The sequence below is a fragment of the Candidatus Nomurabacteria bacterium genome (assembly GCA_023898425.1).
Lineage (GTDB): Bacteria > Patescibacteriota > Patescibacteriia > 2-12-FULL-60-25 > 2-12-FULL-60-25 > HK-STAS-PATE-2.
Genome location: CP060222.1, coordinates 230,687 through 287,572, shown reverse-complemented (window position 1 = coordinate 287,572; position 56,886 = coordinate 230,687). Strand labels below are relative to the sequence as shown.

Genomic DNA, 56,886 nt, shown 5'->3' with positions numbered 1-56,886 from the left:
CATACATTGATTCACTCGAATCCATGAAATTTTCAATACGAGACATCACAGCATCACGCTTGGCCTGAGCGAAATCCTCTTCCGTGAGCGGTTCCGCGCCTATTAACTGTCGTGTTTTATTGAGTTGATCAAGACCACTTTTTTGAGGAAATGGGTTTCCGTCTTTATCGAAAAACTGATTAAGTACATCGTCTAATGCAGTATCGGATGTTTTCTCAGCGATAAAGACTGCTTTTGCCTCTGGAGAACTTTCTTTTATGATTTTCAAGAATTTTTCATTATCGGCTTCGGTGGTATATTCGCCTTTAGTAGTTCTATTATAAGCACTGCTCAGTTGAACTAATTCAATATTTAGTTTTACTGTTTTTGCTTCTTCTAAAGCCTTATCATCTTCTGAGGCATTAGTCTCTACTGGTGTCTCTATGGACTCAACTTCTTCTGTTGCCACATCCTCACTAACCTCAGGTGGATTCTGTATCGCTTCAAGACGACTGCGCCCAGCCTCTGCTGCCTTGATCATACTCGATCTTAGCGCAGTCACATCTTCTTGCGTATATTCTAAGTTGCTATCAGCGCCTTTAAGCAAACCAACGAGAGAAGCATCTGGCAATGTTTTTAGCGATTCAATAAATGCACCAAATTTTGCAGAGACGTTTTCATCTCCTGCTACAGATTTAAGAGACTCATCAGTAAACCGTTCTCCAAAAGTATCGAGAGCTTTATTCACCGCCGGCTGATTTGGACTTTGTTCTACCGCGGCCTCAGGAGCTATTGCTGGCGACTCCTCGGCTATAACTGAATCAACTGGAGCTTCTGTAGATCCCTCTACAGAAACAGCTTCTGCTTTAGGAGTTTCGGAGGAAGTAGTATCAACCGACTTCTCGGCTTGCGATTCTGCTGGCGTTGTCTGCTCAACTAACTTAGCTTGAGCAGCCTTTACCTCGGCAAGCTTAGCCTCATACGCAGCCATAGCGCCCTGTGCTTCAGCCTGCAATTTACTTAATTCTGCGGCTGCGTCAGGTGGAAGATCTGCCGAATCAATACCTTGCAACTCATTCAAAGTAGTTCCTGTAGCTTTAAACGAACTTTCTGCAGTTTGAATTTGTTTTTCCTCTGCACTCTCAAACGCTGGTGCTGGCAATTGTTCTGGCGCATTACCACCGCGCTCCGTTGATCCTGACATAGAAGACATTTTTGTTAGTGTATTATATAATCATAAAAAGTATAACCTAGCCACAATAATCATACAATAATATGGATTTAAGCAGCAGCGCACAACAAGACGAGTTATTGCTAGACTTAAAAACAAAGATCGCCGAGCTTATGAGCATCAAATCTACACTCGATGAAACGAGAAAAAAGTGCCACGAACTTTTGCAAAAGTCTGATGGACTTATCGAAGAGAAACATCTCGCCGAGCTAAGAGGTCAGCTAGACGATCTAACCAAAGGTTAAGGCTTGCTTTTATTGCTAATACATGGCCAAATGTAGGCATGAAATTCGGCGACCGCCTGCAAGGCACTATCGAAGATGTCGACGATAAAGGACGTGGACGCTATACCGTAAAACGACCTGGCACACCGGACAAATCCGTTGTGATTCCTTTTGCATTTCCTGCAGATGAAGTTGATGCTGCGTTTATTAAACGTGACAAAGGTAACTGGATCGGAAAAATCGAGACCATTACAAAACCTTCAGCCGATCGAGTTGAGGCTCCTTGCGCTCATGCTGGTACCTGTGGCGGATGCCTCTGGCAACAACTTTCGTACGATGCTCAATTACGTTTAAAGCACAGCATGGTAAACAAAGCACTTGAAAAAGCAGGCCATACTGAACGCGTTAATACCATCACCCCTTCACAAGACACGTTGTATTTTCGTAATCGCATGGATTATGCGATTGGCTGGAAAAACGAAATTGGTCTTAAAGAATACGGTTCGTGGAATCGCTACATCGATATCAATGAGTGCTTATTGCTAGACAAAGAGTCACCAAAAATTCTCCAAGCAGTACGTAACTTAATGAAAGAACTCCATCTCAAACCTTGGGATGCAAAGCATGAAACGGGCGACATGCGCTATGTTGTAATTCGTCTTGGAAAAAACACTAACGAACGTTTAGTCATGCTTGTCGTCAAAGATCTCACCACGATCTCTGCAGAACAAAGAGAAAAAGATTAAAGATGCGCTCGCTCCACTTGCGACATCTGTATTGCTTGGCGAAAATCCACTCGTCACCGATCTTTCTTATGTTGCGACGATAGAGGCGCTGCATGGCCAACCCTTTCACTTTGAAGCGATTAACGATCTTCGATATAAGATCCATCCAAATTCGTTTTTTCAAACAAATACGGCGATGGCTGGAGTACTTCAGAATGCCGTTATCCATCACATAGACCAGGTAAAACCAAAACGTGTCCTCGATCTCTATTGTGGACTTGGCTTCTTTGCGATTGCTCTCGCAAAAAAAAGCATCTCTGCCTACGGACACGAGATCGATGCAGCAGCTATTGAGCTTGCAAAAGAAAATGCCATCCTAAATAACGTAAGTGAACTCACGGATTTTGGAGCAGGTCCCGTAGAAGACTTTGACTGGAGTCATGAGCAGCCAGAATGTGTCATTCTTGATCCTCCTCGAGCGGGACTGCATCCTCGTGCATTAAACATGGTTCTTGAGCAAAAGCCCCAACATATTGTTTACGTTTCTTGCAATTATCATCGACTCATGGGAGAACTTACCAAGTTCAAAGAAGTCTACGAGATCGAAAAGATCGTTGCCTTTGATTTGTTTCCGCATACTCCTCACGTTGAACTGGTCGTAAAGCTAAAAAAGAAGTAAAATACATCTATGAAATCAGGATTTGTGGTACTCGCCGGACGCTCCAATGTGGGTAAGTCCTCCCTTTTAAACGCGCTTATACATAGCAAGGTCGCTATTGTGACGCCTAAACCACAAACGACACGTCGTCCTGTGCGCGGCGTTTTACACGATCAACGTGGTCAAATCGTGTTTGTTGATACCCCAGGTATTTTTCTTGGTAAAAAAGACACGCTTTCAAAAAAGCTTAACGCGTCCGTACAAGAACACCTCGAAGGCATCGACGTGCTCCTTTATGTCGTTGATCCAACTCGCGAACCTGGCGAAGAAGAAGAAAACATCCAACGACTCGTACGCAAAGCCGCTGTGCCCGTTATCTTGATCGTAAACAAATCCGATCTTGCTCCAGAAGATCGACCTTTTTACGATCAAATGCGGACCATTGATGTTGGCCAAGAAGCAACCGTAGAACTATCTGCGCTAAAACATAAAGACCTCAATACCCTTATTGATCTTATCTTTGATCTTTTGCCAGAAGGCGTCCCCTACTATCCAGAAATGCAAATGACGGATATGAGCCACAAAGATTGGCTCCAAGAACTCATTCGAGAAAAAACGTTCCTCCGGCTAGAAAAAGAACTCCCCTACTCTGTACACGTAGAAGTTACTGACATTGATACCAACGAACGTGGTCAAAAAGTGATTGAAGCAACGATTTGGACAACAGAAGAGCGCTACAAAAAAATGATTATCGGTAGTGGCGCAAAAATGATTAAGCAAATCGGCATTGATGCACGCAAAGAACTCGAAGGTGCCACCAACGAAAAAGTCCATCTCGCGCTCCATGTAGACGTTGATGAAAAATGGCCGACGAAATTTCAAATGTAATTCATCGTATGGGAGAACGCGCACCTTTGGGCAGTAGCAACGCATATACAAAACGAGCCGAAGAAAGAAGCGGCGCGTTTCGTATTGATACCGTAAAAAATATTGAGCATATCCCGGGAGTCGAACATCTTATTGCTTATCTTGAACCTACGGGAAATGAGGCTTTTACTGTTGGTACTTACGTTGAAGACGGCAAAATAAGAACCGCTGAAGAAATCCGTAAACACGCTCAATCTCTGCGTCAACGCGTGGGTCAAGCACCTTTGCAAGAAAGCATCACGCTATCCTTACCAAAAAATATATATCCCTCAGCAAAAGAACAAACAGCTGGCAGACCATTAGAGATCTTTAATCATAATATTTGGGCATGGGAACCTACGCTTCTTGATGATCTAGAACGCGCAAAACAAAAACAAGATCCGTCAGCGATAAGCGAGCTACGTGCCCTGATTCGCTCTGGTAGCTGGAGCTCTCATGGACGTGCCAGTGAAAGAGAATGTCTAGAACTAGCAAAAAAATGGCACAACACATTAGAAAAACAGCCCGCAGATACCCAGCTTGAGTTTACCGCCATCATGAACCCAGATCTTGAACAGGTTGAGTCACTGGTTGCCTTGCTTTCATCAAAAACCCCACAATGTGGACCCTTGGCAGAAAACGCTGCCGAATTCTTAGAAGAAAAACTCCGCGAAGCCTGGCTTCATTTTAATGCACTCTACCGTGATACTGAGTCAGCCTTTAAACGCGAAGCGCGTACTTACCGAGACCATTTTAAACAGTACCCCCTAGAATGGCCGCATAGTATATTTCATATTGATATTCCTACATCCGTAAACGGACCGGACAGCGATCATACGTATGACTTTACAGAATTGCATGATGCACAACAACGAATTATCGAGCTAAGAACATTGCGCGATCAAGTATATTTTCATGTGCTCAATCCAAATCTCTGTTCGTTTATAAAGGCCTAAAGTAAATACCTCCTGATCAAATATCAGGAGGTATTAGTTACCACTACTTACTACTAGCGCTTAATCGTGATGTCAGTGATCTCGTAACCAAAGAATTTATCCAAGAACGCGTCCGTACCAGAAGCAATATCTGCAACACCACTCTTAAGCGGACTAAGACTTGCTTTTAAGATCAAAGGATTTTGTGCATTGTTTAAAACAATGATTTCACCAAACCAGTTTTTTGCCTTAATAACAGAGACGACTTTTTCTTCACCATTTACACGGATCGTATAGTCTGAGGTTGTTTCTTCTGCTTCGAGCAACGTAAGATCTCGTTTAGCACCCTCGCTATCAGCTTGCTGTCGTAGTGCCTTGTATGCATCTTTTACATCATCAATGCCTTGCGCTGCTTTTTGCGCTGACTCATCAAATACACCAAAGTTTAAGACGGTATGGCGCGTTCGTGAAAGCTCTTGAAAAGCATCGTTAGATAACCAAAGACCTGATTTTTCTCCTACTAAATCTAATGGTTCCGTTGACCAATAATTTGGAAAGAAGGCGCCATGTGATGCATCCAGTGAAATATTCTTTACCGTACCCGTTGTGACAATGTCTTCAAATTCTGGTCTAGGCGGCAAACCTGTTGCCTTACCGTCTTTCATCGCTGCCTCGTACTCATTACGAGCCTTGATTGAGTCTGCTTTCTCACGAACGGCTTTTAAGCTCCAATCGAGATTTGCTGCATGACCAGGAGCAAAACGTGTAATCGTCACTTCTCTTTCTCCGTCTTTAAATGACGCGAGATTACCAAGAAATCCTCCTACACCCATAAATGTTTGGCGGATCGTAAAACTATCACCAGGGATAAACTCAACGGCTTTTGCTGCCTCTACTGTTTCAGTCAGTGTTGGCTTATCTTGCTTTTGTTGCAAAAAACTAGGCGCTTTATCACAACCAAGACCGAGCAGTGCTAAAGAGCACGCAATAGCGCCAAGCGACGCAATTTTTGAACCGTTTTTCATATTCATCGCACAAAATGATCGTGCATTTGCATACACCTGTCAAACATTGACAAAATGATATTTTAATGCTAATTCGTATACCAAGGAGGCCTGGGATGCATGCCAAACAATCGCTACTAAATACTGTACTTTGCTTACGAGAAGCGAAGAAACTAGAAGCTAGCTATACAAGGCTATTGCAACTAGAAAAAACACAATCTCTCGTTAAAAGCGAATCGCCCGCTGAAGAACACCTGCGTTGCGAATCAGTCAAAATAGCACTTTTTGAGTATATTGCTTCTCTGTACGTTCTTTATTGTGAGTATGATATTGATGTCGTTGCAGGCACTATCCTGATACAGGATATCCTATACGATCAAGAAAAACCGATTTCATCACTTTTACTTATACCTATTAGCTGTTCGCCAGGTGGCCTGATCTATGACATGCTAGCAAGCAAGCAATTGCGCATGTCAAAACAACTAGCTACTTTCGAAACAGACGCGCAAAAACTACTGCTTTCTGATGAGCGACAAGCCGCCATATACTCAGGCATTAAACAGGTGCTCGCCATGAACTAAATTCAGCAAACAAAAAAGGAGACGAACTCGTCTCCTTTTGTCTTTGTTTTACGCTGCCTTTGCTAGCGGCTCGGTTGCTAATGCTTCGTCAATAGCGGTTTTATTCCAGCCAACGATCACTTGACCGTTAATCACGATAACCGGAACACCCATTTGACCTGAGAGTTTAACCATCTCTTGTGCTTTAGCAGAATCTGCTGATACATCGACGTTTTCAAACTCGACACCTTTATCTTTGAGGTGATCTTTTGCGAGTTTGCAGTAAGGGCAAGTTGGAGTGGAGTAGATAGTAACCATAAATGTGCAATTATTCTAATACTATCATTATAGCACACTTATTATCTCTCACTTATAAACCCTGTAGATATCTCGTGATTAAACGCACACCAAAGCCTGTTGCGCCATACGTCTGATCAGGACGTGACTCACGATCCGTCCATGCAGGCCCTGCAATATCAAGATGCGCCCACGGCGTCTTTCCAACAAAACGCTTTAAGAAAAGTCCACCGGCGATTGCACCAGCTTGACCCTTTGCTCCAACATTTTTTATATTCGCGATTTTAGACTTTACGTGATCGGCATATTTTTCAGGCAAGGGTAACTCCCAAATATCTTCTCCCGATAGCACTGAAGCTTTTTTCAAGCGTTCGATAAGTCGTGCGTCGGTACCCATAACACCAGCGATCTCCTCTCCTAAGGCGACAATACAAGCGCCCGTTAAGGTAGCGAGATCAACAATGGCTTGCGGTTCTTGCTCGCGTGCATATAAAAGGGCGTCTGCTAATACAACACGACCTTCTGCATCCGTATTTTGTATATCTATGGTTGTTCCATCCATTGCTGTTACCACATCCCCTGGTCGATAAGCTTGTGCTGAAATCGCATTTTCGACAGCAATAAAAATACCATGAACTTCGACATCAATATTAAGCGAAGGGAGTATCTGAAAAACCCCGAGAACCGCAGCAGCACCTGCCATATCCATTTTCATTGTTACCATGCCGTCGCTAGGTTTAAGTGATAATCCTCCCGTATCAAAGGTAACAGCCTTGCCAACAATAGCGATTCGCTTTTTTGCTTTCTTTTTTGGTTTATAAACCAAATGAACGACAGCGGGCTTATGTACCGAACCTCGAGCAACGGCAAGAGCAGCCCCCATCCCCTTCTTCTCCATTTCTTTTTGATCAAGAATAGTGAGCGAGAGTCGAGCTGATGCATCAGCCATTTTTTGAGCTACTTCTACAAGTTTTTGAGGTGTCATCTCATGCGCAATCGTATTAACAAGATCCCGTGATAAATGCACACCATCAAAAAGCGCTTTTGCCTCTAAGGCACCTTTTTCTATCGCCTTTATATTTGTTGAGCCATGAGCAATCCATAGTAGCTCTTGCACAGCTTTTTCTGCAGCTTTTTGTTTTGCCTCTTTTTGATAAGCATGAAACGTATAGGTTGCTCCATACCAACCCTCCATTAAATCACCGCTCGTTTCTTTGGCGCTAAAACGCTGCAATAAAGGCTCACTCACCAAGGAAACCTGCTTCGCATTGAGCTCTTTTGCTTTTTTATAGATCGCACCACCAATAAGTCGCAGATCGTCATTTGTTATAAGTTTACGATCACCAAGCCCGACTAGAAGCACTTGATGAGTAGCAAGCTTACCAAAACAAGGAACCACGACCATTTCGCGCTTATTACCTTCAAAACGAATATGCTCTAACCAATCATTGAGATGTCCATCCCAGAGTTTTTGCAGCTCTTGTAATTCGGGTTGCTGTTTTAACCCTTTCCAGACGGGCAAAATAAGAAGATCCGAGGTAATGTTCTCTAACGTTGCTGAGCGGACACGTAATTGCATAGATAGAGACCTTAGAAACAGGTAAGAAAAAAGGCAAGTCACACCGTAGTGCGCTTGCCTCTACTATTTAATGTGCAAAGATCCCTGGAAGGGACTGTTGCAATAGGTTTGCCAAATCTCTTGGCAAGATATCATCAATTGGCACCTCTTCAAATGCGCCAAGTTCGTCTGGCCAATGTGTCATTAATGCAAGAATAACATCTTTGCGCTCAATGATAGCCGGCATTCCTTGACGACGGCACAAAGCCATAAGCTCAGCATTTGGATTAAATGCAAGCGGAAATTCAACAACGGAGAGCATACGCTCATCGGCCCTTGCATCACCTACGGCAATCGCTCCTCGAATACACTCCCCTATGCGTTCAAAACCGTGTTTTGACGCAATACCCTGGCAAACCAGACCCTTGCTATGGTACGGGGAGGCTGCTCGCTCAAAACCGCCTCTGATACGGCCATCATCAACCTCAAATTCGGTTGCATAGACTTCATCAAAACCAAGGGCTTGAGCGTATGGTTCAACAACACAAAGCGGCGAACCACTGATAGCAATCAGCAACGGTCGTGGTTGAAGTATTTTTAGAGCTTCAAGCAACGCATGCGTAAACTTATATGGACGTTCCAGCCCTTGTGTGGCGACATACTTGCTTGCGGTAATCACATCAGATAACAACACTCCCTCAAGTCCATTGTTGATAGACTTGATAAGTTCATTGTTTACTTCATCGTAAGTACCTTTTCTGGCACGCCACATACTGAAGGCGTTTTCGAGACCTTGATAATGAACAGGATCTATCTTTTCTTTTATGTGTAGATATTCCATCAACACCGCGGAAAAATTATCTCGGTATAGGGTGCCGTCAATATCAAAAAAGGCGACCACGACCTGCGTATTCGTTTGATGATCAGTCACGAACCACCTCCTTTAGGTGAAATGAGCTCGTTCATCTGTAGCCTTTTAAGGGCGTTTTGTCAATGAAGGAAAGGGTACAAGCGCTAATAAAAACATCACGACCGTAGCAATACCCGAACCCAAACACCAAACACAAAAAGCACCAATCACCTCAGCCTGAATATAAAAAAGCCATCCAGATTCAACAACCCCAACCACGGTACCGAGCAAGATAATCTCATCGAGATAAAAACGATCATGCTTATCCCAACTAATGCGCAACATCGCTAAAACAATCATCCCAATATAAAATACCATTCCTAAAAGTGGGCGCGGAATCACACCCCATACCCAAGCATATTCGGATAAGCGCACAACATCGCAGCCGGATCCAAGTCCGCATGCCACCGAAGCACCCGAGAGATACTTCACTAGCAAATAAGAAGAGATGCCCAAACCAATAAGGCTTGTGATCATAAAAAGCGCGGTCTTCCATTGTGGCCAAGCGAGTTTAAGTCTTGTCATAGCTACTTTGTACCAGAGCATGTCGAAGTCGACCAGAGACCCCTACCTTCTTCGCGGGCTTGTTTTTCTGCCTCCGCCAATTGCGCTTTGCGTTGTTTGTTTAATGGAAAGTCCAAATACGCGTAAGCAAAACCCTGTTCAACAAGAAGCAAGTTAAAATCCGTGCCGTCTTCAAGCACAATATTACGCAATAACCGTTGATACTTATCAATATTATCCGCTTGTGGATCTTCATCTAACCGAATACGCTTTCCTTCCAGCTTATCCTTTGTAAATTGGCTTGCGATTTTTCCAAAGCATTCAACCCCACGACGTGGGTCAACCGATTCTGGGGTATTTACTCCGAGTAAACGGATTTTTACCGATTCTTCATTATCATCAAATCGAGCTTCTATCGTATCCCCATCAACAACTCTCACGGCGAATGCATTTGTTTCAACAACAGCTTTTGTCGTTGTTGCGATCGGCGTTGGATCCGATTCATATGTCACAGCATCCGTCGCTGTGCCTTTGTATTGTTGCCAAATAACAATGAGAACGGTTGCTATCAATACGCCAAGTTGTTTCATTTGCTTTTTTGTCATGACAACATGATACCATCCCTTTATGAACCAAGATATCCATGCTCAATTATTCGCTGCCGAAATCGGTGATGTGCCCGAGTTAGATATCCATGGCTTGAGTGTCCATATGGCAATAAAAGAACTCGAAGACTTTATCGGACGTGAATCCGGACGAAAAACATCCGCAATACGAGTGATTTGCGGTCATGGAACCGGAGCGCTTTTTACAGGAATAACACATTTTCTTCAAAAACCTCATCCGCTTATTGCAGCGTGGCGCCCTGCTACAGCGTATACAAACTCAACTGGCGCCATTATTGTGATCGCTCTATACTCATAATAACCACACTTTATGAAAAAACTCTCTGTTCTCGTATCATGCGCAACCGTGCTTGCGCTTGCAGGTGCCGGCTGTCGATGGCCAGCGTTTTTATCAATAAAAACTACTGTTGAACCTATTACAACCACGGTAACCGAAACACCTAGAGAAATGCCGCCGACCATTCCTTCTTCTGGGTTTATCGCTCTTTCTGGTGATCAGGAAGGATTTTCTGCTCAAATAAAGCTCATGCGTCTCCCTTGGGATACGTATGGCGAATTTTCGTTTGTTATTGATGGTCAAGCAAAACTCGGCACATTCTCTGCAGAAAAAAACTCCGTCACATCAACCATTCTCACGGCTTATGAAAATAGCGAGAACCTCTTAGGTAAGCTCACTATTTTTTGGCCAATGACAGAGAGTGATACTGCCCAAGCAACCTGGATTGCTGATGCGACCGGTAAACCACAAAACCTTGAACTACAGACGATAACCATGGCGCACCGATGGACCGTAGAAAAAGCGCATGTCACTCATACAGATGCAACAACAAATAACGAAGTCTGTTTTTATCAAAGTGCCTATCCCCTCTTGGTAGAAAGCGAACCAAACGCTCGTGTAATTAATGCAGCTATCGAAAGGGCGTCTGTTGGCTACCTAGACACAACAACAGCAATAAGCTCCATTGAACAACGCGCCTCCGAATATGTCGCAGCCTGCGTAGGAGAAATCCAAGCGCTCGTAAATGAACTAGGCCCAGAAGAGATACCGTCGCTCGCCTATAGCTTAGATGCAGCAGGTTGGGTAACACTAGATACCGAAGACATCATCAGTCTCCGTTTTGATGGCTACGAGTACACCGGTGGCGCTCACGGCAACCCTTCTCTTGCAGGCCTTACAATTGATCCAAAAACAGGCCATACGCTTTTACTCAAGGATATTATTGCACCTGACAAGCTTCAAGCGCTCTTGGCAAAAGAACGCCAGATCCTTCTCTCTGATGAAGAGGGTGGCTATCTCTACGAAGAGACAAATGCACAGTTTAGAGAGTTCTTAGCGCTTCCTACCTATCCTGCTGATAAGCAAGTAGAGCTCTATGGTAATGATTCAAACTTTTATCTCACAGAAAAAGGTATCGTTATCTACCACACCGCCTACGAAATCGCCGCCTATGCCGCCGGTCAATTTGAAACCGAGATTCCGTATAGTGATATGAAAGAAATGATCAGACAAGATGGTCCGCTTGCGAGCTATACTCGCTAACAAAAAAGAAGCTTTAGAGCTTCTTTTTTGTTACTTAAGATGTGTCACGTGTATTTTTTCTTTGAGGATGACGTAACGATAAATATCAAAGAGCGCGATTAAGAAACTTATCGTTAATGGTCCGAGGATAAATCCAAGCGGTCCATAAAAGACAAAACCACCAAGAACCGCAAAGAGTATAAGAAGCGGATGAATATCGGCGCCTTTACCAACCAAGGTAGGACCAAGAAGATTATCGATAACACCAACAGCAAATACACCCCACATACTCAAAATCGTGGCCTGGATAGGCTGTCCGGTAGCAAATAGATAAATTATACCTGGGATCAATACTAAGCTTGTTCCAAGTCCTGGGATCAATGCGCTAAATGCTGCAACAACGCCCCATAATGCAGGTGACGGGACACCCAGCACAGCAAAACCCAAACCTGTCATCGCGCCCTGAATCGAGGCTACGAGCAATTGCCCTTTTACAACAGAATGAATAGCCATCGACATGCGATGAAAAATCACCTGATCATAGTCATCTCTTAGCGGACTTAATTTAATGATCTTATCAGCAAAGCGCCCGCCATCCTTTAGAAGATAGAATGTCGCGATCAACCAAAGAAAAATTCCACCAATGACAGCCACGATACCAGAAAAAATACTCCCAAGTCTTGAACTTACAAAAGCAAGCACCTGCTTAACGGTGTCATTAATATTGAATTGAATACCTGGCAATGCCACCGACGCAAACTCGTTTACCGACTTTTCAAGTTGGGTAAAAAACGTATCTTGCTGAAGACTAATAGCTTTGTACAGACTTGCCGTCTCTTCTGCGACCTGACCACCGATAAGTAACACCGGTACAACGATCATGGTTAATAATACCAAGGTCGTTGTTAGGGCAGCGATATTTTCGTGGCCTTTAAAAAGCTTTAAGGCATTCTTATAAAACTGTGACAACATTACGGACGTTATAGCCGCCATCGCTAATACTTGCGCAAAAGGCGCGTAGACAAAAGCGGCGACGATCATCGCAATAGCGAGCAAGACAAGAAAAAAATTTGTCTGCATTTGTTGAGTTACCATAGTGATATTATATCACACCTAAGATAATTCACGCAGGGTTTTGCGACGATGCTTCATTTCAGGACAGCCCTTTTCAACAAGCTGCCAAAACCGAATACCATGCGAACGATACTTGAGGTGACACAATTCGTGGATCATCAAATACTCCGCTACCTCGAGTGGTAGATCAAGAATTTGATAATGAAACTGCAAAGAACCATCCCCAGAACAACTCCCCCATACTTGTTTATTGCAGCGTATAGAGATCTTTCCATAGGTAAAGTCATAGGATGCATTTAAACGCGGCAAATGCTCGTGAACAAAAGCAAGCGCCTGTTTTTTACGTGCTAAATAATCTTCTCTTGTAGCTTTTGCAAAGAGCCCATGATCCGGTTGATCTTTTTTCGCCAACACTTTGTCCATCCATTCTTGATGACGTTCCAAAAATCCACGCACAAACCCTTCGGTCGCCCATCGTCCAGAGCTCAATTGAAAGACACCTCTCGACAATCGCAAACGCAACGTACGTTGGCCACGACGCTTTGTCCACTCAAATTCTTTACCCTGAAACAACAGGATTTTGCGCTCCAATACCTCTTTTGCCATGCAACTTATTGAAGCCTGCCCGTAAGCGTTTTGGCAAGTCCATTTGCATCAACAAAAACTGCCGTCCATTCAGATAACGACGTCCATTGTCTTGATTTCCAATAACCGAGCTTTATACCGGTTACGTCTCGCGCATAGTCCTCATTTGCACCCTCCTCCTGTGTTAGTCGTGTAGCTACGTCTTGTTCTAAATCATATCCGATGAGAGGCGCTACATCACATCGCGTTTTTGCACATGTTTGCGCCATAAAGACTGCTTTTGTTCCATTACTATTCCATACAGGTATCGAACGCGCTGGATAGGCAGATAGCCGACGAAACGTTTCGTTTTGCAAATCAAGAACATGCGTCATCGCCCGATAACCAGTAATATCACAAGCCTGTTTATTTATTGGGCAACCATTGCGCTCAAAAATCATGATAGCGAAAGCACCATTTTGTACCGTCTGCGTGACATAGGTAAGCTGAGGAATATCTACGTCGATACTTGCATCAACGGTATCAAGGACATGGAACTTTCCATCTGCGCGCTCCAAAACCAAACGATTCAACCCACGACATACCTGAGTGTTTATTCCTGTTTGTGGATGACGAATCACCACAAGCTCTCCTCCGCATTGATGAAGAATCGCCATACTGCCACCACCATGCGTCAGCGCTACACGTTTTACGATTGTATAAACCGCTTGTTGCTCTGCACTCTCTAATATTACCGGTTCTGAAACATCTTCTGTATCTTCGCTGGTAGGTATCGTGATGTTTGTTGATGTAGCGATTAATGGTTCTTCGTTGATGCTCCTGATATTCTGAACAATTTCAAAAATCCAATAACCAGATAGCCCAATAAATACCGTACACACAAGAGCAATCGCAAATTTTAACAAAGGGTGCATATAGCAATAAGTATAACATAAAACGGCACGAATGCCGTTTTATGTAAGTCTTTATTCAACGGATGGATCTACGATGTCGGTGATGCTAGGAACCGTAATCTGACTATTTCCGATATTAATCAAGGTTGAAGTTGGCGGATTATTTACAAGGTTAATACGACTTGCTGCTTTGCTCGTTGCTGCAATTGACTGCAATGGCCACAACTCTGCACGTGCAGCGTCCTTTGTATTAATTGTAATGACATCCACCCTTAACTGATCTGCTTGAAGACGTGCCGCGTCAGTAAGCTCAGCGTCAAGTACAAGTGCCTTACCTTCTAAACTTGCTCGCGAAGCATCCTCGAGTCGTAACGTTATTTTTGCAAGATCGAGACGAGCGCCATCAAATCTAGCTGCGTCTGTAAGGAGTAATTCTAGATCACCTTTGAAGCCTTCGACATCTGCACGCGCAATCCCCGACCCTTTGTACTGCTTGAGTACTGGCATCGTGATCTCTCCCGTTACACGTTGATTGTGACAAAAGAGACAAATCCCTCGTTGTTTAACCGGCGTTTGTGCGATAAACAAAACGCCATCAACCGTAGTAGCTTCTGCATTATCAATTGCCGCTTGAGTACCTTTGAGTTGTACAGAAAAAACCGGACCTTCTTTAATAACAAATGTTCCGTATGATCCAGCGTAGACACGATCAAAATCTTTTAGCTCAAGGTTCTTTGTTACCTGTGGCATATCTTGCGCTGCCTGGATACGATCATTCAACCACGGTGATAGTTGCACACCACAAATCACCCACGTTGTTACAGCTACGATCCAGATTCCAGCAAAAACGGTTCCTAAAAGGATGCTAAATAGATTTCGTCGTAACAATAACGAAATTCCTGCCACGATCCCCACCAATACAGGGATAAAGGTGGAAAAATATCCTGCAACAACACCTACATAATACGCTGGATTACCCGCTAACTCTTGTAATGGCAAGTCTGAAATAATCTGTGGAGACTGAATATTAAAGAGCAATACACCCGCAATAATAGTGATCCCTACAAGTGCCGCAAACGAACTAAGGGTGAAAACAATACCAATAATGGTTGCGACAAAAGGAACGATAAGACGAAACAATGCATTGCCTGCTTTCGCAACGAGTTCAATAATAGCAACTGGTACCGCAGCGATTTTCTTCCATAATGAATCATTAGATTTGATTCGTTCTACCGCCTCTTTGCCTTCGTTGGTCATTGTTTTTGCTTTTTCTTTAATTGCATCTTGCAACTCATTTACATTTACAGGACGGCCTCGCATAGACAATTTTTGAGAAGGCGTAATAGCCTTTGCCATCGCCAACCAAAGAATAAGGTAGAGCAAAATACCGATACCATTAACAAACGCTAAAATGATAAATGCGATTCGTACAAAAACAACATCAACACCGTAATAGGCAGCAATACCTGAACAAACGCCAGCGATGACCATGTCGTCTACATCACGATAGAGTCGCTTTTCTGTAGATTCTTCTGACTTTTGTTCGTTTTGCTCACCTTGTTTTTGCGATTCTGTTGTTGCCTCTTCGTCAATCTCTTCTGCTTTGCCCATGACAGCAATCACTTCTTCAACATCTTGCAAACGAATAACCGTACGCTTCTCTAATTTTTCAGCAAATTTTTCTGAGATACTTGCTTCGATATCAGCAATTAACTCATCAACATTTTCGTCGCTGCTAAAATGTGAACGTAATTTTTCGAGATAAGCATCGAGTGACAAAAAAGCGTCTTCTTCGATATTGTAGACGAGACCACCAATGGTGATAGAAAGGGTTTTTTTCATATAACGTTAATTAAATTTTTTCATTAAGGTATTAATAGAACGATCTAAGGCAGTCCATGTTTCTGAGAGCTGATCTAAGAACTTGCGACCCTGAGGCGTAAGCGAATAATACTTACGAGGAGGACCGTTTTTTGACTCCGACCAGTCATACATGAGAAGACCGGCATTTTTTAATCGACTCAAAAGCGGATAAAGAGTTCCTTCAACCACGATGAGATCAGCTGCTTGCAGCTCTTTTAAAATGTCGCTGGCATACGCTTCTCCTTCTGAAATAACCAAAAGGATACAAAACTCAAGAATACCTTTACGCATCTGAGCTTTCGTATTTGCGACATCAATTGGGGGTTTTGTAGTCATACGTTTTATACATTTGCAAGGGTAACACAAGTTACTATGTTATGCAAGGTACTATACATAAATTTATCCCAATAGAAAAGCCCGCCAGATCAGCGGGCTCATACCAATGTTGATGATTCATCAAAATTTCAATCGTTCTTGTATAGGGATCCAGCCTTCGGGATATGTGCCGGCGAGGGTAATCCCATGCTCAGACAAGACTCTCTCTGTATCTCTCAGAGTAGATCGCATACTGCTATTTAGCCTCAGGATTTTACCGGGGTTCAGTATCATGAGGTCTCCAGCCAAGACATGCCTACGCCAATCATTAGCGATATTGCTATTGAGCTTACAGTCAAAGTGACACTGCTGAAATTCACGATGAACAACACCGTCTAGAAAGCGCTTTGACAAACCCAGCTCGTGCACCGTCTTTCTCAAGTATCTTGGCTGTTGAAGATGGAACAAATCCCAGCTACGCTCAGCAGAAGACATGCGTACTTTGTCATACGTGGCCGTAAACTCGTCCAAGAAACCATCCAAAAGATCTAGGAGCTCTTCTGATGGATTTCCTTTGGCGAGGATTTCTAACACGTTTCGCAATCGAGCAAAGGTTTTCGCTCTTCTTGACTCGTCAGGGTCTTGCCCTTCTTTGGCCTCAATATCCGCTTTGGCTGTACGTCCCATGTCTTTCTCTCCCGAAAAGGTACCTAAGCGGTATACATTTCATTATACTTTTTGTCAATGTTTATAAGGCAAACCAACGATAGGTCATCCACTTTGACAATTACGCGAAAAATCCTTATCCTTTGCCCACAAACTCCCCTCTTCCGGGATCGTCTAATGGTAGGACACCGGCCTTTGAAGCCGTTTATCTTGGTTCGAATCCAAGTCCCGGAGCCACGTAAAAGCCTCAGCGAAAAGCGGGGCTTTTTGCTTTTGGCTCACGTGGCGGGGCCATGTATTGCTGCTATACTAATTTTATGAAGCTTTATCCCATCGATATTCTCGTACCCTTCGGGCCATTTTTGAGACGCATTGAGAACCAACCTGTATTCCATCAATGGAAATCTCTTATATTTCATGTCATCCCCTTTACCTTTTTTATCTACTGGTTGTGTTCGTTAATACCGTATATCGGCACGCTTGCGTATACGCTCGTACTCATCCCACTAAGCGCACTACGTCATATCCAAGTAAAACAGATCAAATCAAAAGAAGATCGTGCGCTTACCTATCTTTGGTACTTTACCGTCATTGCTATCGGTTTTGGAGGTCTGTGGAGCTTTATTGGACATACCGTCTTAGCGGATTCTGTCGCTCAACAAATCGGCTGGGCTACGGGTAGCCCGTTTCAAACGGAGCTGGCTTTTTATACATTGGGCTCTGGTATCGCAGGCCTTCTAGCTATTTGGCTCAAGAAGCAAATGATTGCAGCGACCGTGATCACAAAATCGATCTTTTTATACGGCGCTGGCTATGTACATCTCGTAGAGGCAATCGTTCACAAAAACTATTCACCGCTAAATATTGGAGCTCCGCTTATTGGTGATATCGTTTTGCCTACGATTTATTTAACATTGATATTTATGACTGTTAAAAGTAAAGCTAAGACTGTAGAAAATAGCTAGCATAAAAAGAACCGAAAATTATTTATGCAAATCACTAAAACAGACTATCTAGAATATACCTATTGCAAAAAGAACCTTTGGCTCAAAAAGCATAAGCCAGAACTTTTTGATGGTGTAGAAATATCTGAATTTGAACAGAAGATTATTGACGAAGGAAACCTCGCTGATGAAGCCGCGCGTATCCTCTTTCCTGACGGCGTCTTAATAGAATCGACAGGTCAAAATGCTATTTCTGATACACAAATAGCATTAGACAAGAAAACAGAGACACTTTTTCAAGCCACCTTTCAAGATGATGTTTTTTATCTACGTGCAGATATTTTGCGTTACAATCAAGTATTAAATGGCTGGGAGCTCTACGAAGTCAAAGCGTCAAATGATGTAAAGCGCAAAGTCCCCTATCACTATGTGAACGATCTCGCCTTTCAAAAATCCATTATCGAAAAGTGCGGACTCCCTGTCGTAAAAGCGAGCGTTATTCATCTTAATGGTGAATATCGTAAACACGGTGAGCTCAATGTAGACGAGCTCTTTGTCTTTGCCGATCTCACAGAAGAGGTCGTTGAGGCTCAAGCATCCGTACAGCAACAAATGCAAGACATTAAAACCTATCTTTCAATGGAAGAAGAAAAAAAGGCTGTGAATGCCTCTATCGTGGCGCAAATGACCAATGTACGACGTTTCGCTATTCTAACCCTGACGTGCCAGAATATTCTGTTCACAATATCAATCGCATTGGTGGTAGCAAAAAACTTTTTTATGATTGGATTGACCGAGGGATCTACTCCTTAGACCAAATCGATAATCCAGAGGCGCTTACAGGAGCAAAGCTCGCACAATACCAAGCCTATCAAAAGGCTCCGCTATTATCGATCGCTTAAAGATCCGAGAGGAGCTTGAAACACTTACCTTTCCTCTACAGTTTTTGATTATGAAGGCTACTCCGGCGCTATCCCACGTTTTGATGGATTTGGCGCTTATGAACAAATCCCTTTTCAATACTCGCTCCATATTCTCACTGCAGACGGCGAATTGACCCATAAAGAGTTTATCATCACCGAACCAGCCAAAGACCTCACAAAGCCCTTTATCGAGCAAATGAAACAAGACCTAGATCCAAAAGGTACGGTAATCTCTTGGTATAAAAGCTACGAATCCCAACGCAATCAAAAACTCGCAGAACTCCACCCTGAATACGAAGATTTTTTTAGAGAGATAAATAACAAGATGTTTGATTTGATGGAAATCTTTAGCAAGGGTTATTACGTTGATCCTGCCTTCAAGGGCTCTGCTAGCATCAAAAAAGTCTTGCCGGTTATTGTACCTGAACTTTCTTATGCCGAAATGAATATTTCAAAAGGCGATCAAGCGAGCGAGCGTTGGGAAAAAATGATCGCAAAAGATACGACTCCGGCTGAAAAGGAGAAAATTAAACAAGATCTACTAGCTTACTGTAAGTTAGATACGTTAGCGATGGTGAAGATTTATAAGGTGTTGAAGGGGTTGTAGCTTTGGAAAAAGATCAGTTATTTGATGAGCTTGTCATAACCAACATTAAATTCATTATTATTGTTTTTATTAAACAAAGGTAGTCCAATCAAGCTATATTTTTTATTTTCAATCTTAAGCACATTCTTCTCAGAGTACTTTTCTGTAATTTCTTTTAAGAATAGATTTTTCCATTCATCTTTTTTGTAGTAGGTTATCTCCTTTAGGTTCAACAAAAACTTGATAATGTAAGTTTGTTTTATCTTTTAGGAATAGAATAAAGTCAGGCTGAAAACCTTGTCCTGTATTAAAGTCAAAGATTTTATACTGTTCTTCGTTTCTTAAAAGATACACTTCTCTGTATTTGTTTTGTAAATTGATAATTGTATCTTTAATAAATTCAATCAATCCTTTTTCTTCGCTCGTGCCATAAAACTGGTCTACTACATACCAATCTTCATATTTCAATTCATCTTCCAGTCTTTGGCTGTGTTCATCTCTTTTAACATTTTTACGCACCTCCTCACTAAAGAAGTGAGCCAAACTGTATGCTTCAAATTCTGTACCTTTATGCAGATTAATATGTTGTTTAAGCTCTGCAAATATCATATCCAAAGCTTTCAGGAGTATTTCCAGTTTTTCTTTGTTTGTAATTTCATCAAAGCTAGATTTTACCGTTACTAATTTAATTTTAAGGTCTCCGATTAACTTTGTTCTAAAATCTTCCATTGATTCAATATCAATTTCTTGTTGCAAAGATTCAAATCTCAAAAGAGAGCTTTGCTTCTTTGATTTTATATTTACCGCTTTATCAAAGATATGTTTTTCAAATTCCTTGATTGCCTTAGTAATAGTTATTTTATTTACATCATTAATGTTTAATCTTTCTGTATCAGAATCTTCTTTATCAAAATCAATTTCCTGCTCTCTGATTCCAAGACTTTCTAAATCAAATTTAAGCTCTAGATTGTCTTTCAAATAATCTACAGTCTTTTGCTTTCTTTCAGGATTTTCAATCTGCTCATTCTTCCAAATTTTTACATTCTTAAAGAACGGACTTTCTGCAAAATCTCGTTTAATATTGAATTTCTTTTCAATTCTTCCGTCATCAATCAAACCTTTTTTCTTCAATTCTCGCTTTAGCTCATCAATGTATCTATGGTCGGAATCACTATGATAGTAAAGCTCTTCAAGTACTCGCATTTCATTATTTAGCAGATTATCAAACTTTCTTTTGTTCTTTATTTTGTCTTTATATTGAAATGGATAATATCGTACACCTCGTCCAATCAACTGAATCTCAGAAACAGTAGCCTTTCCTGCTTTTCTATTTCCTTTACTATCTTCTCTTTCATCTCGTCCTGAATAGAGCCGTACAATGTCAAAAAGATTCAAAACATCCCAACCCTCAGTCAGTCTATTAACCGTAAAGATTGCTCGTATTTGATTATCTTTATCCTCAAGATTGTTTAGAAGCTTGTCTGTATCTTCATCAATATTTTCCTTTGTTTTTGCCTTGTTTGTTTTAGAGTTTGTAATAATACAGTTTCGCTCTGCAAAGTTATCTTTCAAGAAGGTAACTATTTCAGACTTATTTACTCCTTCATTTTTAATAAACTTTATTAAATCCAAAACCCTTGATTTACCTTGTTCATATGCGTCTTCGCCTTGAGTAAATCTATCCTCAATATTTTTTAGAAAATCAAAATCAGCTACTTTAAGATTTTTTACCATAACCAAAAACTCTTCAAAGTCAGTCTTTGATTCTTCAATAGTTTTACTTCTAAAAAGAATTACCGGTTTCCAGTTTGATAAGTCATTTTTAAGAGCGATTTTGTGTCTATACCAGCTAAAGAGTAGAGCTTGTAGTATACGCTCTCTTTTCTCTAGAGTAGAAGAGAGCAGGTTAATTTCTTTAGGTATATCCAGCAGATAAAAACTCTTTTAATCCAAATTTATAAATAGTTTTATCAGCATATTTATCTACTACTTTTTGAATTTCAGGAATAGTAGCAGTAAATTCTAGAAGTACATTTTATTTTCTTCTTTTTTTTGCCATTCTTGTTCAGAAGTAACTCAATAACTGTATGCTCCCAACCTTTCTTTTCAATTTCTACTTCACTTGCTTGTCATTAAGCTCTATATGTAAATCTAATTCTCCTTGAAGCTTCTTTGTGTCTGTATTCAAGTGATGAGCTTCGTCAGCGAGCATTACAATATCTTTCTTTGTCAAGTCGTCTAGCAATACCTGATTTTCTTTTTGAATATGAATATCGTTATAAAGCTGTTGAATTGTAGTAAGTTTTATTTCAATTCCTTCATTACTCTTTGAAAAAGTTTCAACCTTCTTGATATTAATAGTTTCATCATTTATTACAATTTTATCTGCAAAGAGATACTTATTATGATTACTATCAATAAAGTTATTTTCAGTCTTGTAGATAATGTTTTTTTGATTTACAAAGAAGATAAACTTTCTGTAGCCTTTCTTGTAATAATGCAAAATACAGCTAGCCATTACGAGTGTCTTACCTGTACCTGTTGCCATATTGAACATCAAGTGAGTAGGTTCGTTAGGATTTTCTATTTCTTTTATAGCTTCATAAGTAAGAAGGTTTTCAAAAGCATTCTTTTGCCAATCAAAAATGGATACTTTAAATTTCCTGATATATATTCAGGAATTTCAGGAAAAGGAATCCTTAATTTATATGCCTTTTCTCCAATTTCTTCATATAGTTTCTTTGGTTCTGCCATACTATTTTTTTGCTATAAAAAGCTTTTGTTAATTTCTGGTCTTCCGTACTTATTCCATATTTCTTGTCAGTCATTTCACTTTCATTTACATACATCTGATTCAAATCAAGCATAGTCAAAAACATCTTCTTTTGCTGTGCAAGAGTAAGTTTTTTAAATTCTTCTTCCTTAATTATTTTTCTTTTGAAGTCTTTGATTTTGACATTGTAATTAAGGAAATATTTTTCATATAAAGTATCAAAGAGTTTTACAAGAGCAGGTAAATCTTTTGCGTTTTGAATTTCTTCTTTTTTGCTTTTTCATTCCATTTTGCAAGCTCAAAGTAGATAAAGTCATCCTTTGATTTACTTCTTTTTAGTACTTCTTTAATTCTAGGAGCTGTGACTGTTTGGATATAATCCATTTGCTCAATCAAAATGAATTTTCTATTTCCTTTGTCCTCTTCGTTAAGATTTAAAACTGCGTGTCCTGTTGTACCTGAGCCAGCGTGATAGTCTAAAACTATAGCTTCTTTATCATCTTGGACAACCGCATAAATTGCGTCATAAACATTCCATAGAGACTTAGGAAACTGAAATTTGATTCAGGTACTAAATCTTTTTACAAGCTTTGTACCATATTCATTTGCGTCATATCGCTTATCAATCCAAACTGTTTTTATATTGTCCAAAATCTTTTCCAATTTGAATATCATAAACACCGTCTTTTTTTCTGTAACAGCAAGTAAATCTTTAATTTCTTCAACGCTTTGTCTTGCGTATCGCCATTTTCTTTCTACTCCTTCTTTGTCTACTGGATATACTTCAACAAAATCTCCGTTATGTACATTTATTTTTTGGATGAAACTTGTCATTACAAACATCTCCAAATCAATAACTTGTTTTGTGCACTTATCTACTAAGATTGAATAAAAAATAATTTTTTAGCAGTATGCCTCTCAGATTCTCCACCCCAATTTCTTAAGTTAGAAAAAGAAATATCTTCATCCTATCTTACGATTTTTAATAGTTTTTGTTCCTTTAGGAAAATGAAGAAGCATAAGGCGTATTCACTCGTATATGAGAAATTAGTACCTTTGTACACCTCTTGGATTATGAACAATTGTTACACAATGATTTTCATATCCTTTAAACATTCATCAATTAATACTCCTAGATATGCTTGCTCGTTTTCATCAATAGCAATAATCATAGCTCCGTCATTTGTTTAAATCCTGAGCTACTTCTATTCTATTTTTTTTTCATAAAAGTAAGCCAAGTAGAGTGATTGAAATTGTTGTTGTATGTAAAAAGTATTATTGCTACTTGGAGGATTATACGGAGGGTCAATGTAGATAAGTTTTATCTTTCCAGCAAATTCAGATTTTAAACTATGTAGGCAAGTAGATTGTTACCTTTAATAATCAGATTCTCTTGTATTAAACCTGTTTTATCTCGCTTTATTTCCTTTACTGCTTCGCCGTCTTTCTTGCTGTCTTTGGTAAATCGTTTCCAGTTTACAAGAGCTTTTTATCAAAAAGTCTGTCTATTTCATCGTGAGCAAGTACTTGATTGAAAAATATTTCATTTCTTTTTCCGTTTTTTTCTTCGTATTTTCCAGTTTTCTCAGAGCGTTCAAAATAAGTATCCGTACCTTCTTCAGTGCTTTGTCCTCCTTCCAAGACACAATCCTTGAAAGGAAAATCTAATACAACATCACTTACATTTTCCAACAGTCCACTCTTGTCAGCAAGTCCAATTTTGTTTGCGTACTGCGTATATGAGTTATCAACCTTACTTTCATCTAAAAAGAATTTAAAATCTTGAATATTGAAAACATAAACATCTTTGATTTTCGTAAAGAATTTGTTTTTCAAATCTTTGTTATCAGCAAGGAGAGAGATAAGTTTCTCATCAATCTTATCAGCAGAATCTTTTATCTTTATATAGTTTAACTCCTTGGATTCATGATCAAGATAAGAAGGCTCGAGCATTAGAGTCTCTTCTAAGAGGGATTTTAGATTATTCATAGTATTTGATATGACATCATCTACGCTAGTCTAACGGCACCACACCCTGTCGTCAAAATTGAAAACAACTCTTGAATACTATAAGTTTTTTTTATGAGTAGGCACTTGGACACCGGCCTTTGAAGCCGTTTATCTTGGTTCGAATCCAAGTCCTGAGCCACGTAAAATCCCTCGCATACGCGAGGGATTTTTCTTATGCTATCCTTCGGCAATGAACACCCGTTTCCACAATACCTACTTCGCTCTACGTCACGGTGAAAGCGTTTCGAATCGCGCTGGACTCATTCAAAGTGATCTTGAGCAAGGTCAACACGAATCTCTGGGACTAACTTCTTTAGGCAAAGAACAGGTACTCGCTTCTATTGTCGAGGCTCAAATAGCTAATCTTCTTGATCGCTCTACCCTTATCCTTTCTTCGCCATATACACGTTGTTAGAAACAGCTCAGATCGTCAAAGAGAACAAATCAAGGCAATTAATCCGATACAATTTGACGATCGCTTACGCGAACGTGATTTTGGAGAGCTTAACGATCAACCAATACAATCCTATCAAGAAGTATGGGACGCTGATAAAGCGGGCTCGGCTCACCCTGATCACGGCATAGAAAGTGCCACCATGGTATTACACCGTGTTATGTCGCTCATCCATGATGAACTCGAAAAACGCTACCAAGGCCGTACTTTTTCATACTCGTCTCTCACGGTGACCCACTTCATATCTTGCAAGCCGGTATCCTCCAAAAACCTGCTCATCTTCACCAAGAGCTTCCACCACTCAAAAATGGTGAATTAAGAAAACTCTGATGCTTTACCCTCCCCTGCGCTTATTATTTTTTCAACCGTGCGCAATTGCTTGAGCGGCCTTTTGGTCGCTTTTGCTTTGGCTTTTTCGTAGACATCCAATTCAATAGAATGAGCACGCTCTACTTCGTCAAAACAAACACTCCACTCTTCTCTAGTGACTCTCGATACGTTGCACGAATGGCAAGCATTATTGCTAAACGTTCTTGTGGTTCAAAAGGCAAACGCAAAAGTCTTTGCCAATACGGGATAAGTGATTCTACAAGATCAAGCGCAAACATCTGATGATCTTGCCACCAACGATAGGCGGCCATGATCGCTTCATGGTCACGTGGTTGGATAAACTCTTGATATGAAATTTCGCTATGAGACTTTTTATCAGCAACAAACCCACGTGTCATCGGGATACCACGCGTCATCCAACGCGAAACATACGGACCTAAAATTTCTTCACCTTTGGTCGATAAAATAGACTGGCGCAAAGCGCCGTCTTCAAACGTAAATTCTCCTAGAAAAATTTGATCAGTTCCAAAAATTAATACGGTCATACATTTGGCTCACGTCCTGTTGCGGTAATCTTGCCATCCTTGCTTATCTCGAGAAATTCTTGTGCTGAGGCAGGTAAATGGTCTTTAAGAGCTTTTCTCGTCTTTGGAAATTTACCGTTCCCCCTTCTAATACCTGTATTTTTTCTATAGTTGTTACTAGCTCTGGGTTTTTGATACTACCAATAAATTTCGATATTCATATTAACGTCGAATATAGCGCCCGACGGCAATCCATGACACGAGCGCGGTTAATAATGATAATCCTCCTACCTCTAATAAGACGAGGAGCGGCCATTGAGTAACAAAGAAACTTCGTAAACCTGTTTCGCCTTCGAACACTTCTTGAAGACGTGGTTCGATAATATCAAAACCCAGCCACATAACGCCCGCAGCTAATGCAGCGGCAAATAAAACGAGCCAAACCGCCTCAAGAACAAATGGAAAGCGAATATATGATGATGATGCTCCCACGAGTCGCATAATCGCGATTTCTTCTCGATGTGTATAAATAGCAACACGAACAGCGTTAAACGCCGCTAGCAGGCCAAAAAGCGCAAATACGGCGACAAGCGCAGACGTAAAGAGTCGCACGCTTTGACCAATGGATTGAATTCTGGCGATCGCCTCTTCATGGTCGTCGTATGATGAGGATTTTACATAGCTCGCGTATTGGGGATTTTTTCGCTGCCTCAAGTAAAAAGCATACTCCTCTGGCTTTTTTGCCTTCATGATTATTTGAGCTCCAATAGGGTTGGTACCGAGCTCATTTAATGCGTCCGTAATCTTGATATTGTTTTTGTTTCGCTCTTTAAAGGCAGCCAGCGCCTCTTCTGACGTAACCATACTCACTCTATCCGTTTGTGGGAGTGAGGCGATATAAAAACGCGCTTGGTTTAATACCGCTTCTGGCGTATCTGGTTGAAAGGTTAGTGTGACATCGATGCGTTCTTCGAGAAGCGTGACCATGCGTCCAACAAGGGCATTTGCGCCAAGCAAGGTATTAACCGATAAGAACGCCATCATGAACACAATAATCGTCGCAAGACCAATCCAAAGATTGCGGATGACATGCGTCCACGATGCTTTGAAAATTCTCCAGGCCATGCGCATAATAAAGGGCGTTTCGTTAAGGGTTAGTGTGAAAGAGTATATTTACCATGCTCGTGATCGGAGGCAACTTGCCCATCTTTGAGCGTAATCACGCGACGACGAAGCGCATTTACCACTTCACGATTATGCGTCACGAGTACAACCGTTGTACCAAAGGCATTGATCTTTACAAGCAAATTCATGATTTCTTGCGTATTGAGCGTATCGAGATTACCCGTTGGCTCATCAGCAAGTAAAACCTTTGGACGATGAACGAGTGCACGTGCAATCACGATGCGTTGTTGTTCACCACCTGAGAGCTGATTTGGATATCGATGCGCTTTTTCGTCGAGACCGACAATGCGTAATACGCTCGGCACAATGTCTTTAATATGTTTAGACGGTGCTCCAGCAACCTCAAGAGCAAAAGCGACATTTTCGTAGACGGTACGTTTTGGGAGCAATTTATAGTCTTGAAAAATCACCCCAATCTGTCGACGTAATTGTGGAATCTCATGCGAGCGAATACGCGTAATATCCCAGCCGCCGATGAGGATCTTACCACCAGTAGGCCGCTCTTCTGCCATCAATAATTTCGCGAGCGTTGTTTTACCAGCACCGCTTTGACCTACAATGGAGACAAACTCGCCTGGTTTGATATGCAAAGAGACCTCTTGGAGGCCAACGGAGTTACGTGGATACATTTTTGAGACACGCTCCAATACAATCATAACCTCATCATACCATAGGATGACAAGAACTGTCCCCAGCCTTATACTCACGGCATGAATCCGCTTTTCTTTGTCTTACTTGGCCTCTTTCTTGCCGCGCTTACCATCGCTTCTTGGGCAGTAGAAAAAACAAAGTGGCTCTATCTTGTTATCTTTATAGCCTTACCGATTTCTGCTTTTGATTATTGGCTGCATATTCCTGACATTGCCTGGACTTCGATGGCAAAACTTTGCACGATTTTACTTTGTGCGATTTGGCTATGGTTGATTCGTTTTACGAACTGGTTTCAACACAAAACAATTGTAAACGTAAGTTACGCATTGCTCCTGCTAAATATCGGAGAAGTTTCTCTTATCGATGCATATGGTGGATTTTGGTTTAATGCTCTCGCTGGTCTCTTTTTGCTTATTGCTATCCCTTCGACTCGCAATATTCAACTCAAACCAGACGAAACAAAAACACTAAACTTTACCTGGGATATCCCATGGCTATGGCTTGCGAGTTATACGCTATGGAACTGGACATTTATTGTAAACTTTTTTCCACAATCTATCTTTACGCAGGCCGCTGTTTTATTGGCGCCTATTCTAATCGGGCTCGTACACGGTCGTGAACATTGGATCAAAGGCCGCATTCACAGTCTCTCGCTATATCTTATGGCAGTATTCACCTGGCTTCCTGCTTTTGCTTATCTTGATGTATCGCCACATTTTATTGAACCAAAACTCGCGTTATGGATTAACGCGAGTTCAATGGTCTTGGGGTTCTTGGCTATGCTTGGACGCTTTTGGCCACAGCTTCGTGCAAACCATCCTCAAACATCGTCGGGATCACGCGCTCGCTCGTAGGTTCGGCAATAAATCCTGCGATCGCTTCAGCGGCACGCACCTTAATTTCATCCGTCACTTTAATAACATTGCTATCCAACATCCCTCTAAAGAGCCCTGGATAACAAAGCGCGTTATTAACTTGATTAGCAAAGTCACTTCGTCCTGTCGCCACTACGAGAGCGCCAGCGGCTTTTGCTTCTTCTGGCATAATCTCAGGCACGGGATTGGCTAATGCAAAAACAATCGCTTTTGGCTTCATAAGCTGAATCATCTCTGTAGTAAAAGCCCCTGCTGCAGAAACACCAATCAAAACATCCGCACCACCAACGATTTCAAGGAGCGTACCTCTATGCTTTTGACGATTGGTAAATGATGCGATTTCAGTTTTTTCGCTATTCATATTATCGCGTCCCTCAACGATCGCCCCAGTACGATCGCACATCACGAGATCTGTAACGCCAGCTTTGGTAAGTAAGCGCGCGATCGCAATACCAGCAGCACCCGCGCCATTCATTACCACGCGAATATCCTCAATCTTTTTGTCTGCTACTTTAAGCGCATTGAATAGACCAGCTAATACAACAATTGCCGTACCGTGTTGATCATCATGCATCACCGGGATAGATAATCGTTCTGAAAGCTCGCGCTCCACCTCAAAACATGCAGGTGCAGCAATATCTTCAAGTTGAATCGCGCCAAAAGAGAGCGAGATAGCCTCAACTGCTTCGATGATTTTTTTCGGGTCTGTTGTATTTAATACGATAGGTACAGCATCAATACCAGAAAAACGCTTAAAGATGGCTGACTTACCTTCTAAAATTGGCAATGCCGCCTCTGGGCCAATATTACCAAAGCCGAGCACAGCTGTTCCGTCAGATACGATAGCAACGGTGTTCTGTCTCCAAGTATAATCTTTTACAAGACTTGGATCTGCGGCAATCGCTTTTGCTACAGCGCCAACGCCCGGAGAATAAACTAATGTTAAATCCTCTAAAGACTGAATATCGTAGGTTGGTTGAATACGGATCTTTCCGCGTAGTTTTTTGTGCAAATCTAAGGCTTTTTGTGCAATATCCATAGATAGGCAATGTACTCTTGCAACAAGAGGCTCGCAACCCTCAACTTGTGGACGATAATAGCTAACTGCGCTACTGTTTAGACATATGAATCAAGAACTCCAATTATTCGTACGCGAGTCCCTCGCAAAAGATCAGTCACGTGAAGCTATCGCCGAAGCTCTAAAAAAAGGCGGTTGGCCACAAGACGAAATTGATTCTGCTCTTGCAGCCTACGCAGACGTCGCTTTTCCGGTCGCTGTACCAAAGCGCAAACCGTACCTCTCGGCTAAAGAAGCGTTTCTTTACCTTGTGCTTTTCATGACGCTCTATATTAGCGCTATCTCACTCGGTACGATTCTATTTCAATTTATTAATCGTGCATTTCCTGATGCTATTTATAGCTATGGGTATGACGGTACAGCGAGCATTATTCGCGGCGCCTTGTCAGCAATGATTATCGCCTTTCCAGTATTCTTGGGCGTATCCTCTGTCCTTCGCAAAGCTATCCTTAAGAATCCAGAAAAGCGCAGCTCAAAGATTCGCAAATGGCTCACCTATGTCACACTCTTTGGTGCAACAACGACCATCATCGTAGATTTGATCACCATTCTTACGAGCTTATTGGGTGGCGAACTTACGGCACGCTTCTTCTTAAAAGCCTTGACCGTACTCGTTATCGCTGGTTCCATTTTTGGTTATTACCTTTGGGATCTTCGCTCTGAAGAAAAAGAAGTTGATTAATCCACGTCCCTTTCATCTATGAAACTTACGCCTTATCGTATCGCCGCCATTAGTTCGACTGCCGTCGTTGTTATTGTTGCTATCGCGTCACTTTTCTTGATTGACTCGCCAGCAACTGAACGCATGCGACGCGCCGATGGCCGTCGATTATCAGACCTGCAATCTCTTTCTTATGGTATGGACTCCTTTGTCTTAAAAAACAAACAGCAATTACCTGACTCGCTAGAAGCGCTTATTCTTGATCGTGATCTTGGCTACCTTGAGAACCAAATCAAAGACCCAGAGACGCAAACAACCTACGAATACAAAAAAATAGACGAAAAAAGCTATGAGCTCTGCGCGAACTTTGCTCTTAGCAACAAACTAGACAATAACAAGACTCAAAGCTACGACTACCGCGCCTATGGTCCAGCCTGGGACCATGATGCCGGCAGACAATGCTTTACCCTCAACGTTCGTGACCCGGGTGCTGATCTAGAAAAACTTGATTTCTAACCATGACGACCGTAGCGATTCAGCTTCCATTTGATGACGCGATGCAATTGTATCGCGCCACTTTGGCGCAATTTTATCGCGAGCAAGCACGTCGCGATCGACTTGGATTAGAACGACTCGTCTATCTTCCATCGCTCATGTCTTTTGAACAAATCCTTCGTCTCACGTCGGAGCAAGTCCAAACTATCACGCATGAAATCGAACATGAGCTCTGGGAGCATGCCTGGGGTGAATTTTCAGAAGAATGGGCCTGGCATCGCGCGGAACAAGAGGTACAATCAACACTCGGTACGGCCGCAACAACGTTAACAAAAGATGAGCTCGAGACACTGATCGAAAAACGCGTCGAACAACAATTTGAGCGCTATGTCTCAGAAATTGATTTTGACTCGCGCAAAGAAGACGAAGTAAAAAAATCATCATAAAAACACCCCTGCAATCGCAGGGGTGTTTTTATGATATACTGCGCACATGAAACGCGGTAAGCACCTTTCAACAAGACCTTGGATACTCTCTGTAAATATGGGCTATGGCCATGAGAGAGCTGCTTATGGACTAAAAGAACTCGCCCACGAAGATATTGTTACCGCCAATAGCTATCCAGGCATGCCTCAAAGCGATAAAAAGCTCTGGAATCGTACACGCCGTATTTACGAACGTGTATCACGCTTAAAGAGCCTCCCTATTATTGGTAAATATATTTTTGCTACGATGGATGCCTTTCAACGTATTGATCCTTTTTATCCACGTAGAGATCTTTCAGAGCCAACGCTGCAATTGCGCGAAGTCTATAGACAGATCAGAAATGAAAAGCTTTGTAAGCACCTCATAGAAAAACTTTCCAAAGATCCACGACCACTTATAAGTACATTTTTCTTGCCTGCGTATGCCGCAGAAGAATTTGATTATCCCGGTGATATTTATATTGTTTGTTGTGATGCTGATATCGCTCGTGCTTGGGCGCCACTCGATCCACGAAAAAGTCGTATCAAATACTTTGCGCCAACGGGTCGCGTTGTTGAGCGTCTTCAGCTTTATGGCGTACCACGCGAACGTATTATTTTAACGGGCTTTCCGTTACCACCATCACTCATTCATGATCTTGAAGCAACGCAATTACGCGAAGATCTTTTTGGGCGACTTGAGCGACTTGATCCAAAAGGTGTCTTTCATCGTTTTAACGAAAGAGATATGGAGGATATTTTTCATGATCAAAAACATCCACACAATATCGACCACCCATTTACGATCACCTATTCAGTTGGTGGAGCTGGCGCACAACAAGAAACACTTATCGGTTTATTAACCGCCCTAAAACGACCGTTACTTGAAGGCAAGGTTCGTCTCGCGGTAGAAGCTGGCACTCACCGAAAACTCGCCAAAGAAATAGAAGAAGAGGTGTCTCGTCTTGACCTAACGCAAGCAATAGACAAAACGCTCTTCATTTTTTCGCATACAACACGCGCCGCTTATTTTGAAGGGTTTGCAAAACGTTTACGTAATAGTGACGTCCTTTGGACAAAGCCAAGCGAGCTCTCGTTTTATACAGGACTAGGTCTACCGATTATCATGAACGAACCTCTAGGATCACAAGAGCATTTTAACCGTCATTGGCTTGAATCCATTGGCTCAGGTGCGCGCGCAGAAGAAACAGCCTATGCCTGGGAATGGTTACAAGACTGGAGAAATAATGGCTATCTCGCCACCATGGCATGGCGCGGATTTAATGTTGCACCAACACACGGGACATTCCGTATTGCCAATCACCTACAAGAAACAAAAACGGATATTTCTTCGCTCCCTTTTATCGTGTAGCAAACAACATTTCTGGATGAGTGATGAGCTGGTTTAAGCTCAAGATATCTGCTTCACCCTCAATACCTGGTATGGTAAATTTCATGATTACTCCCGTAACGATCAGTAGAAGAAAAAATCCGCTGACAAAAAACTTAAAGGTTTCATCGCTATCTAAAAGAGCATCCCCGTAATGCGTAATAACGAGGGTATACACAAGCAAAATAATGCCAGCAATAAAGCCTGCAAGTAACATAATTATCTCAACCTATACCACGAAGCGGTCTTTTAGACAAGATACTTACCCTCCGAAAAAATCAGCTCCCCGTCCGCAAAAACCCTATCAACAAGCGGAAAAAGATCTACATGAAACTTTGTTTTATGTGTTGTGATCCCCTCTTTTTTATAAACACTATGCTTTTCTCCGAGTGAAAAATGCATGCCGAGAATACGTTCAAATGCCGTGATATCTTGGAGATAGCGCTCACGAGTAATGGCTCGATTTAGACCAAAACCAATTTCTCGAATCAAAGGACGCTCGTATTCTTTGATCGTGTTCACGATTTTTGCAAAAGATTCAGGCGCGTCTTCTTGCCAACCTACAATCAAGCCATCTTTTACATCAACACGAAACGGCGTATGCATGTCTACCGAAAATTGCTCGCCAGCATACGCGTAGACCATAAACGAACCATTCATTTTTGAAAAATCTTTTGCCTCGGTAAATACTTCGCCGATCGGAAATGTGCCACCGATATTTTCCATCCCCGTATAATCACCGATATTTAATTTTGGTGACTCAACACCACCCGTTACAACCATCTCAACATCACCTGATTGAATCCGTAACTCCTGTGTCTGCTCAAGCTTTGCTTTTAGCTTTGGACCAATATCGCGATACCAAGACATGTCATACTCAAGAGCGTTTACATACACATCCCAAACATCTTCGGTATTACGATACAGATGCATATGCTCAATAACCTTTAACCCTTTTTGAAAAAGGTGCAGACGGATACGAAAGGCATCAAGCAAAAAGTTTGAAGACTGTAAAAGCACGACAAGATCGCTCGGCTGCATGGAGTCAAATGCTTCAATCACCTCTTCTTTACTTACGGCTTCAAAATCTACAAAACGAGCTTTCGGCAATGCTTCACGATATGCCGCTAAAAGAATCTCCGTTAAACCATAATTCGTATCATAAACAACAAGCGCCTTTTCTGTAGGCTGTTTCTGTATGGCATGCGTTAAAATATCCTTGATATTCTTGGTGGCAATCTGCACGAGCTCTTGATTCATGTCCGTGAGACTAGCCTTAAAAGAGCAAATTGTCTACCCTAGCGCCATGTCACCACGTCCTCGATTTTACGCATTCTTTGTCGTCTTGTTCCTGCTCTCTGTAACGGGTCTTGGCTGCCAAAATCCACCCATCGAACCCATTACGCACCTGCCAACTCAGGAGACAAACGAATATTATCCACCTAAATGGCAACCCTCAGAACAAGGCTTTGAATCCATCCTCATCACAAATGAAGGGAGCACCTCCACCATTGGCGCAATGTATGCATTTGATCCAACGATTTTTCGCTTTGCCATCGAAGTTGCTTCTACAAGCAAATCTGTTGCCGAATGGATGAATACCTCCTCTAGTCTCATCGCCGTGATGAATGGCGCCTATTTTCGTGAAGATGACTCCCCTGCTGGTTTATTGATTCATGAAGGTCTACCACAAAATGCAAGACGTTTTGATGCCGATAAAAGTGCCGTTATTCGCCTTGATCCTGAACCAGCTATTATTGATACCAACACCGAATATTCAATCGAAGGAACGCTAGAAGCGGCACAAAGCTATCCACCGCTTATTTACGATGGTCATTTTGTCATCACAGAAGACACAGGAAAAATGGCCCGCCGAAGTTTTGTCGGTATTCGTGATGACGGCTTTCTTGTACTAGGTGTGATCGCAAAACAAGAACTATCACTCTATGAGTTATCACAATTACTTAATAGAGAAGAATATCGACTCAACAGCGCTCTCAATATGGATGGAGGTTCTTCGACTGGATTATTTACACGCGATCAAAACCTACCCTTATTTAATAGCGTATTGCCCATACCAAATGTGATCAGCGTTTATAAAAAAAGCGACTAAGTCGCTTTTTCTGTTGACAATACAGCTATTCTTCCATCAAAGTAGCAATATATGAGCATACTTCTCTTTTTGTTAGGTCTCGGTATTTTGTTATGGGTTTCTAACCTTAGTAACCGTATTAATACCCTCGAAGCACTACTAAAAGACCAGCGAAGCGAAACTACTTATAAACAGCCTTCAACGGTACAGGCTTCGCCAGCGATTATTCAGACTCAGACAACAAAAGAAGAACAGCCTCAAACGAATACAACCGTATCAGAATCAAAATCTTCTACCGATTCCCCTTTTATCCTTTGGCTAAAAACCGATTGGCAAATAAAACTTGGTGCTTTTTTACTTTTGATTAGTTTTGGATGGTTTGCCCGTTATGCCTTTTTGCATGACTGGATTAGCGCCACGGGACGTATCATTCTTGGTATTGCGGCGGGTATTGGTATTGCTGCCTTTGGTACCAACCGCCTAAAGAGCGAGCGAACTCAAGGTGAAATTTTTCTTGTTCTTGGTTCATCCATTGTACTTGTAACGGTATTTGCAGCGCGTTACTACTATCAAATGTTTACGCCAATGATTGCCTTGGGCATGATGTTTGTGGCTTCTGCATTTGTGGCTGTCATGAGCGCAAAAGAAAAAAATGCTTTACTCGCATTTACTGGCCTTATCATGGGCGGTATTGCACCATTACTTACCTTAGCGCCTGAGACACAACCGCTCTCTCTATTTACATACCTTTTGGCCATTACACTTGGATCTATTTGGTTGGCTTACTTTCATGAACGTCGTGACATTGTTGCGGCTGGACTTGGTGTTTATGTCTATTATAGCCTCGTACATTTTAGTGGCAACGGAATAGAATCCCTTAATGTCATGATGCTTGCGCTCTTCTTTGTCTTTGCAGCGCTTTTTGCGGCAGCTAATATTACGAGCTATATCAAAAATAAAAAGAACGAACATAGTAGCGATATTTTTGTCGCTCTTATAAACAATATCATTCTTTTGATGTGGATTCTTGTACTTGCACCAGAGTCTTGGAAAATCGGTCTACTCCTTGCTTGGGCAGCGCTCTATGCAGGCTGTGCATTTGCTTGTCGTGTATTTGGTAGCACCAAAGAGCTTTGGTCGATGTACTATGGTTCAGCTATTACTTTGCTTGCTATTGCAACCGCTCAACAGTTTGAAGGTAATATTCTCATTATTGCTTTTACACTCGAAGCTCTCGCTATCATTGGTGCGACACATATCATCAAAAAAGATGGTGCTGTAACTCGTCGAATGACCTGGTTATTACTGCTTCCAACATTAATGTCATTGGACACCATCTTGAATACCGCCTGGATGAAAGGAGGGCTCACTCCACTTGTATCAACACTCAGCATAATCGCTGCTGCCTATATCGGGCTCGGTTTAGCTCTCAAATACCTTCTTGAGAAAAGTAAGGAGACCGATCATGTCATAAGAACGGTATTTATCATCGGTTCGGGTTATCTCTATATTCTCCTTTGGAAAGTGCTCCATGTTTGGCTTACTTTTGATATTGCCACCATGACTTCGCTTGTCATATATACCTTGGTTGGCCTTACAACTAACCTCTACGGACAATTGCATAAAAACAAAACGCTACGTCTCTATGGCGGTATTATGCTCGGCCTTGTTGTGACGCGTCTCCTAATTGTAGATATTTGGGAGATGGCTATACCGGGTCGAATCGTTACCTTCTTCTTGATCGGTACACTCCTCATGAGTACTGCCTTTATCGGAAGAGCAAATTCGCGTACTATTGCGCAATGACCATTAATACTTGGTTGAACAAAGCCCAAAAGGCTCTTCTTAAAGAAGCTCCTGACTCTGAGTCGGCTCGCCAAGAGGCGCGGTATATTCTTGCGCATACACTAAAAAAAGACCTTACTTGGACAGCCACTCATGAAACCGACTCACTCGGATTCTTTGACCTGTTCAAAGCTGATCTTGCCGTACTTGCACGCCGTCGTGGTAAGCCACTTGCTTATGTCCTTGGGAGTCAGCCGTTTTATGGGCGAGATTTTATGGTAAATAAACACACTCTCATCCCCCGCCCAGAGACAGAAGACATGGTAGACACAGCACTGACTATCATAAAAAATTTTAAACAGCCAATCGTTATTGACATTGGAACAGGCTCAGGTGCTATTGCCTGCACCATGGCCCTTGAGACAACAAATGCGCACGTCTATGCGACTGAGCTTTCGAAAAGAGCCTTGGTTATCGCAAAGAAAAACGCTGCTCTATTACAAGCGAATATTGAATTTACACACGCATCGCTTTTACCAGGTGATTTACGAGCGCGCTTATCCAGCGCAACGGGTGACGCCGTTCTTATTTGTGCAAATCTCCCCTATCTCCCAATGAGTGATAAGCGAGCTCTAGATCGTAGTGTGACGTCCTACGAGCCTCATGGCGCGCTTTTTACACAAGACGAAGGCATGATGCTCAATAAGCAACTTATCTTGCAGGTGGCAGAATGGCGCACCATCGAATACCGACCGATTACACTACTTCTTGAATTAGATCCCCCTCAAGCAACCTTACTAAGAGAATTTGCCGAAAAACATCTCGAGGACAGCAAAACAACGATCGTAAAAGATCGTTGTGAGCGTGAACGTTTTCTTCAAGTTGAGATCTAAACTCCGAGTCCGGCGTAGATTCTGCTATCGGTTGTAACTTCTACCCAAGTCGTGCCGCGGTTTAATAGAACGTCAGCACCATCGCGACCTTCAAATTTAAGTGGTTCGCCAGGTGAACGCTTCCAGCGGATCAAATACTGTTTACCGTCACGGTACATGGTTGCATCACCACTCCCTACGGTACGAACTTCGAGACGACCAACATCATCAAGCGTTTTCGCGTCTGTTAAAATCACGATGATGTTTTTTGCTTCAATCCAATGACCGTCGCGCGTGGTGGCTGCGGTATTTCTGGATTGTCGAATATAACGATTTTGTTCTTGGTCGTACTTCCAAAGAACATTGTAAGAACCACCATAAGGAATAGATACGGCGGACCCACTATCTCCGCGATCTGTGGTTGTCGCCTCATCTTGAAAGGACCAAGACTTTACCGCTTGCGTACTTGTGGCGTCCTTTTTGGACATATTTGCATAGAGATTTTCTATGGACGTATACGCATTATGTGGTGCATAACGACGATTATCTCTCCAAAATGACCAGCCATTTGCCATTTCGTTAATGTCATACAGGGTATTTGCAGAAAGTGTTTTTATTTTATCGAGAGCATCTGGACTCCCGCCAACATGAGCATAAGCCGCTTTATAACCCGAAGCCCAATCAACATAATATGGACGAGCGCTACGCACAGGTCCAATCTCATCTACCGTTGACGAAGAATCAAAGACCGCCATAAAACGCGTAATACCTCCTTCTACAGGTGCCTCAAAAACAACATTTGCTTTATCTAGGCCTGACCAGGGTCTTGCATCCACATGATTTTCTACCATCACCGCAATGGGACGAAGTGCTTCTTCTCCTCTTGGAACAAGTACACCATCTAAATAACGAGGTACATAGGCTTGCGTTGACGTGGCAACTATTTCATCTGTCGGTAATTGCGCATCCGGAGTCTGTCTAAATTGATCGTTTAAAATAAAGTAAAGCAGGGTGATCGACGCAACAAGAAACAAAACAGCTCCGACCACGATAGGTGTTCGGAACCGTTTCACTTGTTCGATCCGGGCCTCCAACCCGCGGATCAAATCTTGCATATTATTTTTTCGCTGCCTCTTCTTCAGCCTTTTTCGCTTCAGCGGCTTCTTTCTTAATATCTGCATCAGACTTAATAGCCGTGATGTCAGCAACGGGAGCGGCTTCCAAAGCCTCTAATTCTTCATCCGTAAGAGGACGTGAAACAGAAGCGATAGCGATCTCACCATCTGTTACAAGCTCAACACCTTGTGGAAGCTTAATATCTGAAACGGAGAGAGAGTCTTCAAACGTTGCGAGTGACTCAATACTGAGTTCGAGCTCATGAGGAAGATCCGATGGAAGACAACGTACCTCGACCTCATCAAGAGATTGAGCAAGAGTACCACCGTGGATTTTCACTGCAGCGGATTCGCCAATAAGTTTAAGAGGCACGGTAACCACCATCTTTTCTTTCATGTTTACTTGAAGAAAATCAACATGAATAGGGTTCATGGTAAGTGGGTGTACCTGAACTTCTTTGATAATAGCCTTTACACCAGCATCACCATCTACCGTCACATCAACAAGTGAGGATTGGCCTGCTGCGGCAAGTACCTTCAAAAATTCGGAGCGTGGCACCGAAATGACACGTGGCGTCGTACCAGCGCCGTACATAACGGCAGGAACACGACTATTGGCCAATTCATCTTTGGCGCGGCGACCGACCGAAGTACGGGTGGCGGCGGAGAGGGCGTAATTCATAAAAAATCGATAAAAGTGAGCAAAGATTACGCAAAAATGAGGATTCCGTCAAGTTAGCGTAAATATGGTCTATTTTAGCTTATATTAGCTATTTTTTGTCCTTCTTGGCATTGTTCGTGACGATAAAAGCTCCTGGCACATATCACCACTTCGCTCATGGATAGCGGTATACAGCTCAAGACACTCATCTGCCCCTACGGGCGCCGACCCCTGCAGCCTCAAGGCATCCTCGACTTTTAAGTCAGTGACAAGACCAACTGTACTTACCCAACCATGATGATCGGTAATGAAAGCGAGCATACAACGGCCACAATCAGGGCAGGTGCAATGAAAGAGCTTAGCCACTGGGCTTTCTTGAAGTAATTGAACGGCCGCCTCTTTATAGGAGGCTTTACATAACGGACATTCTACAACAAGGCGCGAAGGATGAAGACTCATATCCTATTCATACCCCGAAATAGACAGAAAGACAATATAAAACCCCACCTGATACTACAGGTGGGGTTTACTTATATCTCTTTAGATATCAAGATTTTTTACGTACTTCGCATTTGTTTGGATAAACTTTTTACGAGGAGCTACTTCTGAGCCCATAAGCATATCAAACACATTATTAGCCTTTTCTGCGTCATCCACTCTCACCTGCTTCATGCTACGAACTTCTGGATCCATCGTTGTCTCCCAAAGTTGTTCAGGATTCATTTCACCAAGACCCTTATAGCGTTGAATATTGATACCGCTGACAGTTTTTGTACCGGAATCGTCTTCTTCATTATCTGTCGCTTCTTCTGCGCCTTCTTCTTCGGCTTTTTCTGCGGCGGCTTTCTTTTTTGATTTTGCTTTATCTTCTTTCATTTTCATGAACTCATCGACAAAGGTATCGCGCTCTTCTTCACTAAAGGCATATTTAATCATCTTGCCTTTTGCTACACGAAAGAGTGGTGGCTGCGCAATATAGACATGACCTCCACGAATAAGCTCAGGGAAATATCGATAAAAAAGTGTGAGTAAAAGCGTACGAATATGAGCACCATCCACATCAGCATCTGTCATAATGACTACTTTGTGATAACGCAATTTATCGATCTCAAACATTTCTCCGATATTTGTCCCTAGCGCAATAACAAGATTTTTGATTTCGTTATTGGCAAGCATCTTATCGAGACGTGCACGTTCTACATTTAGAATCTTACCTCTTAATGGCAAAATTGCTTGTGTATCACGATTACGACCCATTTTTGCGGAGCCTCCTGCAGAGTCTCCCTCAACAATATAGAGCTCGCATTTTTGTGGATCGCGATTAGAACAATCTGCAAGCTTACCAGGCAGGGTCAAGCCTTCGAGCGCACCTTTACGCATTACTGTATCGCGAGCAGCACGAGCAGCAGCACGAGCACGTTGTGCAAGAACACATTTGCCGATAATAGCCTCAGCATCTTTTGGATGTTCTTCAAGATACATCGCAAAGGCCTCACTCATGACGGACTCTGTTGCGCCACGAACCTCTGGTGTACCGAGTTTACCTTTTGTTTGACCTTCGAATTGCGGCTCAGGGTAACGAACCGAAATAACAACCGTCATACCTTCGCGCACATCATCACCAGAAAGATTATCGTCTTTTTCTTTTAAGAGACCCTTTCCGCGTGCATAGGTATTAATGACACGCGTAAGCGCAGCACGAAAACCCTGCACATGCGTACCTCCCTCAGGATTAATAATGTTATTGGTAAACGCATACATGGTTTCTACGTACTCGTCTGTATACTGCAAACCAATAGAGATCTCACTCTTATCTACTTGTTTTTCTACAAAGAAAATATTTTCGTGCTTTGGTTGCTTGGTGTGATTGAGATGGCGAACGTAAGACTCTACACCGCCCTCAAAATAAAAAGCGTAAGCATCATGCTGCTTTGGTTCTCGTGTATCGATGGCAACAAGCTTAATCCCCTTTGTGAGGTAACATTGTTGACGATAATGATCGACGACGCGTTGATAATCAAAACCAATACCTTCTTTAAAGATCGTTGCATCTGGTCTAAAAATGATGGTCGTTCCGTGACGGTCACTTTTGCCAATTTTCTTTACTGGACCTTTGGCGGTACCGCAGGAGTAATGCTGCTCATATTTGCCGCCATCACGTTCAACGATAGCCGTAAACTCATCAGAGAGCGCATTTACAACCGAAACACCCACACCGTGCAAACCACCGGAAATCTTATAGCCACTCGCTTCGCCACCAAACTTACCACCGGCATGCAACTTGGTTAATACCAATTCGAGTGCCGAAACACCGTATTGTTTGTGCATGTCGACCGGAATACCACGACCATTATCAGAAACCGAAACGCGATCACCAGGTAGTAACGTAATAGTGATTTCGTCCGCGTGGCCTGCCATCGCTTCATCAAAACAGTTATCCGCAACCTCACGTAATAAATGAAATAAACCGTCGGGTCCTGTAGATCCGATATACATACCCGGGCGCTTACGCACCGGCTCGAGGCCTTCTAGTACCGAAATTTGTTCGGCACCGTATGAACCTTTTATCTTTTGTTTGTCAGTAGTTTTCGCCATAGAGAACGGCCCTAGTATAGCCTAAATTCACAGCGAGGTCGACAGGATTCGTCAAGGGTCTAGATGGTCGAAAGATATGTTATAATACGATCATGTCAGCAGACTATACAACCGGGAGCACCCTTTCAGATCGAGACCTTGAAATCGCGTCTTTTTGGGTAAAGCACCGCCTTACCCTACGAAGACTCGGCTATGGATCGATTATTGCTATTGGGTCTATGTTTTGGGCGTTTACGCTTTGGAGTCTGCTAGATGCATATGCGATCTCCTACCCGATTGAGTCACGTATTCATCTTCGTATTCTTCAAAATCAAAATGCCCTCGCACCGCTTTTTCTCAAAGGTCCAACTCCATTAAAACCTGCGGATAGCATTACTTTTACAAATACAGACGGTCGCCAAGACGTATTAGTTGAGATCGAAAATGCTAATACTGTTTGGTGGGCAGAGTTTGATTATGCTTTTGCCATTGGCGATCAACGAACAGACACGCGTCATGGTTTCATTTTACCAAAAAGCCGTCGGTTTATTACTGAGCCTGGTATAACACTTTCGGGACAATCCCCTGAGCTTATTATCGAAAACCTCCAGTGGAAACGTGTCACTCCAGATACCGTACCAACAACGATCGAGGATTTTGTCGCTTCACGAGAACCGCTTATCGAAGACGTCGCCTTTGCGCGTGATCAAGTGGTTGGCACACAACTTATCGGGAGAACAACGTTTACCGTAAATAATACATCAGCTTACGGATACTATGATCCAGAGTTTGTTATTGTGCTTTTACGTGGTGGCTCCCCTGTAGCAGTGACTCGTATCACCAAAGATAAACTCAATGCTGGAGAAATTATGCCTTTTGATATTCAGTGGTTTGATCAACCCGTTGGTATCACCGAGACCATCGTTCAAACAAATATCAATTATCTCAACCCTAATAGCTATATCCGACCAATAAACCAATAACTTGACGCTCGTGTTCAGCGAGCGCATTCTCTCTTTATGCGTTTATTGCTCGATTATCTTGAACGACTGGACTGGTTACTCTTTGCCAGCATGGCTGCATTAACGGCCGTAGGTCTTATTGCGATTTATGGCATCGGGATTTCTCAGGATCCACCGAACTTATTTTTGTTTTATAAACAGCTCGCTACCGTAGGCATTGGTCTTTTTTTGATTGCCGTCTTTGCCTTTATAGACTATCGCCAATTGAGATCGTTTGGATTCTTGCTTTTTGTTGCTGGCGCCGGACTTCTTATCTTGGTATTACTTTTTGGTAGCATCGTTAACGGTACGCAAGGTTGGTTTCGTATTGGCTCACTTTCTTTTCAACCTGTTGAAGTCGCAAAGATGACCCTTGCTTGTTATCTTGCCGCCTTTTTTGCTGGACGAGGCAAGATTCGTTTGAGCTGGCGTGATTTTGGCTTAAGTTTTGCTGCTACGGCTTTTTATGCCGGTCTCGTTTTATTACAACCTGACTTTGGTTCAGCCATGGTTCTTTTTGCGATTTGGGGATGCATGTCACTCTTTGCTGGACTTCCTCGATACGCCATCGTGATTTTACCTGTCGTTCTCTTAGCCTCATCAGCGGTATTATGGACGCAATTAGCGGATTATCAAAAAGCTCGTATCGAATCCTTTTTAGATCCATCTCTTGACCCTCGTGGATCTGGCTATAATGCTATTCAGGCACGCATTGCCTTTGGATCAGGTGGTTGGTTCGGTAAAGGTATTGGCGAAGGGTCGCAAGCCCGTTTACGCTTTCTTCCTGCTGCATCAACGGACTTTATCTTTGCTGTGGTTGGCGAGGAAATGGGTCTTGTGGGTGTCGCTGTGATTTTTGGTACATTAGGCCTTTTATCGGTGCGTTATATGAAAATCGCCTTTGAGTCCGAAGACGAATATGCAGCGCTTCTATTAATAGGTCTCGGTACAATTACTCTGGTACATATCACTGTTAATGCTGGCATGAACCTTGGCGTGATGCCTATCACAGGTATTCCGTTTCCGTTCTTATCAGCTGCCGCTTCATTCATGATCACAACGTATGCATCCATTGGTATCGCACAAAGCATCGCCGTACGTCGCAGACGATCTACAGACGCAGCCTCTGGCGGATATACATTTGATGAGGTTGGTATTATGACCATTATCCTAAAGTAACAAAAATCCTCCGAATCATTCGGAGGATTTTTTATATGGAGCCGAAGGCGAGAGTTGAACTCGCGACCTCTACTTTACGAAAGTATTGCTCTACCAACTGAGCTACTTCGGCCTGTATTCTTTCTGTCGTCACCTCGAGCGAAGCGCTCTGCCATAACTTACTTTATCAAAAATTCGTGGAAATATCATCTATTTTCAAAAACTATTGTTTTTGCATCTATCCACCTATTTCCTTGGTTTTCAACTATTTTGATATCTACATTTCTATCATCAAAAATCCTTACAAGGATTTTTTATCTCCCTCTCTAATTCTTTTTTTTTCATTTTTTATTTCATCCTTATGCAACCAAAAAACACTGTCCCCGCTTTTAACAACATCATCCATATAACTATCTAAAACTTTGTGCCTTTCATCGAGCGTAACTTTATAAGTTTTAATCGCTAAATGAACAACCGTTCCTACCTTGTTAATGATACTCTCTATGTTTCCAAAATATTGATATGGAAAAGCTTTTCCGAATAAGCTAATGAGTTTATCTTTGATGTTTTTTCAATATCATTATCATCCATAAAACTAAATACATCTATCACCTCATAATAGGTCTCGGTACAATTACTCTGGTACATATCACTGTTAATGCTGGCATGAACCTTGGCGTGATGCCTATCACAGGTATTCCGTTTCCGTTCTTATCAGCTGCCGCTTCTTTCATGATCACAACGTACGCATCCATTGGTATCGCGCAAAGCATCGCCGTACGTCGCAGACGATCTACAGACGCAGCCTCTGGCGGATATACATTTGATGAGGTTTGTATTATGACCACATCCTAAAGCAACAAAAATCCTCCGAATCATACGGAGGATTTTTGTATGGAGCCGAAGGCGAGAGTTGAACTCGCGACCTCTACTTTACGAAAGTATTGCTCTACCAACTGAGCTACTTCGGCCTGTATTCTTTCTGTCGTCACCCCGAGCAAGCGAAGCGCTGTTGAGGGGTGGAGCGGGTAGCGGGAATCGAACCCGCCTTTCAGCCTTGGGAAGGCCGCATAATAACCACTATACGATACCCGCATCGGATATCGCGCCACCTAGACAAAGTCTAAGCGGCGCGACTGTAACATGATCTTTTTTACGGTGCAAGCGACTTAAAATTTAAGATAACGCTTGGTTTTGTTATCCAAAACATCATTGAGCGCATCTTCAAAGGCAGTTGGATTACCCGTAGATTGCGAAAGCGTATCTCTTAATGTTTCTTCGATAATGGCCGGTTTTAAAACATAAAGTTTAAATTCATCGGTTGACCAACCAAATTGCTCACGTAAGAACGCGTCAATCTCACCTGCGTCTGTTGATGAAGCCTGAGCAAGAAGCTGCGTAAAGGCAGCGTCTACATCCTGAGATGTGACATTGAGGTTATGTGTTTTTGCGAGAGCATCTACAGCAGCAACGCGCAAAGCACGATCAAAAGCTTGCTGCTCTTCTACGGTGCCAAATTCACCCGTGCTACCGTCTTGTTTTGCCATTGGGCTATTTAAAAACGTACGCTCAGCTTTAGCATGCAAAAGATAAGAGCTATAAGGAATGGTCTCACCGTCTACAACAGCCATATCCATTCGAAAAAGATCAGCCACCTTTGCAACCGTTGTTGACTCTGAATGAACGTATCTCACCTGATAAAGGAAGGCGGTACAGATACCGAGTATCACAGCGATACCGATTAAGACACCCGAAACGATCATCACCTGTTTTTTTGTTGGTTGTTTTATCATAAAAATTAGAAGAAATAATCAAACCACAATGCTGGGTTGGAACGCGTCTCAGTGGTTGAGGATGGCGCCGGCGCCATCATAACACCTTGGTCCGTCCATGTAGAGCTTGCTCCGTCAAAACCCCTTAAGATAATGACACGCTCCCCAGGTTTTTTTAGGCCAAGTCTGGTACGAGCTTCTTTATCAAGCGCATCAGGAGAATCCAAGCGATTGAGTAATTCTGCCAGCTCAAGCTTACGACCTTCGAGTTGCTCAATTTCATTTTGCATACGTTTTAGCTCCTGATCAAATTTCCATTCGCTATACGTTTGACGGACCGATGAGACACTCACCAAAAAAAACAAAAAGAGACTCACAATCACAAATAAAGACCAGCGCTTTGTGTTCTTTGCTTGTGACTTGAGATTCTTTGACTCCATGGGCGGATTATAGCATTTTTCGCGTCTCTTTCAACGATTCAACAAATTGATCTGCGGCTGTGACGCTTCTGAGCGAAAACTGCTGATTTTGACCACCTTTTACCGTTATCGAGGATAAAGCAAAAATCCGTCTCCAAGAACCTCGTTTACGCGCTTCTACATGGCGCGTCTCAGAAAGTGGCATTTCTTCTACCGTACGAGACCAGAGTCGTTTGCGACGCAATAACAATAATCGCTTATTCGTTAATACAAGCGCCGTACCATCCCAACAGGCAAAGCCTTGAAAAATCCCATAGAGGCTCGCGAGCACAAGGACAACCGCCAAGAGGATACCGATCCAACCACCACGCAAGAGAAAGAAAAGAAAAAAAGAAACAATGCAAAGTACAATCCCCCAAGGCAATACTTTGAGCCAAAGCTCAGAAGCATGAAGACGCACAATCTTTTGTACAATCTCATCTTCTTTTAACCGACAAAGAAATCTCAAATCTTTCATAATGACATCATACCGCGAGATGAATAGCTTCGCGAGCTTCTGCTTCTTCGCTCCATGGTTGCTTACTGCCATGAGCGCCGCAAATCCATGCCTCATTACCTTTACCTGTAAGAATAACCGCATCACCCGGTTTTGCCTGTTTCATCGCAAACCGAATCGCTTCACGACGATCTTGCAAAAGAAAGAGGTCTTTTCCTTCTTGTTTACCTGCGGATCTTGCACCGTCTGCCACCTGATCAATAATCTCGGCGGGATTATCATCATAAGGATCTTCGTTTGTTACAACGACAATATCCGCGTGCTTTGCAGCGAGCTGCCCCAAAATAGGACGGCGTGCAATATCACGGCCACCGCCACATGAACCCAAAACATGAATAATCGTCCCATGCTTTGAAGCTTCAAAAGCTTCGTAAAATCGCTTAAACGATTCTGGCTCTGGCGCATAATCAATAATCACCTCATAAGACTGACCCTCTTCGATACGCTGATAACGACCAGGGATGACTTCAACAGATTCAAGGCCTTTTATAAGATCAGACAAAGCAAAACCACATTCTTTACCAACAAGAAGAGCGGCCAAGGCATTTGCAAGATTATAGGCTCCCGGTAATTTTAATTGTAAGTCATGACCATTAATCACCGCATGCACTCCCCGTTCTTGCAGGGTAAATGTATCAGGACATAAATCACTTTTGCGCTCAAGGCTATACCAAAGTGTTTTTATCCCCTCTACCTGATAGTAAGAAGCGTGTTCATCATCAGCGTTTAAAATGATCGCTTTTTCTACCGCCTTACCATGAATCAGTTTTGTTGGTTGTTTTGCCAAGTGCGTGAACAAAAGCTTTTTGGCTTTTTTATAATTCTCAAAGCCACCATGTGCCTCAATATGCTCTGGCGTAAGATTGGTAAAAACACCAATATCATAAGCAATGCCCTCGTGACGATACTGAATAAGCCCCTGAGATGATGTTTCGATAATCACATGTGTACAGCCCGCGTCCTTCATTTGACGTAATAACTTTTGCAAAGCAAATCGGCCTGGCATCGTCATCTTCATGGTATTTTGTTTTTCGATTTTACCAATCTTCATGAGAGCTGTTGTCGTGCAGCCTGCCGTCACACCCGCGCCCTCAAGTGCCTTTGCAATAAGATACGTTGTTGTTGTCTTACCATTTGTACCAGTAACACCTATAACAACCATCTCTCGAGAAGGGTTACCGTAATACAAAGCTGCCACGTGAGCGATAACCCGGTGGTAAACCGCGATCAATGAAGGCGGAACAAGAGCTTTAAGTTGATGTAGCATAGTCGTTATAATCCATACGTGATCAGTGAAAGAAAAGCAAAAACAAATGAGAACAAAAACAATGCGAGAGCAAGTGGTGTGAGCCACATCCAGGCTACGGCTTGAGCGAGTAGTAATGACGCTACCCCAATGGCCTGTAATACCATCTTGATTTTACCGTAATTATTTGCTGAAACATATATCCCCTGCTGTTGCCTTCTGATGGCATTAGCAATGATTAGTAACTCAAGCAAAACCAAGGTAAAACAAACCCAAGGATCTAAGCCTTTCCAGATAAGATAGACTGCTACCGTAGCGATAAGCAGCTTATCCGCCGTCGGGTCAGCGATCGTCCCCCAAAGCGTAATCTGCGAACGCGTACGCGCAAGACTGCCGTCCAATAAATCAGTAATGGCTGCAAAGACAAAAACGATAAAAGACGCTATCCATGACTGTCTCCATAATAAAAACAAAACAATAGGTATTAAAATAATACGTAAAACTGTTAGGTGGTTCGGCTCAACCCATTTCGGTACAAACCAAAAGAGCCGCGCCACAAAACGGTCATGTGGATATAAACGAATATTATCATTCGTCATCAGGGGCATAATAGAATCATAGCATGTCTCACCATAGCTCGACACAATAGAGATAGCGCTATATCAAAGACGTAAAACTTGCTAGGCTATGCCCATGATTGAACGTTTTGACCGAGAGGGTTTTTGGCTAGGACTATGGCTTGCGATCTCAGCAATCCTCGTCATTGTATTGCCTGGTCACATCGTAAGTCTTTCGATGTGTTTTGCTAGCATCTTGCTCGTTGCCTATTCGGCGAGCAAGCGATTATTGCCCACCAGTGGTCAAATAACGAGTTTTATCATTCTTATTGGCACAATACTCGGTGGACAGAGCTTGCTACTCACATTTGGCTACTATCTATCTGTACCACTAAACGCCTATATCCTTTCTTTTGCTACTCTCTTGTCTGGTGGTTTGATTGCATTTTATAGCAGCTACTTTCATGACGTGGATAAATCCACCTTCATCAAATCAACCCCCTATTCATCAATTATGGGCATGGTGGGTGCGCTTGTCACTATAGTATTAACGAGTTTTGTTTTACGTAATGCAGCGGCTCATGCCACGAGTGACGCCATCAGAAGTCCTTGGCCCTATCTTCACCCATTACTTCCGTTCATATTAGGTATTCTTTTTTTGTTACCATTACTCCTTTCGAAAAAAACACAGCGTACGTATTGGCTGCTTCCTGCAGCAGGCGCTGGGCTTATTGCCCTCAGTCTGATTACATCCCTCGTCTATACGCAAGGCTTTGGCTTTGATGGTTTTCTTCATCGCGAAAGCACGCGGCTCCTATTTGAAAACGGGACTCTACAACCAAAGCCATTTTACTATATTGGTCAATACACCTTGGTGGTTTGGATAAAACAATTCTTCGATCTCTCAATCAATACCATTGATCGTTATCTTTTGACGGGTCTTACGACGTTTCTTATCGCGGCATTTGCCATCGATCGTAAAAGGAGAATCCTTTCTCAAGATCTTTTAGCACTTCTTTTTTTGCCTTTGAGCTGGCTTATTTCAACAACGCCGCAATCTCTTTCTTATCTTTTTGGATTTACGTCACTTCTTCTGCTACCGCGATATAAAGACGAAACCTATTCTGTACTACCTGCTTGGATTTTTGCTACATGGTCACTAGCAACACATCCTTTAGCGGGATTGCCATTTGTAACCGTCCTTGCCGGGATGACGATCGCGCACAAGAAACCTCAGCTCTGGCGTACATGGATGAGTGTGATTACCGCTTTCGGTGCAGCATTTGCCGTGCCAGCCGCCTTCTTTGTTTTTAGTCTTTTGGGTAAGCAAGCTATCACTTGGGATTTTGCTAAGCTTTTAGATTTTTCCTCACTACAAGCGACTCTACATTCATTATTGAGCGCACGAGCCAACGCCTCTATGTGGCCAGATTGGGTAGATCTTGTTGCTTTGGTAGTACCTCCACTTACCTTACTCTTTGCAATACTTGGCTTAAGTAAATCAGTCGAAGAGCCACAAGAGCGATCGTTTTATCAACTATTAACATTTTCTGGAGTCTTTTTGTTTATCAGTGGCTATCTCATGCGTATTGTTGGGGACTTTTCTTTTCTTATCGCCTATGAGCGAAGCAACTATGCTGATCGATTGTTTACGATTGGCTTAATCCTATTAGCGATACCCGCGGCAAAAGGTCTTTATCAACAGCTACAAAAATCACGGCCAGCACTCGTAAGTAGCGCTGTACTTGCATCACTGCTCTTCTGGCAGTCTGCTCGTGTATACAATGCTTTTCCGCGTCATGATGCTGGAGTCATTAGCCATGGCTGGAGTGTTGGTCAAGCAGACAAAGAAGCTGTCGTTTGGATTGATCAAGACGCTCAACAACGTCCTTATGCTGTATTAGCCAATCAAAGCATGAGTGCCGCCGCTATCGAAGCTCTTGGCTTTAAGCGATATGTTGATGATGTGTTCTATTATCCTATCCCAACAGGCGGAAAACTGTACGAACGTTTTTTACGTATCTCTTCAGAAAATCCTACGATAGACACCATTAAAGAAGCTGGCCGACTCACAAACTCACGTATCATTTACGTAGCAATCCACAACTACTGGTGGGATGCAGAACGCGTAAGAGGACAATTATCCTCTCTTGCAGGCAATGAACATGATATCGATAACGGTGCGATTACTCTGTATCGTTTTGATCTTGAATAAGCTCTTCTACAAGCGTTGCGAAGTTATACGCATAATCCGCAAAAACTCGTTTACGTGCTAATTCGTACATTTGTAGAGCCTGAGAACTATAAAAGGCTGGTTGCTTGTGAAGCTCTACCGCTTCTAGCCAAGCCTGCTCATCCCATGGATGACAAAGTGTACCCGCTCCATCAAGGGTTTCGCGGATACCTCCAATATCTGAAGCAATAACGGGTAATCCAACCGAGGCTGCCTCGAGAATGACGGTTGGTTGATTTTCGACAATGGTTGATGGCACGAGTAGTACGTCTGCTTCTTTCATCATTTGTACAACGCTATCTGGGCCATCATTTGGTACGTAGAGAACATGACTTTCTTTCGGTATCGAAATATATTGTGTTGGTGGATACGTAACGGTAACAGCGCAATCTATCGCATGACTCGCTAACCACTCAGCCATCGCAAGACCTTTTTCTTGTGTTGCACCAATAAGTAAAAGCGAAAGCGGCATTCTTGGCGAACGCAATACAAATTGTTCTTCTGGAGCAGGGTTAGGCAAGATCGCGACTTCACTTCGCGTAAAAAATCCACGTCGACGGTGCTCTTCGTAGAGCCATTGTGTAGGACAAATAACGGTTTGCGGATCACCAAAAACAAAACGTCGCATCCCTCCCCAAACGTATTGCCACAATGTGATGCGCTCTGCGTCTTTTAAGCGTCCCGATGGCTCAAAGAGCTGAACATCGTGCAATACATGCACCCATTGTGCTCCCGTCTTTGCGATCACGGCTTGCGGAGTACCAAATCCACAACCTGTAAGATTTTCAGTGATGAGTATATCCGGGTTCCAAACAACAATCTCACTCGTAACCGTAGAACGCGAAAAAAGATCACGAAAATGATAAAAGAGCCTTGAAAGAATCGGCTTATCAAACCAGGTAATCGGTGGGCAAAAAACCCGGACTTCGTGTCCTGCGTCTAGAAGGATTTGTTCATGCCACGAAGCGATTCGTCCTCCCCCACCTCGCATAACCGGAGGAAAGGCATTTGTTAAAAGAGCTATTCGCATACTTGTCGATACATCTCCATGAGTTCGCTGGTATGCGCTTCATAACCATACTGCAATGCATGCTTACGCGCTTCAATAGAAAATTGCATACGTTTTTGTGGATGAGAAAGGACATCCGTTAATGCATCAGCAAGCAACTCGCTATCGTTAGGCGGAACAAGTAAACCCGTCTCATCCTGACGAACTACCGTCCGAACACCTGGTAAATCCGAAGCAACAACCGGCAAACCACAAGCCTGTGCTTCAAGCGCGACTAATCCAAATGCCTCCGCCTGACTCGTAGACGGAAAGGCAAAGACATCAGCCGAGCGATAAAGCGATACGAGCTCATCTACACGAACGCGGCCCATAAAGTGAACGCGCGAGGCAATCCCAAGCTCTCTTGCTTCTGCTTCAAAATCCGCACGCTTATCACCGTCACCGACAATAACAAGATGTGCTGCGCTATCTATCATGATAAAAGCCTTAAAAAGCACTGATAGCCCTTTAAAGGCATGCGCTTCATCGAGTCCACCCACAAAAAGAATGGTTGGATCAGACTCGCCGATCATCAATCGTTCACGCTCGTCTAACCCTGGAGAAAATTTTACGGTATCAATTCCAAAAGGCAACTCTTGAAACCGATCTGGGTCTTTACGAAAAAATCGTGCTACTGATGCATTGCGAGCATAATCAAATGACGAAACAATGATACGTTTCCCTAGACGTAAAATAGCGTTTTGAAAGAAGAATCTGTGCAAAGCAAATATCCAGCCACGCACGGTCTTTTTTGCCGTCGCATCCATATGATACGTGATGACGATTGGCGGTAAATCCATCCCAGCAAATAAAAGCTGCTCAGTAAATCCATAATAAGGATAATGTAAATGCAATACATCGGCCGAAGACACAAGTTCACGCCATCCCTCAAGAAGAGATGCATTTCCAAACCGCCATGCCGTTGGCAATCGATGCACAAACGATCGATCATAGTCGGCTAAAACTGTAGAAGCATGGTGACCCGCCGGGAGTTCAGGAGCAATAAGTCGAGCATCAACGCCATGCGCACGAAGACCGGTGACTTCACGTAAAGCTACTTGGCCAATTCCTCCAATTTCTGGAGGCGCGACACAAGCAATATGAATAACTCGCATACTCAAATTCTACTCTTTTGGCGCAAGATCGCGAAGAGCATCTGCACGTACCAAATCCGTAAGTTTTCGCTCTAAGCGATCTATCGCTAAAAATGCTTGAAAAAGAAGAATACAAACAAAAGCCAAAACAAGATACGTGATCACGTCGACACCACGACCGACACCAACCAAACGTGCTAAGCGACTAGCAACCTCTGGTTGCCAAACGATAATTGTACCCGCGATCCACAAAAGCGACCAACTGATTGATTCGATACGACTTAAAACACCTTGCGACGCTCGTCGCCACACCAAGGCAAAACCAGCAAGCGCGATAAGAGTAAGTAAAAATTGAATAATCATAGTTTATCGTTGAAAAGCTCCAAGAATTAATTGCCAAACTATAACAAACGCATCCGTTGCTTTTTGTCCTTTTGCTAGTGTGTCCTCTGTATAACGAACGGTTGTTGGGATTTCCTTCCAGCGCAGTGATGAACGCGTAACAAGTCGCAATATCTCGGAACAATGCGCCATACGATCTTGTCGAAAATCAATCGTTCTCGCTGCTTGAGCGGTCATTGCACGATAACCACTTTGTGGATCTGTTACTTGCGAAGAAATCCCGAGTGCGAAACGATTGAATGTTTTTGCCAAGGCCAAAACATATCTTCGATGTTTTGGCATACCAATAGCCTCTGCACCTAAGAACCGAGATCCAAAAACAACTTCACTCCCCGCTTCGATTTCTTTCAAGAAAAGCGGGATGGCCGCAGAGTCGTGCTGCCCGTCTGCATCAAGATGGATAATGCAATCAGCCCCAAGACGAAGCGCTGCCTCCGTACCTGTACGCAATGCTGCGCCCTGACCTCGATTTACAGCATGGCGAAATACAATTGCTCCAGCCTCTTTTGCTGTTTTGGTGGTGATATCTGTAGAACCATCATCAACGACAACCACCTCATCAACGAATGGCTTTACCTCATGAATCACATGAGCGATACGCGACCCTTCAAAATAGGCCGGAATAACCGCAATTACCTTCATACCACTACCCTACAACAAACAGAACACCCACACCAGAGACCTGGTGTGGGTGACAGTTAGATCCCGCGAGCGGGGCAAGCTGACGCATCCTCGAGCCGTAATACCGTACCCAAAGGCCCAGCAACGTCGTTAAGAGCATCTGCATCAATTTCGTAGATCTGATTAGCCGAATAGCCGAATGCCTGAAAGGTATTCCAGTTATAGATCGGCCTACGACGACCATTAGAAACGACATAAACGGCAGGCGCACCACGTGCTTTGACAAGTGACCCTTCTTGCATCCGCACAATACCCTGAACGGGGTAGAGGCGTCGCAACGAATCAAGCTCAGTCTCGTCAAACCAACCAATATTGTCCGCAGTATACCCATGTGAGAGCAAGGCTTCCCATGAGACAAAGGCATCACGGTGATAGACGTTTTGCCTATCACCATAAAAGAGATAGACGACTGGACTATATTGGCTTCGTCCAACGAATGGAACACTCCCCGGTTGCTGACGAAAGCGCGGGCGATATTCATCACTGATAAAGTAGCAGGCTTTTTCTTGCTCTGTGATCAAGAGAGGTCTTTGCGTAAAACCCTCTTGCTCTGCTGTAAGCGGCTCGATGGCATGCAGATCTGATCCGTTGGCACTCACCACATACCTATTACCAAGCGGATCAATGAGATAGCTCCCCGCAGGGTGCGACAGAATAGACCTCTGAAACTGCATTACCTCATAGAGAAATATCGCTGGATCAGCAAAGAAACGACGCTTGGACGGATTACTATCATAACCCCTCATCCAATACCGACCATCGACGCGTTGAGCTTCGGCAGCACTTTGAAGCCGAATCCCCAAATGCAGATGTTCAGCACCGTCACCATTTAAGGCATCGGTTTGCACTACACCGATGCGATCTTGCGTAGTAACCATGTCACCATTGCGCCAAGGCTGTGTTACACCATCTGGTGTAGCAGCCATCAGGTGACCGTAAATCGAGAGAAACGTCGTAACCAACGTTTTCCTTCCATCGCCTGATGTTACCGAGATGGCGCGATTCAGCGTATGCTCAATAGCGACAACCAAGGTCCCATAGCCACTAGCGGGGCCGTAATAAACAATACGACCACACATGATGGGATAAATGGATTCATCTACTCGATAGGCAATATCGCGACCAAGATGCGCCCCCGGCCCGCCACTAGCGAGAAATACTCGTTGTGCATAGAGACGATTAAAGTCTCTTTCTGTTGTTGGATACCTGACGGTACCACCACAGTTCGCCACGAGCGCCTCAGAACTTGCGTCATAAGGATCTTCAACGTCCTGATACGTTGAGTCCGTGACGCAGCCATGGAGAGCCGTGAGAAAAAACACCCCTAACCAATACACCCAAGCAAATCTTGTCATAACACCAACTCCTTGTGATAACGACATGTTACCGCTCTTAACTCCGTTCAATAAAAAAAGAAGGCCGTCAAGCCTTCTTTTGTGTATAACGTTATGCGAGTGGCTGAAAACCAAGCAAAGATTTATGCGAAATCGTATAATCAATCGATCGTTTTAATCCATCGTCCAACATCACAAGAGGGATCCAGTCAAGCGTCTCTCTTGCTTTAGCAAGCTCAGGCAAACCAAGCTCGGTCATAAATAACAATGATCCACTAAACTTAATCGTAGATGACGATCCCGTCATTTGTAATATACGCGTCGCAACATCTACCAATGGGATATCTACATCACTTCCAAAATTGATCGGTCCAGGATTCTGTGGGATATTCATAAGCTTAACAAGTCCATCTACCAAATCTCCTACATACATAAGTGATGTACGAAATGTCTCATCACCAAAAATCTCTAAATCCTTGCCCTCTAAAGCGTTCGTGATGAAATCAGGAATCATCTGACCATCATAGAGCGGCATACGTGGACCATAGGTACGAAAAATACGTGCAATACGTACATCAAGCCCGTGAACTTGTGTATAGGTTGAGCAAATCGTCTCACCCCATCGCTTGCCTTCATCATAACAAGCACGTGGTGATAAAAGATCATTTGCACCAAATTCTGTCTCGACAAATCGATGACCGTCCACTGGACGCGCACCATAAATAACCGATGATGAGGCATGCACAACACGCGCCTTATAGCGCAATGCGAGATCTAATGCTTGTCGTACACCAACAGAGTTTGTGTAGAGCGTTTGCATGCGATATTGCTCAAACTTCTTTGGACTCGTTGGACATGCGAGATTATAGATCTCTTGAATCCCCTGAAACTTAATACGAAAACGCGCAAGCTCTGGATAGGCTTCGGGATCAAACGCTTGCGTCATATCATGACGAATAAATTCAAAGGACGGATGACGCAAAAGATGGTCAATGTTTTGCTCTTGACTGGTAACAAAATTGTCTAAACAAATAACATTTGCACCTGCATTTAATAATTCTTCACAAAGATGTGAGCCGATAAAACCAGCGCCACCCGTTACAAGAATATTTTTTTTATCAAAGATGATTTCAGACATAGTGATTAGGAAAACATGGTTCTTTGTTGACGACGTGAGCGTGCGTATTCAACCATACGAGTAATACCGTCCTCTAATCGCACTAAAGGGATCCATGACAAAATTTGTTTTGCTTTTGTTAGGTCAGGAAGCCCTGGCTCCTGAAAAGAGCTAACTGCCGTAAAACGTACTCGTGCATTACCTCCTGTGATCTTGGCAATGAGAGAGGCAACCGATGACAGGTAAATCTCTTGATCTGAACCAAGATTAACTACCGTAACGTCAATCGTTGATCGCATATGACGTACGAGTCCATCGATAATGTCGGAGACATAGCAAAGCGCGATCTTTGCATCTTCGGGGGCAGAGAGCTCAATATCTTTACCATCAAGACCAGCATTAATCATGTCTGGCAATAAGTTACCATCATGCAATTTCATACGTGGGCCATAGGTACGAAAAATACGTGCAATTTTTACATCAATACCATAGACATCAGCATAGGTAGAAAGAATCGCCTCGCTAAAACGCTTACCCTCGTCATACGCACCTCTTGGCGTAAGGTGATCGATCAAACACGCATCAGACTCAGAAACATGATCTTTGTCCGCACGACGTGGACCATAAAGTGCCGAAGATGAGGCAAACAAGATTTTTGCTTGATGTGCAACAGCAATATCCAAAACATTTTTTGTCCCAATAGAATTGGTTAAAACAGTTGCGACTTTAAATTCTTCAAAATGCTTTTTCGAAATAGGAGAAGCAAGATGATAAATCTCTTGAATCCCTTGAAA

General features: G+C 42.8%; 62 protein-coding genes, 4 tRNA genes and 2 pseudogenes (2 of these 68 only partly in view). 26 read left to right on the top strand and 42 right to left on the bottom strand.

What is annotated here, in order from left to right; translation table 11 throughout:
- Positions 1–1,183 carry the 5' portion of a hypothetical protein gene (locus H6759_01665; GenBank protein USN52759.1) on the bottom strand. It extends 389 nt beyond the left edge of the window, so only the first 1,183 of its 1,572 coding nucleotides appear in the window; it begins with the start codon at positions 1,181–1,183; the stop codon falls past the left edge of the window.
- 71 nt (positions 1,184–1,254) lie between these two features.
- Here H6759_01665 and H6759_01660 point away from each other — a divergent pair, with 71 nt between their 5' ends.
- From H6759_01660 to H6759_01640, 5 genes are read left to right on the top strand one after another with little or no spacing between them, the layout of a single operon-like run.
- Complete coding sequence (locus tag H6759_01660; protein USN52758.1) at positions 1,255–1,455, top strand: hypothetical protein; 201 nt, start codon at positions 1,255–1,257, stop codon at positions 1,453–1,455.
- A 38-nt stretch (positions 1,456–1,493) separates the two neighbouring features.
- Positions 1,494–2,180, top strand: coding sequence for a class I SAM-dependent RNA methyltransferase (locus tag H6759_01655; GenBank protein USN52757.1), 687 nt, complete (start codon positions 1,494–1,496; stop codon positions 2,178–2,180).
- Entirely contained in the window at positions 2,128–2,838 is a 711-nt protein-coding gene (locus H6759_01650) for a class I SAM-dependent RNA methyltransferase (GenBank protein USN52756.1), read from the top strand. The genes H6759_01655 and H6759_01650 overlap by 53 nt, the downstream gene beginning before the upstream one ends.
- Positions 2,839–2,847: 9 nt before the next feature.
- A complete protein-coding gene (era, locus tag H6759_01645; protein USN52755.1) occupies positions 2,848–3,705 on the top strand; it encodes a GTPase Era in 858 nt (285 codons plus the stop codon).
- Positions 3,681–4,679 (top strand): hypothetical protein, encoded by a 999-nt coding sequence (locus H6759_01640; GenBank protein USN52754.1) that lies wholly within the window; start codon positions 3,681–3,683, stop codon positions 4,677–4,679. Before era ends, H6759_01640 begins: the two co-directional genes overlap by 25 nt.
- A 53-nt stretch (positions 4,680–4,732) precedes the next feature.
- Here H6759_01640 and H6759_01635 read toward each other — a convergent pair whose 3' ends face one another.
- Positions 4,733–5,689, bottom strand: coding sequence for a hypothetical protein (locus H6759_01635; protein USN52753.1), 957 nt, complete (start codon positions 5,687–5,689; stop codon positions 4,733–4,735).
- 89 nt (positions 5,690–5,778) lie between these two features.
- Here H6759_01635 and H6759_01630 point away from each other — a divergent pair, with 89 nt between their 5' ends.
- Positions 5,779–6,243 carry a hypothetical protein gene (locus H6759_01630; protein USN52752.1) on the top strand — a complete coding sequence of 155 codons (465 nt, stop codon included), beginning with the start codon at positions 5,779–5,781 and terminating at the stop codon, positions 6,241–6,243.
- Between the two features lie 48 nt (positions 6,244–6,291).
- Here H6759_01630 and H6759_01625 read toward each other — a convergent pair whose 3' ends face one another.
- The 5 genes from H6759_01625 to H6759_01605 all read right to left on the bottom strand — a co-directional run bounded on the left by H6759_01625 (position 6,292) and on the right by H6759_01605 (position 10,096).
- Positions 6,292–6,540: a glutathione S-transferase N-terminal domain-containing protein gene (locus H6759_01625; protein ID USN52751.1), complete on the bottom strand. Its 249-nt coding sequence runs from the start codon at positions 6,538–6,540 to the stop codon at positions 6,292–6,294.
- A 52-nt stretch (positions 6,541–6,592) separates the two neighbouring features.
- On the bottom strand, positions 6,593–8,098 hold the full coding sequence (locus H6759_01620) for a leucyl aminopeptidase (protein ID USN52750.1): 1,506 nt from the start codon (positions 8,096–8,098) through the stop codon (positions 6,593–6,595).
- Between the two features lie 67 nt (positions 8,099–8,165).
- A complete protein-coding gene (locus H6759_01615) occupies positions 8,166–9,008 on the bottom strand; it encodes an HAD-IB family phosphatase (GenBank protein ID USN52749.1) in 843 nt (280 codons plus the stop codon).
- Between the two features lie 45 nt (positions 9,009–9,053).
- Positions 9,054–9,512: a vitamin K epoxide reductase family protein gene (locus tag H6759_01610; protein ID USN52748.1), complete on the bottom strand. Its 459-nt coding sequence runs from the start codon at positions 9,510–9,512 to the stop codon at positions 9,054–9,056.
- Between the two features lie 2 nt (positions 9,513–9,514).
- The gene (locus H6759_01605; protein ID USN52747.1) at positions 9,515–10,096 is read right to left on the bottom strand and encodes a thermonuclease family protein; all 582 of its coding nucleotides are present in this window, start codon (positions 10,094–10,096) and stop codon (positions 9,515–9,517) included.
- 22 nt (positions 10,097–10,118) lie between these two features.
- Between H6759_01605 and H6759_01600 the strand changes: the two genes are divergently transcribed.
- Both H6759_01600 and H6759_01595 read left to right on the top strand, forming a co-directional pair.
- Positions 10,119–10,415: a Smr/MutS family protein gene (locus H6759_01600; GenBank protein USN52746.1), complete on the top strand. Its 297-nt coding sequence runs from the start codon at positions 10,119–10,121 to the stop codon at positions 10,413–10,415.
- Between the two features lie 12 nt (positions 10,416–10,427).
- The gene (locus tag H6759_01595) at positions 10,428–11,657 is read left to right on the top strand and encodes a DUF3298 and DUF4163 domain-containing protein (GenBank protein USN52745.1); all 1,230 of its coding nucleotides are present in this window, start codon (positions 10,428–10,430) and stop codon (positions 11,655–11,657) included.
- Positions 11,658–11,687: 30 nt separating this feature from the next.
- On the opposite strand, the gene H6759_01590 is transcribed toward H6759_01595, so the two are convergent.
- The 6 genes from H6759_01590 to H6759_01565 all read right to left on the bottom strand — a co-directional run bounded on the left by H6759_01590 (position 11,688) and on the right by H6759_01565 (position 17,053).
- Positions 11,688–12,731 carry an AI-2E family transporter gene (locus H6759_01590; GenBank protein USN52744.1) on the bottom strand — a complete coding sequence of 348 codons (1,044 nt, stop codon included), beginning with the start codon at positions 12,729–12,731 and terminating at the stop codon, positions 11,688–11,690.
- Positions 12,732–12,749: 18 nt separating this feature from the next.
- Positions 12,750–13,316 carry a M48 family metallopeptidase gene (locus H6759_01585; GenBank protein ID USN52743.1) on the bottom strand — a complete coding sequence of 189 codons (567 nt, stop codon included), beginning with the start codon at positions 13,314–13,316 and terminating at the stop codon, positions 12,750–12,752.
- 5 nt (positions 13,317–13,321) lie between these two features.
- Positions 13,322–14,209, bottom strand: coding sequence for a hypothetical protein (locus tag H6759_01580; GenBank protein ID USN52742.1), 888 nt, complete (start codon positions 14,207–14,209; stop codon positions 13,322–13,324).
- Positions 14,210–14,260: 51 nt separating this feature from the next.
- Complete coding sequence (locus H6759_01575; GenBank protein USN52741.1) at positions 14,261–16,030, bottom strand: PspC domain-containing protein; 1,770 nt, start codon at positions 16,028–16,030, stop codon at positions 14,261–14,263.
- Between the two features lie 6 nt (positions 16,031–16,036).
- Positions 16,037–16,369: a PadR family transcriptional regulator gene (locus H6759_01570; protein USN53025.1), complete on the bottom strand. Its 333-nt coding sequence runs from the start codon at positions 16,367–16,369 to the stop codon at positions 16,037–16,039.
- 138 nt (positions 16,370–16,507) lie between these two features.
- Entirely contained in the window at positions 16,508–17,053 is a 546-nt protein-coding gene (locus H6759_01565) for a hypothetical protein (GenBank protein ID USN52740.1), read from the bottom strand.
- Between the two features lie 142 nt (positions 17,054–17,195).
- Here H6759_01565 and H6759_01560 point away from each other — a divergent pair.
- The 4 genes from H6759_01560 (at position 17,196) to H6759_01545 (ending at position 19,506) form a co-directional block, all read left to right on the top strand.
- Positions 17,196–17,269 (top strand) — tRNA-Gln (locus H6759_01560).
- 80 nt (positions 17,270–17,349) lie between these two features.
- Positions 17,350–17,997: a hypothetical protein gene (locus tag H6759_01555; protein ID USN52739.1), complete on the top strand. Its 648-nt coding sequence runs from the start codon at positions 17,350–17,352 to the stop codon at positions 17,995–17,997.
- A gap of 24 nt (positions 17,998–18,021) precedes the next feature.
- Entirely contained in the window at positions 18,022–18,789 is a 768-nt protein-coding gene (locus H6759_01550) for a hypothetical protein (protein ID USN52738.1), read from the top strand.
- Between the two features lie 159 nt (positions 18,790–18,948).
- Positions 18,949–19,506, top strand: a complete 558-nt coding sequence (locus H6759_01545; protein ID USN53024.1) for a DUF2779 domain-containing protein — start codon at positions 18,949–18,951, stop codon at positions 19,504–19,506.
- Between the two features lie 17 nt (positions 19,507–19,523).
- Here the strand turns inward: H6759_01545 and H6759_01540 are convergent.
- The 4 genes and pseudogenes from H6759_01540 to H6759_01525 form a co-directional block, all read right to left on the bottom strand.
- Positions 19,524–22,239, bottom strand: a pseudogene (locus H6759_01540) (DEAD/DEAH box helicase family protein).
- Positions 22,240–22,486: 247 nt separating this feature from the next.
- Entirely contained in the window at positions 22,487–22,822 is a 336-nt protein-coding gene (locus H6759_01535) for a hypothetical protein (GenBank protein USN53023.1), read from the bottom strand.
- A complete protein-coding gene (locus tag H6759_01530) occupies positions 22,823–23,092 on the bottom strand; it encodes a hypothetical protein (protein ID USN52737.1) in 270 nt (89 codons plus the stop codon).
- Positions 23,093–23,343: 251 nt separating this feature from the next.
- Positions 23,344–24,247, bottom strand: a pseudogene (locus H6759_01525) (site-specific DNA-methyltransferase).
- Positions 24,248–24,458: 211 nt separating this feature from the next.
- On the opposite strand from H6759_01525, the gene H6759_01520 reads away from it, so the two are divergent.
- Both H6759_01520 and H6759_01515 read left to right on the top strand, forming a co-directional pair.
- Positions 24,459–24,683: a hypothetical protein gene (locus H6759_01520; GenBank protein ID USN52736.1), complete on the top strand. Its 225-nt coding sequence runs from the start codon at positions 24,459–24,461 to the stop codon at positions 24,681–24,683.
- Complete coding sequence (locus H6759_01515; GenBank protein USN52735.1) at positions 24,637–25,041, top strand: histidine phosphatase family protein; 405 nt, start codon at positions 24,637–24,639, stop codon at positions 25,039–25,041. Before H6759_01520 ends, H6759_01515 begins: the two co-directional genes overlap by 47 nt.
- A 130-nt stretch (positions 25,042–25,171) precedes the next feature.
- Here the strand turns inward: H6759_01515 and H6759_01510 are convergent, their stop codons facing one another.
- The 3 genes from H6759_01510 to ftsE form a co-directional block, all read right to left on the bottom strand.
- Complete coding sequence (locus H6759_01510; protein ID USN52734.1) at positions 25,172–25,597, bottom strand: hypothetical protein; 426 nt, start codon at positions 25,595–25,597, stop codon at positions 25,172–25,174.
- 201 nt (positions 25,598–25,798) lie between these two features.
- On the bottom strand, positions 25,799–26,701 hold the full coding sequence (locus H6759_01505) for an FtsX-like permease family protein (protein ID USN52733.1): 903 nt from the start codon (positions 26,699–26,701) through the stop codon (positions 25,799–25,801).
- Positions 26,702–26,730: 29 nt separating this feature from the next.
- Positions 26,731–27,417, bottom strand: coding sequence for a cell division ATP-binding protein FtsE (ftsE, locus tag H6759_01500; GenBank protein ID USN52732.1), 687 nt, complete (start codon positions 27,415–27,417; stop codon positions 26,731–26,733).
- A gap of 54 nt (positions 27,418–27,471) precedes the next feature.
- On the opposite strand from ftsE, the gene H6759_01495 reads away from it, so the two are divergent.
- Positions 27,472–28,266 (top strand): hypothetical protein, encoded by a 795-nt coding sequence (locus H6759_01495; GenBank protein ID USN52731.1) that lies wholly within the window; start codon positions 27,472–27,474, stop codon positions 28,264–28,266.
- Here the strand turns inward: H6759_01495 and H6759_01490 are convergent.
- Positions 28,190–29,326 (bottom strand): NADP-dependent malic enzyme, encoded by a 1,137-nt coding sequence (locus tag H6759_01490; protein ID USN52730.1) that lies wholly within the window; start codon positions 29,324–29,326, stop codon positions 28,190–28,192. The genes H6759_01495 and H6759_01490 overlap by 77 nt on opposite strands.
- An 85-nt stretch (positions 29,327–29,411) precedes the next feature.
- Here H6759_01490 and H6759_01485 point away from each other — a divergent pair, with 85 nt between their 5' ends.
- Genes H6759_01485 through H6759_01470 form a run of 4 tightly spaced genes read left to right on the top strand, consistent with a single transcriptional unit; the run spans position 29,412 to position 32,357 of the window.
- Positions 29,412–30,047 (top strand): hypothetical protein, encoded by a 636-nt coding sequence (locus tag H6759_01485; GenBank protein ID USN52729.1) that lies wholly within the window; start codon positions 29,412–29,414, stop codon positions 30,045–30,047.
- 18 nt (positions 30,048–30,065) lie between these two features.
- A complete protein-coding gene (locus tag H6759_01480; protein USN52728.1) occupies positions 30,066–30,542 on the top strand; it encodes a hypothetical protein in 477 nt (158 codons plus the stop codon).
- A 2-nt stretch (positions 30,543–30,544) separates the two neighbouring features.
- Positions 30,545–30,967, top strand: coding sequence for a hypothetical protein (locus tag H6759_01475; GenBank protein USN52727.1), 423 nt, complete (start codon positions 30,545–30,547; stop codon positions 30,965–30,967).
- A gap of 46 nt (positions 30,968–31,013) precedes the next feature.
- Positions 31,014–32,357, top strand: a complete 1,344-nt coding sequence (locus H6759_01470) for a hypothetical protein (protein ID USN52726.1) — start codon at positions 31,014–31,016, stop codon at positions 32,355–32,357.
- Here the strand turns inward: H6759_01470 and H6759_01465 are convergent.
- Positions 32,347–32,592 (bottom strand): hypothetical protein, encoded by a 246-nt coding sequence (locus tag H6759_01465; protein USN52725.1) that lies wholly within the window; start codon positions 32,590–32,592, stop codon positions 32,347–32,349. The two genes, H6759_01470 and H6759_01465, sit on opposite strands and share 11 nt — an antisense overlap.
- Before the next feature lie 32 nt (positions 32,593–32,624).
- The gene (locus H6759_01460) at positions 32,625–33,635 is read right to left on the bottom strand and encodes a hypothetical protein (protein USN52724.1); all 1,011 of its coding nucleotides are present in this window, start codon (positions 33,633–33,635) and stop codon (positions 32,625–32,627) included.
- Positions 33,636–33,681: 46 nt separating this feature from the next.
- Between H6759_01460 and H6759_01455 the strand changes: the two genes are divergently transcribed.
- The 3 genes from H6759_01455 to H6759_01445 are packed head-to-tail and all read left to right on the top strand — an operon-like array spanning position 33,682 to position 37,145.
- Complete coding sequence (locus tag H6759_01455; protein USN52723.1) at positions 33,682–34,488, top strand: phosphodiester glycosidase family protein; 807 nt, start codon at positions 33,682–33,684, stop codon at positions 34,486–34,488.
- 51 nt (positions 34,489–34,539) lie between these two features.
- Positions 34,540–36,273: a DUF2339 domain-containing protein gene (locus tag H6759_01450; protein USN52722.1), complete on the top strand. Its 1,734-nt coding sequence runs from the start codon at positions 34,540–34,542 to the stop codon at positions 36,271–36,273.
- On the top strand, positions 36,270–37,145 hold the full coding sequence (locus tag H6759_01445; GenBank protein ID USN52721.1) for a peptide chain release factor N(5)-glutamine methyltransferase: 876 nt from the start codon (positions 36,270–36,272) through the stop codon (positions 37,143–37,145). Before H6759_01450 ends, H6759_01445 begins: the two co-directional genes overlap by 4 nt.
- Here H6759_01445 and H6759_01440 read toward each other — a convergent pair.
- The 4 genes from H6759_01440 to gyrB all read right to left on the bottom strand — a co-directional run bounded on the left by H6759_01440 (position 37,142) and on the right by gyrB (position 41,495).
- The gene (locus tag H6759_01440) at positions 37,142–38,197 is read right to left on the bottom strand and encodes a DUF3048 domain-containing protein (protein USN52720.1); all 1,056 of its coding nucleotides are present in this window, start codon (positions 38,195–38,197) and stop codon (positions 37,142–37,144) included. The two genes, H6759_01445 and H6759_01440, sit on opposite strands and share 4 nt — an antisense overlap.
- 43 nt (positions 38,198–38,240) lie before the next feature.
- Positions 38,241–38,921, bottom strand: a complete 681-nt coding sequence (locus H6759_01435; protein ID USN52719.1) for a 50S ribosomal protein L25 — start codon at positions 38,919–38,921, stop codon at positions 38,241–38,243.
- Positions 38,922–39,005: 84 nt separating this feature from the next.
- Positions 39,006–39,359: a hypothetical protein gene (locus H6759_01430; protein ID USN52718.1), complete on the bottom strand. Its 354-nt coding sequence runs from the start codon at positions 39,357–39,359 to the stop codon at positions 39,006–39,008.
- An 81-nt stretch (positions 39,360–39,440) separates the two neighbouring features.
- Positions 39,441–41,495, bottom strand: a complete 2,055-nt coding sequence (gyrB, locus tag H6759_01425) for a DNA topoisomerase (ATP-hydrolyzing) subunit B (GenBank protein USN52717.1) — start codon at positions 41,493–41,495, stop codon at positions 39,441–39,443.
- Positions 41,496–41,587: 92 nt separating this feature from the next.
- Here gyrB and H6759_01420 point away from each other — a divergent pair, with 92 nt between their 5' ends.
- Both H6759_01420 and H6759_01415 read left to right on the top strand, forming a co-directional pair.
- On the top strand, positions 41,588–42,457 hold the full coding sequence (locus H6759_01420; GenBank protein ID USN52716.1) for a hypothetical protein: 870 nt from the start codon (positions 41,588–41,590) through the stop codon (positions 42,455–42,457).
- Between the two features lie 36 nt (positions 42,458–42,493).
- Positions 42,494–43,654, top strand: a complete 1,161-nt coding sequence (locus H6759_01415) for a rod shape-determining protein RodA (protein USN52715.1) — start codon at positions 42,494–42,496, stop codon at positions 43,652–43,654.
- A 36-nt stretch (positions 43,655–43,690) separates the two neighbouring features.
- Here H6759_01415 and H6759_01410 read toward each other — a convergent pair.
- Positions 43,691–43,766, bottom strand: a tRNA-Thr gene (locus tag H6759_01410).
- 443 nt (positions 43,767–44,209) lie between these two features.
- Between H6759_01410 and H6759_01405 the strand changes: the two genes are divergently transcribed.
- Positions 44,210–44,488, top strand: coding sequence for an FtsW/RodA/SpoVE family cell cycle protein (locus H6759_01405; protein ID USN53022.1), 279 nt, complete (start codon positions 44,210–44,212; stop codon positions 44,486–44,488).
- A gap of 40 nt (positions 44,489–44,528) precedes the next feature.
- Here H6759_01405 and H6759_01400 read toward each other — a convergent pair.
- From H6759_01400 to H6759_01370, 7 genes are all read right to left on the bottom strand, one after another.
- Positions 44,529–44,604, bottom strand: a tRNA-Thr gene (locus H6759_01400).
- 49 nt (positions 44,605–44,653) lie between these two features.
- Positions 44,654–44,728 (bottom strand) — tRNA-Gly (locus H6759_01395).
- Between the two features lie 74 nt (positions 44,729–44,802).
- Positions 44,803–45,426 (bottom strand): hypothetical protein, encoded by a 624-nt coding sequence (locus H6759_01390; protein USN52714.1) that lies wholly within the window; start codon positions 45,424–45,426, stop codon positions 44,803–44,805.
- Positions 45,427–45,431: 5 nt separating this feature from the next.
- On the bottom strand, positions 45,432–45,845 hold the full coding sequence (locus tag H6759_01385; GenBank protein USN52713.1) for a septum formation initiator family protein: 414 nt from the start codon (positions 45,843–45,845) through the stop codon (positions 45,432–45,434).
- Between the two features lie 7 nt (positions 45,846–45,852).
- The gene (locus H6759_01380) at positions 45,853–46,341 is read right to left on the bottom strand and encodes a hypothetical protein (protein USN52712.1); all 489 of its coding nucleotides are present in this window, start codon (positions 46,339–46,341) and stop codon (positions 45,853–45,855) included.
- Positions 46,342–46,348: 7 nt separating this feature from the next.
- A complete protein-coding gene (gene murE / locus H6759_01375) occupies positions 46,349–47,647 on the bottom strand; it encodes a UDP-N-acetylmuramyl-tripeptide synthetase (GenBank protein USN52711.1) in 1,299 nt (432 codons plus the stop codon).
- Between the two features lie 5 nt (positions 47,648–47,652).
- Entirely contained in the window at positions 47,653–48,225 is a 573-nt protein-coding gene (locus tag H6759_01370) for a CDP-alcohol phosphatidyltransferase family protein (protein ID USN52710.1), read from the bottom strand.
- A gap of 94 nt (positions 48,226–48,319) precedes the next feature.
- Here H6759_01370 and H6759_01365 point away from each other — a divergent pair, with 94 nt between their 5' ends.
- Positions 48,320–50,398 (top strand): hypothetical protein, encoded by a 2,079-nt coding sequence (locus H6759_01365; protein USN52709.1) that lies wholly within the window; start codon positions 48,320–48,322, stop codon positions 50,396–50,398.
- Here H6759_01365 and H6759_01360 read toward each other — a convergent pair.
- The 7 genes from H6759_01360 to H6759_01330 form a co-directional block, all read right to left on the bottom strand.
- Positions 50,370–51,446: a glycosyltransferase family 4 protein gene (locus H6759_01360; GenBank protein ID USN52708.1), complete on the bottom strand. Its 1,077-nt coding sequence runs from the start codon at positions 51,444–51,446 to the stop codon at positions 50,370–50,372. The two genes, H6759_01365 and H6759_01360, sit on opposite strands and share 29 nt — an antisense overlap.
- Positions 51,437–52,579: a glycosyltransferase family 4 protein gene (locus H6759_01355; protein ID USN52707.1), complete on the bottom strand. Its 1,143-nt coding sequence runs from the start codon at positions 52,577–52,579 to the stop codon at positions 51,437–51,439. Before H6759_01355 ends, H6759_01360 begins: the two co-directional genes overlap by 10 nt.
- A 9-nt stretch (positions 52,580–52,588) precedes the next feature.
- Positions 52,589–52,921: a DUF2304 domain-containing protein gene (locus H6759_01350; protein USN52706.1), complete on the bottom strand. Its 333-nt coding sequence runs from the start codon at positions 52,919–52,921 to the stop codon at positions 52,589–52,591.
- A 3-nt stretch (positions 52,922–52,924) separates the two neighbouring features.
- Positions 52,925–53,602 (bottom strand): glycosyltransferase family 2 protein, encoded by a 678-nt coding sequence (locus H6759_01345; GenBank protein ID USN52705.1) that lies wholly within the window; start codon positions 53,600–53,602, stop codon positions 52,925–52,927.
- 56 nt (positions 53,603–53,658) lie between these two features.
- Complete coding sequence (locus H6759_01340) at positions 53,659–55,023, bottom strand: M23 family metallopeptidase (protein ID USN52704.1); 1,365 nt, start codon at positions 55,021–55,023, stop codon at positions 53,659–53,661.
- Between the two features lie 64 nt (positions 55,024–55,087).
- Positions 55,088–56,113 carry an SDR family NAD(P)-dependent oxidoreductase gene (locus tag H6759_01335; GenBank protein USN52703.1) on the bottom strand — a complete coding sequence of 342 codons (1,026 nt, stop codon included), beginning with the start codon at positions 56,111–56,113 and terminating at the stop codon, positions 55,088–55,090.
- Positions 56,114–56,118: 5 nt separating this feature from the next.
- Positions 56,119–56,886: the 3' portion of an NAD-dependent epimerase/dehydratase family protein gene (locus tag H6759_01330; GenBank protein USN52702.1), read on the bottom strand. Its footprint extends 246 nt past the window's final position; 768 of the gene's 1,014 nt are visible here — the last part of the coding sequence; the start codon falls outside the window, past its right edge; it ends in the stop codon at positions 56,119–56,121.

What these genes read in the sequence shown, in the direction of transcription:
- H6759_01355 (USN52707.1), bottom strand. Translation starts at nt 52,579, where the DNA reads ATGCGAGTTATTCATATTGCTTGTGTCGCGCCTCCAGAAATTGGAGGA.
- H6759_01590 (USN52744.1), bottom strand. Translation starts at nt 12,731, where the DNA reads ATGGTAACTCAACAAATGCAGACAAATTTTTTTCTTGTCTTGCTCGCT.
- H6759_01520 (USN52736.1), top strand. Translation starts at nt 24,459, where the DNA reads ATGAACACCCGTTTCCACAATACCTACTTCGCTCTACGTCACGGTGAA.
- gyrB (USN52717.1), bottom strand. Translation starts at nt 41,495, where the DNA reads ATGGCGAAAACTACTGACAAACAAAAGATAAAAGGTTCATACGGTGCC.
- H6759_01460 (USN52724.1), bottom strand. Translation starts at nt 33,635, where the DNA reads ATGAATCAAGAGCTCGTGCAGATTGCCACCAAGAATATCAAGGATATT.
- H6759_01580 (USN52742.1), bottom strand. Translation starts at nt 14,209, where the DNA reads ATGCACCCTTTGTTAAAATTTGCGATTGCTCTTGTGTGTACGGTATTT.
- H6759_01480 (USN52728.1), top strand. Translation starts at nt 30,066, where the DNA reads ATGAAACTTACGCCTTATCGTATCGCCGCCATTAGTTCGACTGCCGTC.
- H6759_01585 (USN52743.1), bottom strand. Translation starts at nt 13,316, where the DNA reads ATGGCAAAAGAGGTATTGGAGCGCAAAATCCTGTTGTTTCAGGGTAAA.
- H6759_01490 (USN52730.1), bottom strand. Translation starts at nt 29,326, where the DNA reads ATGGATATTGCACAAAAAGCCTTAGATTTGCACAAAAAACTACGCGGA.
- H6759_01365 (USN52709.1), top strand. Translation starts at nt 48,320, where the DNA reads ATGATTGAACGTTTTGACCGAGAGGGTTTTTGGCTAGGACTATGGCTT.
- H6759_01475 (USN52727.1), top strand. Translation starts at nt 30,545, where the DNA reads ATGACGACCGTAGCGATTCAGCTTCCATTTGATGACGCGATGCAATTG.
- H6759_01640 (USN52754.1), top strand. Translation starts at nt 3,681, where the DNA reads ATGGCCGACGAAATTTCAAATGTAATTCATCGTATGGGAGAACGCGCA.
- H6759_01620 (USN52750.1), bottom strand. Translation starts at nt 8,098, where the DNA reads ATGCAATTACGTGTCCGCTCAGCAACGTTAGAGAACATTACCTCGGAT.
- H6759_01610 (USN52748.1), bottom strand. Translation starts at nt 9,512, where the DNA reads ATGACAAGACTTAAACTCGCTTGGCCACAATGGAAGACCGCGCTTTTT.
- H6759_01635 (USN52753.1), bottom strand. Translation starts at nt 5,689, where the DNA reads ATGAATATGAAAAACGGTTCAAAAATTGCGTCGCTTGGCGCTATTGCG.
- H6759_01455 (USN52723.1), top strand. Translation starts at nt 33,682, where the DNA reads ATGTCACCACGTCCTCGATTTTACGCATTCTTTGTCGTCTTGTTCCTG.
- murE (USN52711.1), bottom strand. Translation starts at nt 47,647, where the DNA reads ATGCTACATCAACTTAAAGCTCTTGTTCCGCCTTCATTGATCGCGGTT.
- H6759_01345 (USN52705.1), bottom strand. Translation starts at nt 53,602, where the DNA reads ATGAAGGTAATTGCGGTTATTCCGGCCTATTTTGAAGGGTCGCGTATC.
- H6759_01415 (USN52715.1), top strand. Translation starts at nt 42,494, where the DNA reads ATGCGTTTATTGCTCGATTATCTTGAACGACTGGACTGGTTACTCTTT.
- H6759_01390 (USN52714.1), bottom strand. Translation starts at nt 45,426, where the DNA reads ATGATAAAACAACCAACAAAAAAACAGGTGATGATCGTTTCGGGTGTC.
- H6759_01625 (USN52751.1), bottom strand. Translation starts at nt 6,540, where the DNA reads ATGGTTACTATCTACTCCACTCCAACTTGCCCTTACTGCAAACTCGCA.
- H6759_01335 (USN52703.1), bottom strand. Translation starts at nt 56,113, where the DNA reads ATGTCTGAAATCATCTTTGATAAAAAAAATATTCTTGTAACGGGTGGC.
- H6759_01630 (USN52752.1), top strand. Translation starts at nt 5,779, where the DNA reads ATGCATGCCAAACAATCGCTACTAAATACTGTACTTTGCTTACGAGAA.
- H6759_01350 (USN52706.1), bottom strand. Translation starts at nt 52,921, where the DNA reads ATGATTATTCAATTTTTACTTACTCTTATCGCGCTTGCTGGTTTTGCC.
- H6759_01495 (USN52731.1), top strand. Translation starts at nt 27,472, where the DNA reads ATGAATCCGCTTTTCTTTGTCTTACTTGGCCTCTTTCTTGCCGCGCTT.
- era (USN52755.1), top strand. Translation starts at nt 2,848, where the DNA reads ATGAAATCAGGATTTGTGGTACTCGCCGGACGCTCCAATGTGGGTAAG.
- H6759_01575 (USN52741.1), bottom strand. Translation starts at nt 16,030, where the DNA reads ATGAAAAAAACCCTTTCTATCACCATTGGTGGTCTCGTCTACAATATC.
- H6759_01505 (USN52733.1), bottom strand. Translation starts at nt 26,701, where the DNA reads ATGGCCTGGAGAATTTTCAAAGCATCGTGGACGCATGTCATCCGCAAT.
- H6759_01445 (USN52721.1), top strand. Translation starts at nt 36,270, where the DNA reads ATGACCATTAATACTTGGTTGAACAAAGCCCAAAAGGCTCTTCTTAAA.
- H6759_01605 (USN52747.1), bottom strand. Translation starts at nt 10,096, where the DNA reads ATGACAAAAAAGCAAATGAAACAACTTGGCGTATTGATAGCAACCGTT.
- H6759_01550 (USN52738.1), top strand. Translation starts at nt 18,022, where the DNA reads ATGCAAATCACTAAAACAGACTATCTAGAATATACCTATTGCAAAAAG.
- H6759_01385 (USN52713.1), bottom strand. Translation starts at nt 45,845, where the DNA reads ATGGAGTCAAAGAATCTCAAGTCACAAGCAAAGAACACAAAGCGCTGG.
- H6759_01485 (USN52729.1), top strand. Translation starts at nt 29,412, where the DNA reads ATGAATCAAGAACTCCAATTATTCGTACGCGAGTCCCTCGCAAAAGAT.
- H6759_01555 (USN52739.1), top strand. Translation starts at nt 17,350, where the DNA reads ATGAAGCTTTATCCCATCGATATTCTCGTACCCTTCGGGCCATTTTTG.
- H6759_01595 (USN52745.1), top strand. Translation starts at nt 10,428, where the DNA reads ATGAAAAAACTCTCTGTTCTCGTATCATGCGCAACCGTGCTTGCGCTT.
- H6759_01565 (USN52740.1), bottom strand. Translation starts at nt 17,053, where the DNA reads ATGGGACGTACAGCCAAAGCGGATATTGAGGCCAAAGAAGGGCAAGAC.
- ftsE (USN52732.1), bottom strand. Translation starts at nt 27,417, where the DNA reads ATGATTGTATTGGAGCGTGTCTCAAAAATGTATCCACGTAACTCCGTT.
- H6759_01380 (USN52712.1), bottom strand. Translation starts at nt 46,341, where the DNA reads ATGAAAGATTTGAGATTTCTTTGTCGGTTAAAAGAAGATGAGATTGTA.
- H6759_01435 (USN52719.1), bottom strand. Translation starts at nt 38,921, where the DNA reads ATGAATTACGCCCTCTCCGCCGCCACCCGTACTTCGGTCGGTCGCCGC.
- H6759_01450 (USN52722.1), top strand. Translation starts at nt 34,540, where the DNA reads ATGAGCATACTTCTCTTTTTGTTAGGTCTCGGTATTTTGTTATGGGTT.
- H6759_01470 (USN52726.1), top strand. Translation starts at nt 31,014, where the DNA reads ATGAAACGCGGTAAGCACCTTTCAACAAGACCTTGGATACTCTCTGTA.
- H6759_01660 (USN52758.1), top strand. Translation starts at nt 1,255, where the DNA reads ATGGATTTAAGCAGCAGCGCACAACAAGACGAGTTATTGCTAGACTTA.
- H6759_01340 (USN52704.1), bottom strand. Translation starts at nt 55,023, where the DNA reads ATGTCGTTATCACAAGGAGTTGGTGTTATGACAAGATTTGCTTGGGTG.
- H6759_01370 (USN52710.1), bottom strand. Translation starts at nt 48,225, where the DNA reads ATGACGAATGATAATATTCGTTTATATCCACATGACCGTTTTGTGGCG.
- H6759_01530 (USN52737.1), bottom strand. Translation starts at nt 23,092, where the DNA reads ATGACAAGTTTCATCCAAAAAATAAATGTACATAACGGAGATTTTGTT.
- H6759_01510 (USN52734.1), bottom strand. Translation starts at nt 25,597, where the DNA reads ATGACCGTATTAATTTTTGGAACTGATCAAATTTTTCTAGGAGAATTT.
- H6759_01600 (USN52746.1), top strand. Translation starts at nt 10,119, where the DNA reads ATGAACCAAGATATCCATGCTCAATTATTCGCTGCCGAAATCGGTGAT.
- H6759_01465 (USN52725.1), bottom strand. Translation starts at nt 32,592, where the DNA reads ATGTTACTTGCAGGCTTTATTGCTGGCATTATTTTGCTTGTGTATACC.
- H6759_01430 (USN52718.1), bottom strand. Translation starts at nt 39,359, where the DNA reads ATGAGTCTTCATCCTTCGCGCCTTGTTGTAGAATGTCCGTTATGTAAA.
- H6759_01420 (USN52716.1), top strand. Translation starts at nt 41,588, where the DNA reads ATGTCAGCAGACTATACAACCGGGAGCACCCTTTCAGATCGAGACCTT.
- H6759_01655 (USN52757.1), top strand. Translation starts at nt 1,494, where the DNA reads ATGAAATTCGGCGACCGCCTGCAAGGCACTATCGAAGATGTCGACGAT.
- H6759_01360 (USN52708.1), bottom strand. Translation starts at nt 51,446, where the DNA reads ATGCGAATAGCTCTTTTAACAAATGCCTTTCCTCCGGTTATGCGAGGT.